Annotated in this window: 43 protein-coding genes (2 of these 43 cut by a window edge); 29 read left to right on the forward strand and 14 right to left on the reverse strand. The window is 71.4% G+C overall.

Annotation, left to right across the window (positions count from 1 at the left end):
• The 4 genes in view from ACF09J_RS23285 to ACF09J_RS23300 are tightly spaced (at most 47 nt apart) and all read left to right on the forward strand, a layout consistent with a single transcriptional unit that may run on beyond the window.
• A protein-coding gene (locus ACF09J_RS23285; protein WP_392307350.1) for a thiamine ABC transporter substrate binding subunit crosses the window boundary here: on the forward strand, nucleotides 1-1,048 show its 3' portion. It extends 29 nt beyond the left edge of the window; only the last 1,048 of its 1,077 coding nucleotides appear in the window; its start codon lies beyond the left edge, outside the window; the stop codon is at nucleotides 1,046-1,048.
• A gap of 47 nt (nucleotides 1,049-1,095) precedes the next feature.
• A complete protein-coding gene (locus ACF09J_RS23290; protein ID WP_392307351.1) occupies nucleotides 1,096-2,697 on the forward strand; it encodes an ABC transporter permease in 1,602 nt (533 codons plus the stop codon).
• Nucleotides 2,698-3,717, forward strand: a complete 1,020-nt coding sequence (locus tag ACF09J_RS23295; protein WP_392307352.1) for an ABC transporter ATP-binding protein — start codon at nucleotides 2,698-2,700, stop codon at nucleotides 3,715-3,717.
• A gap of 25 nt (nucleotides 3,718-3,742) precedes the next feature.
• On the forward strand, nucleotides 3,743-4,540 hold the full coding sequence (locus ACF09J_RS23300) for a maleylpyruvate isomerase family mycothiol-dependent enzyme (RefSeq protein WP_392307353.1): 798 nt from the start codon (nucleotides 3,743-3,745) through the stop codon (nucleotides 4,538-4,540).
• Nucleotides 4,541-4,597: 57 nt separating this feature from the next.
• Here ACF09J_RS23300 and ACF09J_RS23305 read toward each other — a convergent pair whose 3' ends face one another.
• The 6 genes from ACF09J_RS23305 to ACF09J_RS23330 all read right to left on the reverse strand — a co-directional run bounded on the left by ACF09J_RS23305 (nucleotide 4,598) and on the right by ACF09J_RS23330 (nucleotide 10,579).
• The gene (locus ACF09J_RS23305; protein WP_392307354.1) at nucleotides 4,598-5,332 is read right to left on the reverse strand and encodes an LAETG motif-containing sortase-dependent surface protein; all 735 of its coding nucleotides are present in this window, start codon (nucleotides 5,330-5,332) and stop codon (nucleotides 4,598-4,600) included.
• 259 nt (nucleotides 5,333-5,591) lie between these two features.
• A complete protein-coding gene (locus ACF09J_RS23310; protein WP_392307355.1) occupies nucleotides 5,592-5,999 on the reverse strand; it encodes a VOC family protein in 408 nt (135 codons plus the stop codon).
• A 132-nt stretch (nucleotides 6,000-6,131) separates the two neighbouring features.
• On the reverse strand, nucleotides 6,132-7,715 hold the full coding sequence (locus ACF09J_RS23315; protein WP_392307356.1) for a hypothetical protein: 1,584 nt from the start codon (nucleotides 7,713-7,715) through the stop codon (nucleotides 6,132-6,134).
• Nucleotides 7,697-8,440, reverse strand: coding sequence for an ABC transporter ATP-binding protein (locus ACF09J_RS23320; protein WP_392307357.1), 744 nt, complete (start codon nucleotides 8,438-8,440; stop codon nucleotides 7,697-7,699). The genes ACF09J_RS23315 and ACF09J_RS23320 overlap by 19 nt, the downstream gene beginning before the upstream one ends.
• A 256-nt stretch (nucleotides 8,441-8,696) precedes the next feature.
• On the reverse strand, nucleotides 8,697-10,076 hold the full coding sequence (locus tag ACF09J_RS23325; RefSeq protein ID WP_392307358.1) for an aspartate aminotransferase family protein: 1,380 nt from the start codon (nucleotides 10,074-10,076) through the stop codon (nucleotides 8,697-8,699).
• Nucleotides 10,061-10,579: an Lrp/AsnC family transcriptional regulator gene (locus ACF09J_RS23330; protein WP_392307359.1), complete on the reverse strand. Its 519-nt coding sequence runs from the start codon at nucleotides 10,577-10,579 to the stop codon at nucleotides 10,061-10,063. Before ACF09J_RS23330 ends, ACF09J_RS23325 begins: the two co-directional genes overlap by 16 nt.
• Nucleotides 10,580-10,751: 172 nt before the next feature.
• Here ACF09J_RS23330 and ACF09J_RS23335 point away from each other — a divergent pair, with 172 nt between their 5' ends.
• Nucleotides 10,752-12,191 (forward strand): gamma-aminobutyraldehyde dehydrogenase, encoded by a 1,440-nt coding sequence (locus ACF09J_RS23335; protein WP_392307360.1) that lies wholly within the window; start codon nucleotides 10,752-10,754, stop codon nucleotides 12,189-12,191.
• Between the two features lie 289 nt (nucleotides 12,192-12,480).
• Nucleotides 12,481-13,671: a PotD/PotF family extracellular solute-binding protein gene (locus ACF09J_RS23340; protein WP_392307361.1), complete on the forward strand. Its 1,191-nt coding sequence runs from the start codon at nucleotides 12,481-12,483 to the stop codon at nucleotides 13,669-13,671.
• Between the two features lie 17 nt (nucleotides 13,672-13,688).
• Here the strand turns inward: ACF09J_RS23340 and ACF09J_RS23345 are convergent, their stop codons facing one another.
• Together ACF09J_RS23345 and ACF09J_RS23350 are read right to left on the reverse strand one after the other, a co-directional pair.
• Nucleotides 13,689-14,387, reverse strand: a complete 699-nt coding sequence (locus ACF09J_RS23345) for a glycerophosphodiester phosphodiesterase (protein WP_392307362.1) — start codon at nucleotides 14,385-14,387, stop codon at nucleotides 13,689-13,691.
• A 28-nt stretch (nucleotides 14,388-14,415) separates the two neighbouring features.
• Nucleotides 14,416-15,501, reverse strand: a complete 1,086-nt coding sequence (locus ACF09J_RS23350; protein ID WP_392307363.1) for an adenosine deaminase — start codon at nucleotides 15,499-15,501, stop codon at nucleotides 14,416-14,418.
• A 209-nt stretch (nucleotides 15,502-15,710) separates the two neighbouring features.
• Here ACF09J_RS23350 and ACF09J_RS23355 point away from each other — a divergent pair, with 209 nt between their 5' ends.
• Nucleotides 15,711-16,409: a DUF4190 domain-containing protein gene (locus ACF09J_RS23355; RefSeq protein ID WP_392307364.1), complete on the forward strand. Its 699-nt coding sequence runs from the start codon at nucleotides 15,711-15,713 to the stop codon at nucleotides 16,407-16,409.
• A 24-nt stretch (nucleotides 16,410-16,433) separates the two neighbouring features.
• Here the strand turns inward: ACF09J_RS23355 and ACF09J_RS23360 are convergent, their stop codons facing one another.
• Nucleotides 16,434-17,000: an NADAR family protein gene (locus ACF09J_RS23360; RefSeq protein WP_392307365.1), complete on the reverse strand. Its 567-nt coding sequence runs from the start codon at nucleotides 16,998-17,000 to the stop codon at nucleotides 16,434-16,436.
• A 211-nt stretch (nucleotides 17,001-17,211) separates the two neighbouring features.
• On the opposite strand from ACF09J_RS23360, the gene ACF09J_RS23365 reads away from it, so the two are divergent.
• The 8 genes from ACF09J_RS23365 to ACF09J_RS23400 all read left to right on the forward strand — a co-directional run bounded on the left by ACF09J_RS23365 (nucleotide 17,212) and on the right by ACF09J_RS23400 (nucleotide 27,033).
• Complete coding sequence (locus tag ACF09J_RS23365; protein ID WP_392307366.1) at nucleotides 17,212-18,747, forward strand: gamma-aminobutyraldehyde dehydrogenase; 1,536 nt, start codon at nucleotides 17,212-17,214, stop codon at nucleotides 18,745-18,747.
• A gap of 50 nt (nucleotides 18,748-18,797) precedes the next feature.
• A complete protein-coding gene (locus ACF09J_RS23370) occupies nucleotides 18,798-20,045 on the forward strand; it encodes a spermidine/putrescine ABC transporter substrate-binding protein (RefSeq protein WP_392307367.1) in 1,248 nt (415 codons plus the stop codon).
• Between the two features lie 5 nt (nucleotides 20,046-20,050).
• Nucleotides 20,051-21,205 (forward strand): ABC transporter ATP-binding protein, encoded by a 1,155-nt coding sequence (locus ACF09J_RS23375; protein ID WP_392307368.1) that lies wholly within the window; start codon nucleotides 20,051-20,053, stop codon nucleotides 21,203-21,205.
• Nucleotides 21,205-22,128: an ABC transporter permease gene (locus ACF09J_RS23380; protein ID WP_392307369.1), complete on the forward strand. Its 924-nt coding sequence runs from the start codon at nucleotides 21,205-21,207 to the stop codon at nucleotides 22,126-22,128. Before ACF09J_RS23375 ends, ACF09J_RS23380 begins: the two co-directional genes overlap by 1 nt.
• A complete protein-coding gene (locus tag ACF09J_RS23385) occupies nucleotides 22,129-22,929 on the forward strand; it encodes an ABC transporter permease (protein WP_392307370.1) in 801 nt (266 codons plus the stop codon).
• Between the two features lie 68 nt (nucleotides 22,930-22,997).
• Nucleotides 22,998-24,425: an NAD(P)/FAD-dependent oxidoreductase gene (locus ACF09J_RS23390; protein ID WP_392307371.1), complete on the forward strand. Its 1,428-nt coding sequence runs from the start codon at nucleotides 22,998-23,000 to the stop codon at nucleotides 24,423-24,425.
• 176 nt (nucleotides 24,426-24,601) lie between these two features.
• Complete coding sequence (locus tag ACF09J_RS23395) at nucleotides 24,602-26,461, forward strand: chitinase (RefSeq protein ID WP_392307372.1); 1,860 nt, start codon at nucleotides 24,602-24,604, stop codon at nucleotides 26,459-26,461.
• A 74-nt stretch (nucleotides 26,462-26,535) separates the two neighbouring features.
• A complete protein-coding gene (locus ACF09J_RS23400) occupies nucleotides 26,536-27,033 on the forward strand; it encodes a hypothetical protein (RefSeq protein ID WP_392307373.1) in 498 nt (165 codons plus the stop codon).
• Here the strand turns inward: ACF09J_RS23400 and ACF09J_RS23405 are convergent.
• Together ACF09J_RS23405 and gabT are read right to left on the reverse strand one after the other, a co-directional pair.
• Nucleotides 26,957-27,679 carry a phosphatase PAP2 family protein gene (locus tag ACF09J_RS23405; protein ID WP_392307374.1) on the reverse strand — a complete coding sequence of 241 codons (723 nt, stop codon included), beginning with the start codon at nucleotides 27,677-27,679 and terminating at the stop codon, nucleotides 26,957-26,959. The two genes, ACF09J_RS23400 and ACF09J_RS23405, sit on opposite strands and share 77 nt — an antisense overlap.
• A gap of 473 nt (nucleotides 27,680-28,152) precedes the next feature.
• Entirely contained in the window at nucleotides 28,153-29,487 is a 1,335-nt protein-coding gene (gene gabT, locus ACF09J_RS23410) for a 4-aminobutyrate--2-oxoglutarate transaminase (protein WP_392307375.1), read from the reverse strand.
• 429 nt (nucleotides 29,488-29,916) lie between these two features.
• Between gabT and ACF09J_RS23415 the strand changes: the two genes are divergently transcribed.
• The 5 genes from ACF09J_RS23415 (at nucleotide 29,917) to gap (ending at nucleotide 38,023) form a co-directional block, all read left to right on the forward strand.
• Nucleotides 29,917-32,337 (forward strand): ATP/GTP-binding protein, encoded by a 2,421-nt coding sequence (locus ACF09J_RS23415; RefSeq protein WP_392307376.1) that lies wholly within the window; start codon nucleotides 29,917-29,919, stop codon nucleotides 32,335-32,337.
• A 195-nt stretch (nucleotides 32,338-32,532) separates the two neighbouring features.
• Nucleotides 32,533-34,203, forward strand: coding sequence for a PucR family transcriptional regulator (locus ACF09J_RS23420; RefSeq protein WP_392307377.1), 1,671 nt, complete (start codon nucleotides 32,533-32,535; stop codon nucleotides 34,201-34,203).
• 167 nt (nucleotides 34,204-34,370) lie between these two features.
• Nucleotides 34,371-35,816: an aldehyde dehydrogenase family protein gene (locus tag ACF09J_RS23425; RefSeq protein WP_392307378.1), complete on the forward strand. Its 1,446-nt coding sequence runs from the start codon at nucleotides 34,371-34,373 to the stop codon at nucleotides 35,814-35,816.
• A 145-nt stretch (nucleotides 35,817-35,961) separates the two neighbouring features.
• Nucleotides 35,962-36,918, forward strand: a complete 957-nt coding sequence (locus ACF09J_RS23430; protein ID WP_392307379.1) for a GlxA family transcriptional regulator — start codon at nucleotides 35,962-35,964, stop codon at nucleotides 36,916-36,918.
• Nucleotides 36,919-37,024: 106 nt separating this feature from the next.
• Nucleotides 37,025-38,023: a type I glyceraldehyde-3-phosphate dehydrogenase gene (gene gap / locus ACF09J_RS23435; RefSeq protein WP_392307380.1), complete on the forward strand. Its 999-nt coding sequence runs from the start codon at nucleotides 37,025-37,027 to the stop codon at nucleotides 38,021-38,023.
• A 46-nt stretch (nucleotides 38,024-38,069) separates the two neighbouring features.
• On the opposite strand, the gene ACF09J_RS23440 is transcribed toward gap, so the two are convergent.
• Nucleotides 38,070-40,925 carry a glycoside hydrolase family 3 C-terminal domain-containing protein gene (locus ACF09J_RS23440; RefSeq protein WP_392307381.1) on the reverse strand — a complete coding sequence of 952 codons (2,856 nt, stop codon included), beginning with the start codon at nucleotides 40,923-40,925 and terminating at the stop codon, nucleotides 38,070-38,072.
• Between the two features lie 340 nt (nucleotides 40,926-41,265).
• Between ACF09J_RS23440 and ACF09J_RS23445 the strand changes: the two genes are divergently transcribed.
• Genes ACF09J_RS23445 through ACF09J_RS23470 form a run of 6 tightly spaced genes read left to right on the forward strand, consistent with a single transcriptional unit; the run spans nucleotide 41,266 to nucleotide 49,874 of the window.
• Nucleotides 41,266-42,960 (forward strand): extracellular solute-binding protein, encoded by a 1,695-nt coding sequence (locus ACF09J_RS23445; RefSeq protein WP_392307382.1) that lies wholly within the window; start codon nucleotides 41,266-41,268, stop codon nucleotides 42,958-42,960.
• A gap of 28 nt (nucleotides 42,961-42,988) precedes the next feature.
• Nucleotides 42,989-44,023 carry an ABC transporter permease gene (locus ACF09J_RS23450; protein WP_392307383.1) on the forward strand — a complete coding sequence of 345 codons (1,035 nt, stop codon included), beginning with the start codon at nucleotides 42,989-42,991 and terminating at the stop codon, nucleotides 44,021-44,023.
• On the forward strand, nucleotides 44,020-44,955 hold the full coding sequence (locus tag ACF09J_RS23455; protein WP_392307384.1) for a carbohydrate ABC transporter permease: 936 nt from the start codon (nucleotides 44,020-44,022) through the stop codon (nucleotides 44,953-44,955). The genes ACF09J_RS23450 and ACF09J_RS23455 overlap by 4 nt, the downstream gene beginning before the upstream one ends.
• A gap of 10 nt (nucleotides 44,956-44,965) precedes the next feature.
• Complete coding sequence (locus tag ACF09J_RS23460; RefSeq protein ID WP_392307385.1) at nucleotides 44,966-46,927, forward strand: beta-galactosidase; 1,962 nt, start codon at nucleotides 44,966-44,968, stop codon at nucleotides 46,925-46,927.
• The gene (locus tag ACF09J_RS23465; RefSeq protein ID WP_392307386.1) at nucleotides 46,924-49,122 is read left to right on the forward strand and encodes a glycoside hydrolase N-terminal domain-containing protein; all 2,199 of its coding nucleotides are present in this window, start codon (nucleotides 46,924-46,926) and stop codon (nucleotides 49,120-49,122) included. The genes ACF09J_RS23460 and ACF09J_RS23465 overlap by 4 nt, the downstream gene beginning before the upstream one ends.
• Nucleotides 49,123-49,160: 38 nt before the next feature.
• Complete coding sequence (locus ACF09J_RS23470; RefSeq protein ID WP_392307387.1) at nucleotides 49,161-49,874, forward strand: hypothetical protein; 714 nt, start codon at nucleotides 49,161-49,163, stop codon at nucleotides 49,872-49,874.
• Between the two features lie 75 nt (nucleotides 49,875-49,949).
• Here ACF09J_RS23470 and ACF09J_RS23475 read toward each other — a convergent pair whose 3' ends face one another.
• Both ACF09J_RS23475 and ACF09J_RS23480 read right to left on the reverse strand, forming a co-directional pair.
• Nucleotides 49,950-52,001, reverse strand: a complete 2,052-nt coding sequence (locus tag ACF09J_RS23475) for a TIM-barrel domain-containing protein (protein WP_392307388.1) — start codon at nucleotides 51,999-52,001, stop codon at nucleotides 49,950-49,952.
• Nucleotides 52,002-52,105: 104 nt separating this feature from the next.
• Complete coding sequence (locus ACF09J_RS23480; RefSeq protein ID WP_392307389.1) at nucleotides 52,106-53,119, reverse strand: LacI family DNA-binding transcriptional regulator; 1,014 nt, start codon at nucleotides 53,117-53,119, stop codon at nucleotides 52,106-52,108.
• A 347-nt stretch (nucleotides 53,120-53,466) separates the two neighbouring features.
• Here ACF09J_RS23480 and ACF09J_RS23485 point away from each other — a divergent pair, with 347 nt between their 5' ends.
• From ACF09J_RS23485 to ACF09J_RS23495, 3 genes are all read left to right on the forward strand, one after another.
• Nucleotides 53,467-55,407 (forward strand): acyl-CoA dehydrogenase family protein, encoded by a 1,941-nt coding sequence (locus ACF09J_RS23485; protein ID WP_392307390.1) that lies wholly within the window; start codon nucleotides 53,467-53,469, stop codon nucleotides 55,405-55,407.
• A 207-nt stretch (nucleotides 55,408-55,614) separates the two neighbouring features.
• A complete protein-coding gene (gene dxr, locus ACF09J_RS23490) occupies nucleotides 55,615-56,877 on the forward strand; it encodes a 1-deoxy-D-xylulose-5-phosphate reductoisomerase (protein WP_392307391.1) in 1,263 nt (420 codons plus the stop codon).
• An 8-nt stretch (nucleotides 56,878-56,885) separates the two neighbouring features.
• A protein-coding gene (locus ACF09J_RS23495) for a M50 family metallopeptidase (protein ID WP_392307431.1) crosses the window boundary here: on the forward strand, nucleotides 56,886-57,671 show its 5' portion. Its footprint extends 507 nt past the window's final position; the window shows 786 of its 1,293 coding nt (coding positions 1-786); it begins with the start codon at nucleotides 56,886-56,888; its stop codon lies off the right edge, out of view.

A 57,671-nucleotide genomic window follows, 5' to 3' on the forward strand; every position in this document is an offset into this window, starting at 1 on the left:
GGTCGGGCTCGGCCTCGTCACGCTGTCGGCGTGCGGCTCGTCACCGAACGGCAAGGACTCCGCCGGGTCCAGGACGGTGACCCTGGTCAGCCACGACTCGTGGGCCGCGTCCAAGAGCGTCATCGCGGACTTCGAGAAGAGCTCCGGCTACAAGGTGAAGGTCCTGGAGGACGGCGACGCCGGCCAAGCCGTCAACAAGGCCATCCTCACCAAGGACAACCCGCAGGGCGACGTCTTCTTCGGCGTCGACAACACACTGCTGTCCCGCGCCCTGGACAACGGGCTGTTCCAGTCGTACGAGCCGAAGGGCGCGGACCTGATCCTGCCGCAGTACCGGGTCGACGAGGCCAAGCACCGCGTCACGCCCATCGACACCGGCGACGTCTGCGTCAACTACGACAAGAAGTACTTCGCCGACCACAAGCTCACCCCGCCCGCCTCGTTCGACGACCTGGTCGCGCCGGAGTACAAGAACCTCCTCGTCACCGAGAACGCCGCCACCTCCTCGCCGGGCCTCGGCTTCCTGCTCGGCACCGCCGCCAAGTACGGCGACAAGGGCTGGCAGGACTACTGGAAGAAGCTCAAGGCCAACGGCGTCAAGGTCGTCGACGGCTGGGAGCAGGCCTACAACCAGGAGTTCTCCGGTTCCGCCGGCGGCAAGAAGGCCAAGGGCGACCGTCCCCTCGTCGTCTCCTACGCCTCCTCGCCGCCCGCCGAGGTCATCTACGCCGACCCGCGGCCGAAGACCGCGCCGACCGGCGTCGCGCAGGGCACCTGCTTCCGCCAGGTCGAGTACGCGGGCCTGCTCGCCAACGCCAGGAACACCGAAGGGGGCAAGGCCCTCCTGGACTTCCTGATCAGCAAGAAGTTCCAGGACGACATGCCGCTGAACATGTTCGTCTACCCGGTGCGCGAAGGCGCCCAGGTGCCCCCGGAGTTCGTGACGTACGGCCCGCAGGCCAAGAACCCCGAGACCCTGGCCCCCGAAAAGATCTCCGCCAACCGTGACCAGTGGGTCAAGTCGTGGACCTCACTCGCCCTCAGGTAGGCCGCGGACGCGGCCGCCGGACGGGGAACACGGCGCGGCTCGGTCTCATGGCCGGGCCCGTCGCGTTCTTCGCGGCGTTCTTCGCCTACCCCGTGGCCGCGATCGTCCGGCGCGGCCTGGAGACGGACGGTGCCTGGCAGTTGGGGCGGATCACCGACGTGCTCGGACAGTCCGACATCCGGCACGTGCTGTGGTTCACCTCCTGGCAGGCGCTCGCCTCCACCGCGCTCACCCTGCTCGTCGCCCTGCCCGGCGCCTATGTCTTCGCCCGCCTCGACTTCCCCGGCCGGCAGGTCCTGCGGGCCGTCGTCACCGTGCCGTTCGTGCTGCCCACCGTCGTGGTCGGCACCGCGTTCCTCGCGCTGGTCGGGCGCGGCGGCCTGCTCGACGAGCTGTGGGGCGTCCGGCTGGACACCACGGTGTGGGCGATCCTGCTCGCCCATGTCTTCTTCAACTACGCCGTCGTCGTACGGACCGTGGGCGGACTGTGGGCGGGGCTCGACCCGCGCCAGGAGGAGGCGGCCCGGATGCTCGGCGCCTCCCCGCTCACCGCCTGGCGCAAGGTCACCCTGCCCGCGCTGGCCCCCGCGGTCGCCGCAGCGGCGCTCATGGTCTTCCTGTTCACGTTCACCTCCTTCGGCGTGGTGCAGATCCTCGGCGGCCCCACCTTCTCCACCCTCGAGGTGCAGATCTACCGGCAGACCTCCCAGATCTTCGACCTGTCGACCGCCGCCGTCCTGACGATCCTCCAGTTCCTGGCCGTGGGCGCGATCCTCGCCGTGCACGCCTGGACCGTACGGCGCCGGGAGACCGCGCTGAAGCTGGTGGACGCCTCGCTGACCGCCCGCCGGCCGCGCGGCGCCGGGCAGTGGACGCTGCTGGCCGGGGCCCTCGCCACCGTCGCCGTCCTCCTCGTGCTGCCGCTCGCCGTACTGGTGCAGCGGTCGCTCGCCGCGCCCGGCTTCGGCTACTACCGGGCGCTGACGAACGCGGACGGCGGCACCTTCCTGGTCGCGCCGATCCACGCCGTCGGCACCTCCCTGGGCTACGCCGCCGCCGCGACCGCCATCGCCGTGGTGATCGGCGGGCTCGCCGCCGCCGCTCTCACCCGCCGGGACGCCGGCCGGCTCGTACGCGGCTTCGACGCGCTGCTGATGCTGCCGCTCGGGGTCTCGGCGGTGACCGTCGGCTTCGGTTTCCTGATCTCGCTGGACCGGCCGCCGCTCGACCTCAGGCAGTCCTGGATCCTGGTCCCGCTGGCGCAGGCTCTGGTCGGCGTGCCCTTCGTCGTACGGACCATGCTGCCCGTGCTGCGGGCGGTGGACGTACGGCTGCGGGAGGCGGCGGCCGTGCTCGGGGCCTCGCCGTGGCGGGTGTGGCGGGAGGTCGACCTGCCTCTGGTGCGGCGGGCGCTGCTGATCGCCGCAGGGTTCGCCTTCGCGGTCTCCCTGGGGGAGTTCGGGGCGACGGTGTTCATCGCGCGCCCCGACAATCCGACGCTGCCGGTCGCCGTGGCGCGGCTGATCGGCCGGCCCGGCGACCTCAACTACGGCCAGGCGATGGCCCTGTCGACGATTCTGATGGTGGTGTGCGCGGTGGCGCTGCTGGTGCTCGAGCGGCTGCGCACCGACCGGAGCGGGGAGTTCTAGATGCTGCTGAGCCTCGATGCCGCGACCGTGCGCTTCGGCGGACGTACCGCGCTGGACGCGGTCGACCTGTCGGTCGCCGAGCATGAGATCGTGTGCGTGCTCGGACCCAGCGGCAGCGGCAAGTCGACGCTGCTGCGCGCGGTGGCCGGGCTTCAGCCGCTGGACTCCGGACGGGTGCTGCTGGACGGGCGGGACCAGTCGGGAGTGCCGGTGCACCGGCGCGAGGTGGGGCTGATGTTCCAGGACCACCAGCTCTTCCCGCAGCGCGACGTGGCCGGCAACGTCGGCTTCGGACTGCGTATGCACGGCGCGGCGAAGGGCCAACGGGACAGTCGGGTGGGGGAGCTGTTGGAGCTGGTCGGGCTGCCCGGGGCCGGGCGGCGGGCCGTGGCCGCGCTCTCCGGCGGGGAGCAGCAGCGCGTGGCCCTCGCCCGGGCGCTCGCCCCCCGGCCGCGGCTGCTGATGCTGGACGAGCCGCTCGGCCAGCTCGACCGCTCGCTGCGGGAGCGTCTCGTCGTCGAACTCCGTGATCTGTTCGGGCGGTTGGGCACGACGGTGCTCGCCGTCACGCACGACCAGGGCGAGGCCTTCGCCCTCGCCGACCGGGTCGTGGTGATGCGGGACGGCCGGATCGCCCAGTGGGGCACACCGCTTGAGGTGTGGCAGCGGCCTGCCGACGCCTTCGTGGCCCGCTTCCTCGGCTTCGAGAACGTGGTGGAGGCGAGCGTGGACGGCGAGGTCGCGGTCACCCCGTGGGGCAAGGTGCCGGTCGCCGACGGCTCGGCCCAGGGCAACCGCACCCTGCTCGTCCGGCCCGCCGGTGTCCGCCTGGTGCCCGCCGACGAGGGCCTGCCCTGCACGGTGACCGCCCGTACCTTCAAGGGCACCCACGTCACCCTCCACCTCCAGCCCGCCAACGCCCCCCGCCTGGAGGCGGCCTGCGCCCTGCGCGAGGCACCGGAGGCCGGGGACGAGGTCGCGGTGGAGTTCGACGCGACTGAAATCGTGGTCCTGGAATGATCACCGGGCACTTAGTGTGCTGAGCATGACGTTACTTCCCTACGACCGTTACTGCGACGAGATCGTCCGTCAGGTCGACGAGTTGAGGGCCCTGGTCACCTCCGGGGCCGACTTGTCCAGGACCGTGCCGACCTGCCCGGACTGGACACTGGAGAAGCTGGTACGGCATGTCGGCGGCGCCCTGCGCCGGGCCGAGGCCCTCGTCAGGACCCGCGCGCAGGAGAACATTCCGGCCAAGGAGGTCCCGCTCGCCGGGGGTCCTGAGGCGCAGGGCGACCCGGCCGCCCTGGACGCCTGGCTGGCGGAGACCGCCCGCATGCTCGTCGACGCCCTCCGTGAGGCCGGACCGGACACGAAGGTGTGGACCTGGGCCGGAATCCTCGACACCGGCTTCTGGGCCCGCCGGATGACCCACGAGATCACGATCCACCGTGCCGACGCGGCGCTCACCGCGGGCCTGCCCTACGAGGTCGCCGCGGACGTGGCCGCCGACGCCCTCGACGAGTGGCTGCAGATCGTGGAGTTCATCCAGCGGAGCAAGGCGCGCCCGGGGATCCAGGAGCTGCGCGGTCCGGGCCGCAGCATCCATCTGCACGCCACCGACGCCGCTCCCGGGCTGAACGCCGAGTGGGTCGTCGAGTTCACCGAGGACGGCGTCACCTGGCGCCGCGGCCACGAGAAGGCGACCGTCGCCCTGCGCGGGCCGCTCACCACCGTGCTGCTCGCGTTCTTCAGCCGACTGCCCCTGGACAGCCCCGGCCTGGAGGTGCTCGGCGAGCGGGAACTGCTGGAGTTCTGGCTGGAGCGGGCGACTTTCGGATGAACGGCCGTGGCCCGCCCCCGAGTTCGGGAGCGGGCCACGGACGGTGTGTGTGGGGCGTCAGCGGTTGCTGTTCGCTCCACGGCGGCGCATGCCGAAGAACACGGCGCCACCGCCGACGACGACCAGGGCGGCCGCGATGCCGGCGATCATGCCGGTGTTGGAGTCGGCACCGGTCTCGGCGAGGTTGGAGTCACCGACCGCGGGCGACGGAGCGTTGTTCTCGGCGCCTGCCGGAGCGGTGGTGCTCTCCGAGGCGGACGGCGCCGAGGACGCCTCCTGCGACGGGGACTCCTCCGACGGGGCGGACTCCGACGGAGCCGGCGTCGACGTCTCCGGCTGAGACGGCGTGGTGGAGTCGGTCGGCTCCTCGGTCGGCGTCTCGGACTTGCACGCGGTCGACGGAGCCCTCAGGTTGTCCTTGATGTCCGCGTCGACCTTGAACCGACTTTTGTCCGCGGTCTTGACGTGGATCCGGTAGACCGCGTTCGGCTGCCAGTCCTCGGCGAAGGTGATCGTGGTTCCCTGACGGGAACCCTTGATCTCCTGCTCGCCGATCTTCTTGGCGTCGGCACCCTTGTCCTCGAGGAACACGGTGACCGTGGCCGGGGTGTTGGAGGAGTCGATGCTCTTGACGACGATGACGCCGTTCTCGCCTTCACACTTGGCTTCGGCGGAGAAGTCCTTGATGTCACAGGCGAGTGCGTTACCCGCAGCGCCGAGAGCGAGAGCGGCGGACGCGGAGGCGACACCGAGGATGCGCACGGTGCGTGCGGTACGACGGGATATGGACAAGATAGCCACTTTGCCCTTCACGGGATGCCCAATTGCGGGGGGTGTGCGGGGGGTTGGGGCAGCAACGAGGTCGAGCCCACAGAAACCCCAGGAGGCTCAGATTTATAAGCGCTCCGGCGGGAGTGTCAATCCGAAAGCCTCCCACCGGCGTTGACTTTACCGCATCATTAACCAGGCGAATGTTTCAACCTGTTGGCATGCGTCAGGGCGGGTGCCGTCGCACCCGCCCTGACCATGGTGAGTCTCCGCCCGCGGGGGTTCAGCCCTGCACCGCCGCCGGGTCCATCCACATGACCTCCCAGGTGTGGCCGTCGAGGTCGTCGAAGGCGCGGCCGTACATGAAGCCCTGGTCCTGCGTCTCGCCGCTCACGGTGCCGCCGGCCGCGACCGCCTTGTCCACCAGCTCGTCGACCTTCTGGCGGCTCTCCGCGCTCAGGCAGATCAGCACCTCGCTGGACCTGGTCGAGTCAGCGATCTCCTTCTTGGTGAAGTTGGCGTAGTGCTGCTTGCTGAGCAGCATCGCGATGATCGTGTCGCTGATGACGACGCACGCGCAGTCGTCGGTGGAGAACTGGGGGTTGATGGTGTAGCCGAGCTCGGTGAAGAACTTCCTGGACGCGGCCACGCCGTTGGTCGCCAGGTTCACGAAGATCATCTGCTGGTACATGGCGGGTCTCTCCCATCGCGGTTCGTTGCCGTTCGCAGGGGTAGACCCGGGGCCGGCGCGGAACTCATCGGCGACTCCGGGACTTTTTCGTACCTCTTCTCCGGGTCCGCCGGCGGACCGGCGGCCGGTGGCTCAGGGGAGCAGCGGCAGTGCGGCGAGGTCCGCGACCACCAGCGTCAGCGGGACGAACAGGGCCAGCAGGGCGCCGCAGCGCAGGAGGGCGGCCGAGCGCAGCATCGTGGCCGGCGCGCCGAGTCGCAGCAGGGCCGCGGTGCTGTCGGCACGGGACTGCCGCGCCTCGACGACTGCGATCAGGAGGGTGGTCAGGGCGCAGCCGGCGACGAGCAGCGTGCCCAGCGTCGTCAGCGGGCCGAGCGGCCGGGCGGCGCCGTCGTAGGCCGCGAACATGGCGTACGTCCCGGACGCCACCGCGCAGACCACGCCCAGCGGGCGGCCGATGCGGGCCGCCTCCTCCATCAGGACGCGCCCGGCCAGGAGCCGCAGGGCTCCCGGGCGCGCGGACTGGACCACACGGCCGCACAGGTGGGTGAGGCCGGGGCCGGCGAGGGCGAGACCGAGTGCGGTCATCAGCCAGCCGATGAGGACCGGCACGGAGCCGGCCGCGAGCCCGCCGGGCAGGGCCGGGCCGCCGGTGGCCGTGAGGCCGGCGGCCTGTCCGGCGTACGCCTCCACGGCCAGTCCGGCGGCGAGCACGGCGATGCCCCAGGGAAGCCCGGTGGGCGGCCGCCGGGGGGCCGGGGGCCGGTGGGGATCGTGATCGTCGTGCGCGCCTTCGTGACCGGTGTCCTCGGGGGCTCCGGTCGGTTCAGTCCCGGTCAAGCCGGTCGGGGTCAGGTGGGCTCCGGTCGGGTCGGCCCCGGCCGGGTCACTTCCGGGCCGGTCGGTGCGGGCCGAGTGGGGCCCGGTCGGGTCGGTCCGTGTCACGGCCGGTCCGGGCCCGTCCGCCGCGGCCGGGCCGGTCCGCGTCAGGCCCGCCCCGGTCGGACTGTCCCCGGTCGGGTCGTCCCCGGGCCGCACCGTGCCGACGGCCGTGGACGGGGGCCGGGTCGCACACGCCGTTGCCGAACCGTTCCGGCGCGCGGCGGTCCCGTTGCCGAGCCGGGCGCCGAACCGGCCGTACGCCCCGAACGTCTCCTGCGTGCCGGTGCGGCGGTACGCGCCGAAGCGGCCGAACCGCCGACCGGGCCCGGCCGCCGTGGGCCTCGCGTCGCGGGGGCACAGCACCAGCGCGACCGCCGCCGAGGCGAGGACGGGGACGACGGTGAGCAGGGTCAGCACCGCCGGAACCGGCAGCGGCTCCCCGGCCGCCAGGAACGCCGACGCCGCGCCGTCGCCGCGCAGGTAGGTGAAGACCAGCAGCGCGAGCAGTGAGCCGAGCCCGCAGGCCAGGGCGGTCGTCGCCGCCGACACGGCCATCAGCCGGCCCGGACCGAGGCCGAGCGCGGACAGCCCGGGCCGGGGACGGGTCCCCGGGTCGGTGCGGGCCACCGCGACCGCGAGGTACACCGTCGCCGCCAGGGGCAGCACGCACCAGGACAGCCGCAGCGCCCCGGCGGCCGAGTGGTCCGGGTGGCCGAGGGCGTAGCCGAGGCTGGACAGCAGCAGGAAGCCCGTGCCCGCCGACGCCGCCGCGACCGTCAGACGGCGCAGTTGGACGCCCGGCCGGGCGACGCGGATCAGACGGAGAGCGAGCACGCGGCCCGCCCTTCCGCGGTGTCGCCGACCGGGGGCAGGTGCACGGTCTTCACGCGCCGCCCGTCGAGCACCGGCACGGTCCGGTCCGCGAGGGCCGCGGTCGCGGGGTCGTGCGTGGCGAGCACGACCGTGATGCCGTGCGAGCGGGCGGCGGTGGTGAGCGTGCGCAGCACATGGGCGCGGTCGGCGCGGTGCAGCGGGGCCGTTGGTTCGTCGGCGAACAGCACCGTGGGGGAGGGGGCGAGCGCGCGGGCGATGCAGACGCGCTGCCGCTCGGCCTGGCGCAGCCGGTGCGGGCGCATCCGCGCCAGGTCGCCGACGTCGAGGCGGTCCAGCCACTCCAGGGCGGCCACCTTGGCCCGCCGCCGGCTCGTGCCGCGCAGCATCAGGGGCAGGGCCGTGTTCTCCCAGACGTTCAGCTCCGGTACGAGCACGGGCGCGGGGTCGACCCAGCCGAACCGGTCCCGGCGCAGCCGCTCACGGGCCAGCGGGCCGAGGGAGTGCAGGGGGACGCTGTTGAACCAGACCTCGCCGCGCCGCACCCGCGTCATGCCGGACAGGCACCGCAGCAGGGTCGTCTTGCCGCTCCCGCTCGGCCCGCTCACGGCGAGGATCTCGCCCTGCGCGACACCGAGGGAGACGCCGCCGAGAGCCGGCGAGCCGTCGTCGTGGGTGTAGTGCAGGGCCCGCGCGCAGAGCACCTCGTTCTCAGGTGGGACGTCCATGGGCGTACACCTCGGTTCTCATCGGGAATTCCGTGCCGTGTCCCCCGTACGGGCGAACGAGTCTGAAGACCTCGGGTCACGGAGCCGGTCCGACGCAGAGTGACGCGTCAAGGGAACGCTAGGCAGCGCCCGTCGGGAGCCCGGACAGCACACGGCCCCGGGCCGCCGTTTCTCACTCGAACGGTCGGCACCGGGGCCGGCGATGATCATCTGATCGCAGGTGTGCGCCTTTCGCGCGGCGGTCGGGCCGCCGCGGTCACAGCTTGGTCCACGCCTCCGTCAGGGTCGCGCGCAGGATCTGCTCGATCTCGTCGAAGGTCTCCTGGTTGGAGATCAGCGGCGGGGCGAGCTGGACGACCGGGTCGCCGCGGTCGTCGGCACGGCAGTACAGGCCGTTGTCGTACAGCGCCTTGGAGAGGAAGCCGTACAGGACCCGCTCGGTCTCCTCCTCGTTGAAGGACTCCTTGGTGTTCTTGTCCTTCACCAGCTCGATGCCGTAGAAGAAGCCGTTGCCGCGGACGTCGCCGACGATCGGCAGGTCGTGCAGCTTCTGCAGGGTGGAGAGGAAGGCGCCCTCGTTGTCCAGCACGTGCTTGTTGAGGCCCTCGCGCTCGAACAGGTCGAGGTTGGCCAGGCCCACCGCGGCGGAGACCGGGTGGCCGCCGAAGGTGTAGCCGTGCAGGAAGGTGTTGTCGCCCTTGTAGAACGGCTCGGCCAGGCGGTCGGAGATGATGCACGCGCCGATCGGGGAGTAGCCCGAGGTCATGCCCTTGGCGCAGGTGATCATGTCCGGGACGTAGCCGAACTTGTCACAGGCGAACATGGTGCCCAGGCGGCCGAAGGCGCAGATGACCTCGTCGGAGACGAGCAGCACGTCGTACTGGTCGCAGATCTCGCGGACGCGCTGGAAGTATCCGGGCGGCGGCGGGAAGCAGCCGCCGGCGTTCTGCACCGGCTCCAGGAAGACCGCGGCGACCGTGTCCGGGCCCTCGAAGAGGATCTGCTGCTCGATCTGGTCGGCGGCCCAGCGGCCGAAGGCCTCCGGGTCGTCGCCGAAGAGCGGGGCGCGGTAGATGTTGGTGTTCGGCACCTTGTGCGCGCCCGGCACCAGCGGCTCGAACGGCGCCTTCAGGCCCGGCAGGCCGGTGATGGACAGCGCGCCCTGCGGGGTGCCGTGGTAGGCGACCGCGCGGGATATGACCTTGTACTTGGTGGGCTTGCCGGTCAGCTTGAAGTACTGCTTGGCGAGCTTCCAGGCGGTCTCGACCGCCTCGCCGCCGCCGGTGGTGAAGAAGACCTTGTTCAGGTCGCCCGGGGCGTAGTCGGCCAGACGCTCGGCCAGCTCGACGGCCTTGGGGTGCGCGTAGGACCAGACGGGGAAGAACGCAAGCTCCTGCGCCTGCTTCGACGCGGTCTCGGCCAGCTCCGTGCGGCCGTGACCGGCCTGGACCACGAACAGGCCCGCGAGACCGTCGAGGTAGCGCTTGCCCTTGTCGTCGTAGATGTAGGTGCCCTCACCGCGCACGATCGTCGGCACGGGGGCGTTCTCGTACGAGGACATGCGGGTGAAGTGCATCCACAGGTGATCGTACGCGGTACGGCTGAGGTCCTTGCTCACGGTTATCGGGTTCCCCACATGTAGGTCTGCTTCTTGAGCTTGAGGTAGACGAAGCTCTCGGTGGAGCGCACGCCGGGCAGCGCCCGGATGCGTTTGTTGATGACGTCCAGCAGCTGGTCGTCGTCCTCGCAGACGATCTCGGCGAGGATGTCGAACGAGCCCGCGGTCATCACCACGTACTCGACTTCCGACATGCCGGTCAGAGCGTCGGCCACGGACTCCGTGTCGCCCTCGACGTTGATCCCGACCATCGCCTGCCGGCGGAAGCCCACGGTGAGGGGGTCGGTCACGGCGACGATCTGCATCACGCCCTGGTCGAGCAGCTTCTGGACGCGCTGGCGCACCGCGGCCTCGGACAGGCCGACGGCCTTGCCGATGGCGGCGTACGGACGGCGGCCGTCCTCCTGCAACTGCTCGATGATGGCGAGGGAGACGGCGTCCAGGTTCGGGCTGCTGCCGTTCCTGGACTCGCGGGAGTCCCTTTGCTCTGCGCTTCTACTGGGCACGACCACACTGTGCACGACGTATCGACAGTTCCGCAAGGTCGATGCGATGAAATTCGTTGTTTACGAGACCGAGACGTGCGGATTTCGCAGAACTCGCCCGGACAGGGGTGTTGAAAACGTGGCACCGCGGACTAGGGTGGGTGCCTCAGCGATGGGACATCCCGAACAGCACCAGGAGGGCCGGGCAGTGAGCACCGAGCTGCGTCGTCTGCGCAACTACATCGACGGTGAGTTCCGCGACGCCGCCGACGGACGGACCACCGAGGTGGTCAACCCCGTGACGGGCGAGGCGTACGCGACCGCGCCGCTGTCCGGGCAGGCGGACGTGGACGCCGCCATGGCGGCCGCGGCCGCGGCCTTCCCGGGCTGGCGCGACACCACCCCGGCCGAGCGCCAGAAGGCGCTGCTGAAGATCGCGGACGCCTTCGAGGAGCGCGCCGAGGAACTGATCGCGGCCGAGGTGGAGAACACGGGCAAGCCGATCGGGCTGACCCGCTCCGAGGAGATCCCGCCGATGGTCGACCAGATCCGCTTCTTCGCGGGTGCGGCCCGGATGCTCGAGGGCCGCTCGGCCGGCGAGTACATGGAGGGGCTGACCTCGATCATCCGCCGCGAGCCGATCGGCGTCTGCGCGCAGGTCGCGCCGTGGAACTACCCGATGATGATGGCCGTGTGGAAGTTCGCCCCGGCGCTCGCCGCGGGCAACACGGTGGTCCTGAAGCCGTCGGACACCACCCCGGCCTCCACGGTCCTGATCGCCGACATCATCGGCTCGGTCCTGCCCAAGGGCGTCTTCAACGTCATCTGCGGCGACCGCGACACCGGCCGTCTGATGGTGGAGCACCCGACCCCGGCGATGGCCTCCATCACCGGTTCGGTGCGCGCCGGCATGTCGGTCGCCGAGTCGGCCTCCAAGGACCTCAAGCGGGTCCACCTGGAGCTGGGCGGCAAGGCCCCGGTCGTGGTCTTCGAGGACACCGACATCGACAAGGCCGTCGAGGACATCTCGGTCGCCGGCTTCTTCAACGCCGGCCAGGACTGCACGGCCGCCACCCGCGTACTCGTGCACGAGTCCATCCACGACGCGTTCGTCTCCGCGCTCGCCAAGGCCGCTGCCGAGACCAAGACCGGTCAGCCGGACGACGAGGACGTGCTGTTCGGCCCGCTGAACAACCCCAACCAGCTCAAGCAGGTGGCCGGCTTCATCGAGCGGCTGCCCGCCCACGCCAAGGTCGAGGCCGGCGGCCACCAGGTCGGCGACAAGGGCTACTTCTACGCCCCGACCGTCGTCTCGGGCCTGAAGCAGGACGACGAGATCATCCAGCGGGAGGTCTTCGGCCCGGTCATCACCGTGCAGTCCTTCTCGGACGAGGACCAGGCCGTGGAGTGGGCCAACGGCGTCGAGTACGCGCTGGCCTCCTCGGTGTGGACCAAGGACCACTCCCGCGCCATGCGGATGTCCAAGAGGCTTGACTTCGGCTGCGTGTGGATCAACACCCACATCCCGCTGGTCGCCGAGATGCCGCACGGCGGCTTCAAGAAGTCCGGCTACGGCAAGGACCTTTCGGCGTACGGCTTCGAGGACTACACGCGGATCAAGCACGTGATGACGTCGCTCGACGCGTGACGCGCTGACCGGGCGGTTCGCCCGCTCGCGGCCCCGGACGGAGAACGGACCGTCCGGGGCCGCGGTGTGTCCGCGGCGGGAAGTCCGCGCTCTCGCGGTCGGGCGTCGGGCGGCGCGGTCGGGCGTCGAGCGGCGCGATCGGGCGTCGAGCGACGCGGCCGGACGTCGAGCGGCGAGGTCCGGCGTCGACCGGGGCGAGGACGTTGATCGACAAGGTGTCGGCTCCGTCCCGGCGTGCTCGACGCTGCGTCGATTGCCCGGCCACGGACACGAACGGCATGCTGGGCCGGTGCCCAAGACTCCGAAGACGCCCCCGCTCTCCCGCCGCTCCCTGCTGCGCGCCCTGGGCGGCACGGCCGCGCTCGGTGCGCTCGCCGGCTGCGGGGTGCCCGCCGCCTACGTCCAGCCCGGTGACCGCGCCATCCCGGACGCCTCCGCCACCGATCACCGGCTGAACTGGGCGAACTGGCCGCTCTACATCGACACCGACGACAAGCACCCGAACCGGCGGCCCACCCTGGAGGCCTTCGAGAAGCGCACGGGCATCACCGTCGACTACGTCGAGGAGATCAACGACAACGACGAGTTCTTCGGCAAGATCAGCCCGTCGCTGATGAACCATCAGGACCCCGGCCGCGATCTCATCGTGATCAGCGACTGGCTGTGCGCGCGGTTCGTCCGGCTGGGCTGGGTGCAGGAGATGGACCGCGCCCGTCAGCCGCAGGTGGCCAAGTACCTCGACCCGCTGCTGCGCGACCCCGCCTTCGACCCGGGACGCAAGTACACGATGCCGTACCAGTCGGGCATCACCGGCATCGCCTACAACCGCCGCAAGCTCGGCCGCGAGATCCGCCAGGTCTCCGACCTGTGGGCGAGCGACCTCAAGGGCCGCGTCACCCTGCTGTCCGGCCTGGACGAGGCGTTCGCCCTGCTGATGCAGGCCAACGGCGTGGACATCACCAAGTGGAGGACCCACGACTTCGACCGGGTCTGCGACCAGGTGGAGCGGCAGGTCCACAAGGGCCAGATCCGCCGCTTCACCGGCAACGACTACACCAAGGACCTGGTCAGCGGGGACGTCCTGGCCTGCCAGGCCTACTCGGGCGACGTGATCCAGCTCCAGGCCGACAACCCCGACATCCGCTTCGTCGTGCCCGAGGAGGGCGCCGAACTGTGGTCGGACTCCTGGATGATCCCCAACCGGGCCGGCCACAAGGCCAACGCGGAACGCCTGATCGACTACTACTACGACCCCGAGGTGGCCGCGGAACTCGCCACCTGGGTCAACTACGTCTGCCCCGTGCCGGCGGCCCAGGGCGTGCTCGCCGGCTCCAAGGACAAGGACACCGCCGAACTCGCCGAGAACCCGCTGATCTTCCCCGACGCGACCATGCGCAAGCGCCTCGCCATCGCCCGCGACATGTCCTCCAACGAACGCGTGCACTTCGCCAAGCGCTGGAACGCCATCGTGGGTCTGTAGGTGTTGGGGGCCTTCCCCTACGGTGCCGTGGTCTGCGGGGTGCGCAGGGTGTGGAGGAGGCCGACTCGGTTGGTCGTGATCGAGTCGGCGCCGAGGTCCAGGAGGCGGCGCAGGGAGCGGCGGGTGTCCGGGGTCCAGACGGACAGCAGGTAGCCGTCGCGGTGGACGCGGGCGGCGAGGTCCCGGTCCACCAGCGTGAAGCGGTAGTTCAGCCACCGGGGCCGCACCGCGTCCAGCAGCCCGGCCCGCGGCGGTGCGAGGGTCGTCCAGGTCAGCGCGATCTCCGCGGCCGGGTCGGCGGCGCGCACCGCGAGCATGGCCTCGGCGCCGGCGCAGTAGTACACACGGTCCCGCGCCCCGCACGCGTCCACCACGTCGACGATCCGCCGCACCGACTGCGGGCGGGCCGGGCCGGGCAGGTCGATCATCACCCGGCCGTCGCCCGTCGCCGTGAGCGCGTCCTCCAGCGTGGGCACCAGGCCGCCGGTCACGTCGCGCACCTCCGACGCGGACAGCGCGTGCAGCGGCCGGTCGTGGGCCCACAGCCGTTTCAGCGACTCGTCGTGGAGCAGCACCGGAACACCGTCCCGGGTCAGCCGTACGTCGATCTCGACCGCGTCCGCGCCCCGGTCGAACGCGGAGCGCAGCGAGTCGACGGTGTTCTCGCGGATGCGGTAGGGGTCGCCGCGGTGTGCCACGGCGGTCACGGTCTGCATGGCCCCATTGTGTCCCGCCGGGTCCCGGTCAGGGCGCGAGCCACCGTGCGGTGTAGGCGTCGATCTCCTCCGCGATGCGCGCCTTGCCGGCCGCGTCCAGGAAGGAGGCGTGCACCGCGTTCTTGGCCAGCTCTGCCAGACCCCGCTCGTCGAGGTCGAGCAGCCGCCCGGCCACGGCGTACTCGTTGTTGAGATCCGTGCCGAACATGGGCGGGTCGTCGGAGTTGACCGTGACGAGGACCCCGGCGCGGGCGAACTCCTTGATGGGATGCTCCTCGATGGTGCGCACCGCCCGGGTGGCGATGTTGGAGGTCGGGCAGACCTCCAGGGGGATGCGGTGCTCGGCGAGGTGGGCGAGCAGCTTGGGGTCCAGGGCGGAGCTGGTGCCGTGGCCGATGCGCTCGGCCCGCAGTTCGGTCAGCGCGTCCCACACGGTCTGGGGCCCGGTGGTCTCGCCGGCGTGCGGGACGGAGCGCAGCCCGGCGGCGATCGCCCGGTCGAAGTAGGGCTTGAACTGGGGCCGCGGCACGCCGATCTCGGGCCCGCCGAGCCCGAAGGACACCAGGCCCTCGGGGCGCAGCCGGTCGTCGGTGGCCAGCCGGGTGGTCTCCTCGGCCGACTCCAGTCCGGCCTCACCGGGGATGTCGAAGCACCAGCGCAGTACGGTCCCGAACTCGGCCTCCGCCGCCTTGCGGGCATCCTCGATCGCGTCCATGAAGGCGCGCTCGTCGATGCCCCGCCGGGTGGAGGAGAACGGCGTGATGGTGAGCTCCGCGTAGCGCACCTGCTGCCGGGCCAGGTCGCGGGCCACCTCGTAGGTCAGCAGCCGGACGTCCTCCGGGGTGCGGATCAGGTCCACGACGGACAGGTACACCTCGATGAAGTGGGCGAAGTCCGTGAAGGTGAAGTAGTCGGTCAGGGCCTCGGGGTCGGTGGGCACCTTGGAGTCGGGGTGGCGGGCGGCCAGCTCGGAGACGATCCGGGGGGAGGCGGAGCCGACGTGGTGCACGTGCAGTTCGGCCTTGGGCAGTCCGGCGATGAACGCTTTCCGGTCACGCGGCGCCCGCGGGTCGAGCAGGGTCTGCGGGTCGTGGGGTGCGTGCTGGTCGGTCAAGGGGTCCCTCCCCGGGACGGGCGCCGCGGGCCCGGGGGCGCGGCGCGGGTGATCGGCTGATCGGTGAGCACGGTCATCGTAGGCGCATGCCCCGCCGCGGCCTCGGGCAGCGTCCCGGACCAGGGGCGGGGCCCCGGTGCCCGGCGGTTCGCCCGCACGGGTGAGGCCTTAGCATGGCGGGGCGATCCGATCGAGGGGGAGACGACGACATGACGGACGGAACGCAGGCCGGTGCGGGCGCTGGAGCCGAGGACCCGTGGGCGCCACCCGGCAGCAGACCTTCCCTGGAGAAGAACCCGTCCGCCCCGTCCGCCCCTGCGCAGCCCTCCGGGACGTACCAGCCGCCCGCCTTCCCTCCGCCCTCCGTGCACGACCAGGAGACGATGATCTCCATGCCGGGGGCCGGTTTCGCGCCGCCCGGCTACGGCGCCCCCACCGCGGACTCCGCCGTACCGCCGCCGCCCGTCGCTCCCACCGGTCCGGGCGTGCCCACCGCTCCTGTCCCCGGCGGATACGGCTACCCCGCCTATCCGGGACCGGGTCAGGGCTGGCCCGGCATGCCGATGCAGCCGCAGAACGGGATGGGCACCGCCGCGCTGGTGCTCGGCATCCTGTCCTGCGTGCTGTTCTGCTTCTACGGGATCTTCGGGGTGGTGCTCGGCATCCTCGCCGTGATCTTCGGCGTCAAGGGCCGCCGGAAGGCCGATCTCGGCGAGGCCAACAACCGCGGCCAGGCCCAGGCCGGCCTGGTCACGGGAATCATCGGTATCGTCCTCGGCCTCGCCACGATCGCCCTGGTGATCCTCGGCGTCTTCTACCTCACGAACGTGGAGCGGTCCTCGGACAGCTCCCGGGACGAAGGCGCCCGCACCCCCCTGCCGGCCGTGACCGTCCTGACCGACCGCTGACACCGGGGCCGGCCCCCACCCCGGTCAGCGTGCCTCCGCAACGGCCCGCAGCCGCTCGCGTGCCTCCATCAGCGCGAACCCCAGCAGGTTCGGCCCGCGCCAGCGCTCCGGGTCGGCCGCCGCCTCGTCACCGGCGGCCAGTCCGATGCCCCACACCCGGTCCACCGGGCTGGCCTCCACCAGCACACGTTCGCCCGTGGCCAGCAGGTACTCCCGCAGCGCGGGATGGGCGGCGAACTTGTGGACGCTGCCCTCCACCACGATCCGGAACCGGCGCTCCCATGCGCGCTCGTCGAAGCCGCGCACGAGCCGCCCCTCCTTCTTTGCCTCGGCCGGATGCCGCGCGGCCAGCACCCGCCGCTCCGCCTCCGCGTCCCCGAACAGGCGCGCCTTGCCGGCCATCATCCAGTGCTCCGCGGTCGCGTACGGCACCGCGTCCACGGTGAACGGCGACGGCCACCACTGACTCAGACAGCTCGGTCCGACGCTGCCGTCCCGGTGCGGCCGGTGTCCCCAGAAGTGCAGGTAGCGCACACGCTTTCCCGCGCGGACTTCCCTGGTCAGAGCCTGCCAGGAGTCGATGTTCCCCATGCACGCGAGTGTGGCACGCACCACTGGCACACCGTCCTGCCTTTTCCGTTCCGACTCGACACCTGGTCGACAGATTCCGTCGCGTAACCAAAAGGCAACAACGGAATCACTTGTTGCGGTCCCTGGCCTCTGTCAGGATCGGCACTCAAATCGAGCTGGAGCTACGCCACCCGCCCCCGGCGACCGAGGGGCGACGGCGGAGGAGAGCGACATGCACAACCCGGGCACCGCAACCCCGGAACGATTCCCGGCGCAGGACCGCTTCGCGGACGGCGCGCAGTACATCTCCGGCAGGCTGACCAAGGGCACCTCGGGCAGCAGCCACGCGGTCGTCGACCCTGCCACCGGCGACGAGGTCTTCACCTACGAACTGGCCGGCCCCGAGGACGTCGACGCCGCGGTGGCCGCCGCGCGCGAGGCGTTCCCGGGCTGGGCGGGCGCCACGCCCGGCGACCGCTCGGACGCGCTGCACCGCTTCGCGGCCGTGCTCGCCGACCGGGCGGAGGACTTCGCCCGCGCCGAGTCCCTCCAGTGCGGCAAGCCGCTGAAGCTGACGCGCGAGTTCGACGTGCCGGGCACGATTGACAACGCCGCCTTCTTCGCGGGCGCGGCCCGGCACCTTCAGGGCCAGTCGGCCGGCGAGTTCTCCGGCGACCACACGTCCTACGTGCGCCGCGAGCCCATCGGCGTCGTCGGCTCCATCGCGCCCTGGAACTACCCGCTCCAGATGGCCGCCTGGAAGATCCTCCCGGCCGTCGCCGCGGGCAACACCATCGTGCTCAAGCCTGCCGAGCTGACTCCGCTGACCTCGCTGATGTTCGCCCAGGCCGCCACCGACGCGGGCATCCCGGACGGCGTGATCAACATCGTCACCGGCACCGGCAGGGTGGCCGGCGAGCACCTGATCGGCCACCCGGACGTGGCCATGACGTCCTTCACCGGCTCCACCGCCGTCGGCAAGCGGGTCGCCGAGATCGCCACCGCGACCGTCAAGCGCCTGCACCTGGAGCTCGGCGGCAAGGCACCCTTCGTGGTCTTCGACGACGCCGACCTGGAGGCCGCCGTCAACGGCGCCGTCGCGGGCGCGCTCATCAACACCGGGCAGGACTGCACGGCCGCCACCCGCGCGTACGTGCAGCGTCCCCTGTACGAGGAGTTCGTCGCGCGGACGGCCGCCCTGATGGAGACCGTCCGGCTGGGCGACCCGTTCACCGCCGGCACCGACCTCGGCCCGCTGATCTCGCACGTCCAGCGCGACCGTGTCGCCGGTTTCGTCGACCGGGCGCGTGCCTACGCGCGCGTGGTCACCGGCGGCGAAGCACCCCAGGGCGCGCTGAAGGACGGGGCGTACTATCGCCCCACTCTCGTCGCGGACGCGGCACAGGACAGCGAGATCGTCCAGTCGGAGATCTTCGGTCCGGTACTGGTCGTACTGCCGTTCGACAGTGATGATGAGGGGATCCGGCTGGCCAACGACACTCCTTACGGCCTGGCGGCCTCGGCGTGGAGCCGGGACGTCTACCGGGCCAACCGCGCGACGCGGGAGATCAAGGCGGGGTGCGTATGGGTCAACGACCACATTCCGATCATCAGCGAGATGCCGCACGGCGGTTATAAGCAGTCCGGCTTCGGCAAGGACATGTCCTCGTACTCGTTCGAGGAATACACACAGATCAAGCACGTCATGTTCGATAACACGGCGGTAGCCCGCAAGGACTGGCACCGCACGATCTTCGGGGACCGATAGCAACGACCAGGCCTTGCATCAGGCCACCTTCCCGAAAGGGCACCACGCGCATGGAGCAGTACGAGCCCGACCGCCTCACCCCGGCCCAGCTGGCCGCCGTGCGGCGCAGCTTCCGCAACGGCAGGGCATCTTTCAGCCGCCGCTCGATGCTGCGCGCCTCGGCGGGCGGCGCGCTCGCGGTCGGGGGACTCGGGGCGCTGAGCGCCTGCGGGATCCCCCCGGCCGGCCAGGCCCAGGGCGGCACCTCCGCCGAGGACCACTCTGCCAAGGAGAAGGTCGTCAACTTCTCCAACTGGCCCGTGTACATCGACGTCGACGACAGCGGAAAGAAGCACCCGACGCTCGACGCGTTCACCCGGCAGACCGGCATCAAGGTCAAGTACAGCGAGGACATCAACGACAACAACGAGTTCTTCGGCAAGGTCAAGCCCGAGCTCGCCTCCGGCCAGGACACCGGCCGGGACGTGATCGTCCTCACCGACTGGCTCGCCGCGCGGATGATCCGGCTGGGCTGGGTGGAGAAGCTGGACCCGGCGAACCTGCCGCACGCCTTCGCCAACCTGTCCGGGCAGTTCCGCGGCCCGGACTGGGACCCGGGACGGGCCTACTCGTACCCGTGGCAGGGTGTCTCGAACGTCATCGCCTACAACAAGAAGGCGCTCGACGGCATCGAGGTGAAGTCGATCTCCGACATGCTGGACAACCCCAAGCTCAAGGGCCGGGTCGCCTTCCTGTCGGAGATGCGCGACACCATGGGCATGACGCTGATCGACATGGGCAGGGACCCGGAGAAGTTCACCGACGACGACTACGACGCGGCGATCGCGCGCCTGCAGAAGGCCGTCGACAAGGGGCAGATACGCCGCTTCACGGGCAACGACTACACGTCCGACCTGGCCAAGGGCGACGTCGCCGTGTGCCTCGCCTGGGGCGGTGACATCGTCCAGCTCCAGTCGGACAGCGCCGACGTCGACTACATCATGCCGGAAGCCGGATTCACGACGGCCACCGACAACCTGCTCATTCCCCGCGGGGCCCGGCACAAGGCGAACGCCGAGCGGCTGATCGACTTCTACTACCGGCCGGAGCAGGCCGCCCAGCTCGTCTCCTACACGGCCTTCATCAGTCCCGTCGACGGGGCGCGGGAGGAGCTGGCCAAGATCGACAAATCCTCGGCGGAGAACCCGCTGATCTTTCCCACCAAGGACATGGTGGCCAGGTCCCACTCCTTCCGCGCCCTGAGCGACAAGGAAGAGGCGGCCTACGAAGCGAAGTTCGCGAAGCTCACAGGGGCGTGACGAGAATGACGACGAAAGACAACAGCGGCGACGTCCGCCTCTCCGGGATCGGCAAGCGCTACGGCGCCTTCACCGCCGTGCACCCGCTGGACCTGACCGTGCCGCAGGGGTCCTTCTTCGCCCTGCTCGGTGCCTCCGGCTGCGGCAAGACCACCACCCTGCGCATGATCGCCGGCCTGGAGGAACCCTCCTCCGGCACCGTGCACCTCGGCGACCAGGACGTGACGCACCTGCCGCCGTACAAACGCCCGGTGAACACGGTCTTCCAGTCCTACGCCCTCTTCCCGCACCTCGACATCTTCGAGAACGTCGCCTTCGGTCTGCGCCGGCGCGGCATCAAGTCGGTGAAGAAGCAGGTCGAGGAGATGCTGGACCTGGTGCAGCTGGGCGAGCAGGCCCGCAAGAAGCCGCACCAGCTCTCCGGCGGCCAGCAGCAGCGCGTCGCGGTCGCCCGCGCGCTGATCAACCACCCCAAGGTGCTCCTGCTGGACGAGCCGCTCGGCGCCCTGGACCTGAAGCTGCGGCGCCAGATGCAGCTCGAACTCAAGCGCATCCAGACCGAGGTCGGCATCACCTTCATCCACGTCACGCACGACCAGGAGGAGGCCATGACCATGGCCGACACGGTCGCCGTGATGAACGGCGGCCGGGTGGAGCAGCTCGGCCCGCCCACCGACCTCTACGAGAACCCGCAGACCACCTTCGTCGCGAACTTCCTCGGCACCTCCAACCTGATAGAGGCCGAGGTCGACTCCCGCAGCGGCGAGGACGTCGTCCTGAAGGCGGGCGGCGGCAAGCTCTCCCTGCCCGAGGCCCGCTGTTCCGCCCCGGCGACGACCGGCGGCAAGGTGCTCGTGGGCGTCCGCCCGGAGAAGATCTCGCTCACCCACGCCGACGACGCGGGCGAGATCCCCGACGGCCGCAACCGCATCACCGGCCGGATCTCCGAGTCGAGCTTCATCGGCGTCTCCACGCAGTACGTGGTCGACAGCCCCGTCTGCCCCGGCTTCGAGGTCTACGCCCAGAACATCGACCGCGACGCCCGCCTGGTGCCCGGCGCCGAGGTGGTCCTGCACTGGAACCCGGCCCACACCTTCGGCCTGGACGCGGATCAGGACATCGACGCCGGTGTCGAGAGTGTCGAGGAGGACGCAGCCTGATGGCCGCCGTCACCGAGGCGCCCTCGCCGCCCGCCGCCCAGCCGACGAGACCGCCGCGCAGGCGGGGCCGCTTCACGCCGTACTGGCTGCTGCTGCCCGGCATCCTGTGGCTGGTCGTCTTCTTCGCGCTGCCGATGATCTACCAGGCGTCCACGTCCGTGCAGACCGGCTCCCTGGAGCACGGCTACGAGGTCACCTGGCACTTCGCGACCTACTGGGACGCGCTGTCCGAGTACTGGCCGCAGTTCGTCCGCTCGGTCCTGTACGCGGCCTCCGCGACGATCCTGTGCCTGCTGCTCGGCTACCCGCTGGCGTATCTCATCGCCTTCCGCGCGGGCCGCTGGCGCAACCTGATCATGATCCTGGTGATCGCGCCGTTCTTCACCAGCTTCCTGATCAGGACCCTGGCCTGGAAGACGATCCTCGCCGACGGCGGCCCGGTCGTGGGCGCCCTCAACACGCTGCACGTCCTGGACGTCACCAACTGGCTCGGCTGGACCGCCGGCGACCGCGTGCTCGCCACCCCGATGGCGGTGGTGTGCGGTCTGACGTACAACTTCCTGCCGTTCATGATCCTGCCGCTGTACACCTCGCTGGAGCGCATCGACCCGCGGCTGCACGAGGCGGCGGGCGACCTGTACGCCAAGCCGTTCACCACCTTCCGCCGGGTCACCTTCCCGCTGTCGATGCCGGGCGTGGTCTCCGGCACGCTGCTGACCTTCATCCCGGCGGCCGGCGACTACGTCAACGCGGACCTGCTCGGCTCCACCGACACCCGTATGGTCGGCAACGTCATCCAGACGCAGTTCCTGAGAATCCTGGACTATCCGACGGCCGCGGCCCTGTCCTTCATCCTCATGGCCGCGATCCTCGCCATGATCACCATCTACATCCGCAAGTCCGGCACGGAGGATCTGGTTTAAATGGCCTTCGTCAACTGGCTCAAGCGCCACCTCGTCGTCATCGCCGGACTGCTGACGCTCGGATACATGCTCCTGCCGAACGTCGTCGTCACGGTCTTCTCCTTCAACAAGCCGAAGGGCCGCTTCAACTACGCGTGGCAGACGTTCTCCCTGGACGCCTGGAAGGACCCGTGCGGTGTCGCCGACATGTGCGGATCGCTGTCGATCAGCCTCCAGATCGCCGTCTGGGCCACGATCGGCGCCACCGCCCTCGGCACGATGATCGCCTTCGCGCTGGTCCGCTACCGCTTCCGCGCGCGGGGCACCGTCAGCTCGCTGATCTTCCTGCCGATGGCGATGCCCGAGGTGGTCATGGCGGCCTCGCTGCTCACCCTGTTCCTCAACATGGGCGCGCAGCTCGGCTTCTGGACCATCCTGATCGCGCACATCATGTTCTGCCTCAGCTTCGTCGTCGTCGCCGTCAAGGCGCGCGTGATGTCGATGGACCCGAGGCTCGAGCAGGCCGCGCAGGACCTGTACGCCGGACCGGTGCAGACGTTCCTCCGGGTCACCCTGCCGATCGCGGCCCCCGGCATCGCCGCGGGCGCGATGCTCGCCTTCGCGCTGTCGTTCGACGACTTCATCATCACGAACTTCAACGCGGGCTCGACCGTGACGTTCCCGATGTTCGTCTGGGGCTCGGCGCAGCGCGGCACCCCCGTCCAGATCAACGTCATCGGTACGGCCATGTTCATCATCGCCGTCCTGTTCGTCCTGGTCTCCATCGCCATCGGCAACCGCCGGTCCAGGCAGAAGGCATGACGCCGCTCAGCCTCGCCGGCGCCCGCTCCACCGCACCAACGAAATTGACTCTGTAGGGAGTTGAAATCATGGCCCGTAGCGCCATGAGCCGTGAGCACGACTGGACCACATCCCTCTCCGAGGCCCAGCCGGTCCCGTACTGGCTGGACGACCCCGGCAGGCCCCGCCCGGAGCCGGCGCTGACCGGCGCCGAGACCTGCGACCTGCTGGTGGTCGGGGGTGGTTACAGCGGACTGTGGACCGCGCTGATCGCCAAGGAGCGCGACCCCGCCACGGACGTGGTGCTGGTGGAGGGCCGCGAGGTGGGCTGGGCCGCCTCCGGCCGCAACGGCGGCTTCTGCGCGGCCTCCCTCACCCACGGACTGGCCAACGGCCTCGCCCGCTGGCCGGAGGAGATCCACAAGCTGGAGGAGCTGGGTGCCCGCAACCTCGACGCCATCGAGGAGACGGTCGCCCGCCACTCCATCGACTGCGAGTTCGAGCGCACCGGCGAACTCGACGTCGCCACCGAGCCGTACCAGGCCCGGGAACTGAAGGACTGGTACGCGGAAATGCAGGAGCACGGCCTTGCCGAGGGCCACGAGTTCCTCGACCGGGACGCGGTGCGCGAGCAGGTCGCCTCACCGGCCTTCGAGGCCGGCCTGTGGGACCGCCGGGGCGTCGCCATGGTCCACCCGGCCAAGCTCGCCTGGGGCCTGAAGGAGGCGTGCGTGCGCCTCGGCGTGCGCGTCTACGAGCGCACCCCGGCCCTGACCCTGAGGCCGTACGACGCCGGCATGTCCGTCCGCACGCCCTACGGCCGGATCCGGGCCCGCCGGGTCGCGCTCGGCACCAACGTCTTCCCCAGCCTGGTCAAGCGGGTGCGCTCGTACACCGTCCCGGTCTACGACTACGCCCTGATGACCGAGCCGCTCAGCGCCGCGCAGATGGCGTCGATCGGCTGGAAGAACCGGCAGGGCCTCGGGGACTCGGCGAACCAGTTCCACTACTTCCGGCTGTCGGCCGACAACCGCGTCCTGTGGGGCGGCTACGACGCGATCTATCCGTACGGCGGCCGGGTGCGCGCGGAGTACGACGACCGTCCCGAGACCTACGCCAAGCTGGCCGGGCACTTCTTCACCTGCTTCCCGCAGTTGGAGGGCGTCCGCTTCACCCACGCCTGGGGCGGGGCGATCGACACCTGCTCGCGCTTCTCGGCGTTCTTCGGCACCGCGCACCAGGGGAAGGTGGCCTACGCGGCCGGCTACACGGGCCTCGGCGTGGGCGCGACCCGCTTCGGCGCCGAGGTGATGCTCGACCTGCTGGCCGGTGAGCGCACGGAGCGCACCGAGCTGGAGATGGTCCGCAAGAAGCCGCTGCCGTTCCCGCCCGAGCCGTTCGCCTGGACCGGCATCGCGCTCACCAAGTGGTCCCTGGCCCGCGCCGACGAGCACGGCGGCCGGCGCAACCTGTGGCTGCGGACGATGGACCGCCTGGGCCTGGGCTTCGACAGCTGAGACCCGAGACCTGAGACGGGAAAGGAGACCTCCCTTCCCCTCGTGACGCGCCACGCGTCCGAGGGGGAGGGAGGTCTTCTCGTGCCGGCCGGTGCCACAGGTCTTGACAACCGGATTGGTCTGGACCAAATTGGGCGCGCTCCACCTCCCCAATCCCCCCATGTCCGGAGGCAGTTGTGGATCGCGACATACTGAGACCGGCCGGTCCGGCCGGACCGGCCAGGCGCCGACTGCTCGCCGCGCTGACGGCCACCCTCCTCGCCCTGCCCGGCGTCACCGCGCTCACGACGACCGCGCGAGCGGCCGACGCGGACGTCCTGCGCAACGGCGGCTTCGAGGCCGGCCTCGACGGCTGGACCTGCTCGGCATCCTCCGGTACGACGGTGAAGTCCCCGGTCCGCAGCGGCGGTTCGGCGCTCCAGGCGACCCCGGCCGGCAGCGACAACGCCCAGTGCGCGCAGACGGTGTCGGTCCAGCCCAACTCCCAGTACACGCTGACCGGTTACGTCCGCGGCTCCTACGTCTACCTGGGCGCGAGCGGCACCGGCACCACCGACGTCTCCACCTGGACCCAGTCCGCCCCCGACTGGCAGCGGCTCACCACCGCCTTCCGCACCGGCGCGCAGACCACCAAGGTCACGGTCTACACCCACGGCTGGTACGGCACGGGCGCCTACTACGCCGACGACATCTCGCTCGTCGGACCGGGCGGGAACACCGGCCAGCAGCCGCCCGCCGCGCCGACCGGCCTGAAGACCGGCACCGTCACCTCGACCAGCGTGGCCCTGTCCTGGTCCCCGGTCGCCGACGCCACCGGCTACACGGTCTACCGCGACGGCACGAAGGCCCAGACGGTCACCGGCACGTCCGCCACGATCACCGGCCTGACGCCCTCGACCTCCTACGGCTTCCAGGTCGCGGCGGTGAACGCCGCAGGCGAGTCCGCGAAGTCGGCGACGGCGACGGCCAAGACGGCCGCCGACTCGGGCGGCCCGGGCGGCGGCACCGCGGACCTCCCGGCGCACGCCCTGGTCGGTTATCTGCACGCCGGCTTCGCCAACGGCTCCGGCTACACCCGCATGGCCGACGTCCCCGACGGCTGGGACGTCATCGACCTGGCCTTCGGCGAGCCGACGTCGGTCACCTCGGGCGACATCCGCTTCAACCGCTGCCCGGTCACCGAGTGCCCGAACGTCGAGAGCGACGCCGAGTTCAAGGCGGCCATCAAGGCCAAGCAGGCGGCCGGCAAGAAGGTCCTGATCTCCATCGGCGGCCAGAACGGCCAGGTCCGGCTCACCACGACGGCGGTCAGGGACACGTTCGTCTCGTCCGTCTCGAAGATCATCGACACATACGGCCTCGACGGCCTCGACATCGACTTCGAAGGCCACTCCCTGTCCCTCGACGCGAACGACACGGACTTCAGGAACCCGACCACCCCCGTGGTCGTCAACCTGATCTCGGCCCTGAAGACCCTGAAGGCGAAGTACGGCGCCAGGTTCGTCCTGACCATGGCACCGGAGACCTTCTTCGTGCAGATGGGCCACCAGTACTACGGCACGGGCAAGTGGGGCGGTCAGGACCCGAGGTGCGGTGCCTACCTCCCGGTGATCCACGCCCTGCGCAACGATCTGACCCTGCTCCACGTCCAGGACTACAACTCGGGTCCGATCATGGGCCTGGACGGCCAGTACCACTCCATGGGCGGCGCGGACTTCCACATCGCCATGACCGACATGCTCCTGACCGGCTTCCCGGTGGCCGGTGACGCGTCGAACGTCTTCCCGCCGCTGCGCCCCGACCAGGTCGCCATCGGCATGCCGGCGTCCGTGAACGCGGGCAACGGCTACGTCGCCCCGTCCGAGGTCACCAAGGCCCTGGACTGCCTGACCAGGAAGACGAACTGCGGCTCGTACAGCACCCATGGCACCTGGTCGGCCCTGCGCGGCCTGATGACGTGGTCGGTCAACTGGGACCGGTTCGGGAACTGGCAGTTCCAGAACACCTTCGACGCCTACTTCGGCCGCGGCCGCTGACCTGCGAGCCGCTTCACTCCAACGAGGGACGGTAAGCCGCGTAATGCCTGATGGGCGACCTCCCTCTCTCCCTCGTGACGCGGTCCGCGTCCACGAGGAAGAGAGGGAGGTCTTCTCATGCCTGGGGGAAAACGGAGGTCGCCTGGCTGGCATCGGTCGCGCCGGACCCGGAGGCCTGCCGCCGGGAGTGGGAACGCGACCCCCGTGGGGTCGCCCTGCTGCCCGCGGGCAAGGCCTGGGACGTCCTGATCCTGCCCGGCGCGCTCGGCCACCCGACGCTGGACGTCCTGACCCGCGTCCTCGACCGGCCGGGACCGGTGCCGGCCGACTTCGGGGACGAGCGCACAGGCTTCTTCGTGCCGCCCGGCACGGCTGCCCGCTGGCTCGGCACCGGAATCCGCGGCGCCGGGCTCGGCACCTGGATCGTCGTGCCGTACCCGGGACGGATCACCGGCCGGTTGCGCTGGCTGGTCACACCGGACGGCTCGGGCACGCTCACCGATCCGGCGCTGCTGGAACTGGCGATGCACGAGGCGGCCGCGGCCGTGGCCCTCGACGAGGAAGGCCGCTGATCAGCAGCCACAGCGCGGAGAGCAGCACGGCCGCCAGGCACCAACTGGCCACGACGTCCAGTGGCCAGTGGTAGCCCCGCCGCACAAGCCCGTACGACGTACCGAGCACAAGGGCGGCGCACACGCCGACGAGCACGCCACGGGCGAGCGCCGTACGCAACCAGGGGAGAAGGACCAGGGCCGCCGCTCCGTAGCCGACGGCCGCGGTGGCCGTGTGCCCAGAGGGGTAGTACCCGGAGCCGGGCGGCATGACGGCGGTCCCGTGCCGCGCGGTCCACGTCTTGAACGGGACGATCAGCGCGGGCAGCAGAGCCATCGGCAGAACAGCGGCACAGGGCGCCGCCCACCAGCGCCCACCGCCCGCGCTCCGTGCCCGCCACGCGGCGTACGCACCCCCGGCCAGCAGAACCGGCACGGCGACCCGCACGTCGCCGAGATCGGCGAGCAGCGCGGAACCACGGTCCGGATGGAGCAGGGCCCGGCTGACCGCCCGGTCCGCGCCCAGCAGCGGGCCGTTGACGACGACCTGCCAGGTGATCAGCGCGAACAGCACGGCCGAGAACCCGGCGACGCCGGTGAGCGCGAAGCAGACGCGACGCCTTCCGTCCCGCGCGCGCTCAGGGCCCTGGCTCCGCGAAGTCGACACGCCGCACAGGATCGCAGACCCGGCCGACCTGTCCCGAACCCGGCGTCGCCCGACGGCTCACCCCCGTGGTACTCCGCACGTCGGTGCGGCGGCGGGTCGGCGTACGCCGAAGGGCCGGCGCAAGGGGGGGATGTGCGCCGGCCCTTCGAGGACGGTCGTCCCGTCTTTCTGCGACCGTCCGGACCGGGAGGCCGCGCGCCCCGGGGGGTCTGGGGCGGGCGACTGTCCGATCATTGAGGAGAACCGGAACCCGAGGGTTCCGGGTGTGTGCGCGAGGCACGACCAGGTCGAAGCTGGGGAGGCCACGGCCTGGAGCCGCCCACAGTCCCCTGTGAGCGGGTGTATCTCTCATCCGGGAAGAACTTACGGCAGCCGATGGGCGGGGGACAGCCGGAACGGGGTCCTGCCATCCACCTCGCACACCTTCTTCACACGCTCTGCCGCCGGCTGCGCCAGGCGTGCGTATCCGCCGCTCAGATGCGCGCGAACGCCTGCTCGATGATGTCGAGGCCCTCGTTCAGCAGGTCCTCGCCGATGACGAGCGGGGGCAGGAAACGCAGCACGTTGCCGTAGGTGCCGCAGCTCAGCACCACCAGGCCCTCGGCGTGGCAGGCCTTGACGAGCGCGGCCGTCGCCTCCGGGTTCGGCTCCTTGGTGTCGCGGTCCTTGACCAGCTCGATGGCGATCATCGCGCCGCGGCCGCGGACGTCGCCGATGATGTCGAACTTGTCCTGCATCGCGGTGAGGCGGGCCTTCATGACCTGCTCGATCCGCTTCGCCCTGGCGTTGAGGTCGAGCTCCTTCATGGTCTCGATCGCGCCGAGCGCGCCCGCGCAGGCCACCGGGTTGCCGCCGTAGGTGCCGCCGAGGCCGCCCGCGTGCGCGGCGTCCATGATCTCGGCGCGACCGGTGACGGCGGCCAGCGGCAGACCGCCGGCGATGCCCTTGGCGGTGGTGATCAGGTCCGGGACGATGCCCTCGTCCTCGCAGGCGAACCACTGGCCGGTACGGCAGAAGCCGGCCTGGATCTCGTCGGCGACGAAGACGATGCCGTTGTCGGCGGCGAACTGGCGGATCGCGGGCAGGAAGCCCTTGGCCGGCTCGATGAAGCCGCCTTCGCCGAGCACCGGCTCGATGATGATCGCGGCCACGTTGTCCGCGCCGACCTGCTTGCTGATCTGGTCGATGGCCTGCTTGGCGGCCTCGGGGCCGGCGTTCTCCGGGCCGGTCGGCCAGCGGTAGCCGTAGGCCACCGGCACCCGGTAGACCTCGGGCGCGAAGGGGCCGAAGCCGTGCTTGTACGGCATGTTCTTCGCCGTCAGCGCCATGGTGAGGTTCGTGCGGCCGTGGTAGCCGTGGTCGAAGACGACGACGGCCTGGCGCTTGGTGTACGCGCGGGCGATCTTGACGGCGTTCTCGACGGCCTCGGCGCCCGAGTTGAACAGCGCGGACTTCTTGGCGTGGTCACCCGGCGTGAGCTCGGCCAGCGCCTCGGCGACGGCCACGTAGCCCTCGTACGGCGTGACCATGAAACACGTGTGGGTGAAGTCGGCGAGCTGCGCGGAGGCACGGCGTACGACGGCCTCGGCGGAGGCGCCGACCGAGGTCACCGCGATGCCGGAGCCGAAGTCGATGAGGCGGTTGCCGTCGACGTCCTCGATGATGCCGCCGCCGGCACGCGTGACGAAGACCGGCAGCGTGGAGCCCACGCCCTGCGCGACCACTGCGGTCCGGCGGGCCTGCAGCTCCTGCGACTTCGGGCCGGGGATGGCGGTGACGACGCGGCGCTCCTGCTCAAGTGCGGTCATGGGGGCTCCCTGATGAGATCTTGCGTACGGCGGCGTTTTTCGGACGCTTTTCCTTCTTTTCTCGCAGGTTAGGACGGCGGACACAGGCTGGGCATGCTCCATGTGGGCGTTGTCGCCGCCCGCGGTTGTCCGCGGTGGACATAGGCGCTGGGGACGCGGTGGACACGGGGACACGGGCCGGAAAACGCGAACCGTCGACGCCGTGACCCGCGGCGTGCCGCGCAATCGGTGAACTCCCCTTGCGCGGGCGTTAGATTGACTAGTGCCGCGACAGGCAACGTTTGCCCCGTCGCGACGCCCGGCACAGTACGAGGGCTTCCGGCCGGCACGCCGAGAGCACGCACCGGACGCCGCTCCTTGACGGGCGAACGTCACCTGCCGCGGCACTAGCTGATGGTGGACGGGACTGCTGGCCAGGGGGCAAGTGCGATGGACGACGGGACGCAGGACGCCCGGGGTACGCAGCCGAAGCACGCGAACCCGGTGCCGCGCCCGGCGGCGCCACGGGACGCGCCCGCGACGCCACCACGGCCGAGCATGCCCCCGGCCGCGCCCGGCGCCCACGAGCAGCGTCCCCTGGCGGGACTCACGCACGGGCAGCGGTCCGCCGTCGCCGAGTGGCTCGACACCCCCCGGCCGGCCGCCGCGCCCGGCGTGTGGCGCTTCGGCCACCGCCCGCCCAAGCCCGCCGGGACACCGGACCGGCTGCCGCCGATCACGATCGTCGGGCTGCTGATCCCGCTGGTCTTTGCCCTGCTGATCTGGTCGCTGTGGCGGCAGGGCGCGCTGCCGTACCAGTGGGCGCCGCTGAAGCTGTTCACCCCGGGCGACTGGTGGTGGGGCGGCACCGTGTCCCCCAAGGGCACGCAGGGCCGTGAAGCCATGGTGGTCTACGACGGCGTGTTCTTCGCCGTGCTCGTCTACGCCGCCGGACGGCTGGGCGGCTGGCCCGACGTCGTACGGCACTTCGTGGGCCGCCGTCCCCAGCCCGCGCGGGCCCTGTTCGCCGCCGCCGGCGCCCTGATCGCGCTCAGCCTGGTCTTCCCCGGTGCCTTCCCGGTCGTCGGCTGGGACCCTGTGCCCGTCGTCGACCCCGTGTTCTCCCTGGTCGTCCTCGTCTCGGGCGGCTACGGCCTGTTCGCCTCCCAGCTCTTCACCGACGCGCTGTACGCGCTCATCACCCTGCTGGTCGTCTGGCCGTTCGCCCGGGTCGGCGACTGGTGGACGTACGCCGGGGAGCTCGCCGCGCGCCGCCGGGCCGCCGCGGACCCCGTCGCACCGCCCGCGGAGCCGCGCTCGCAGTGGCCGGGGCCGCGCCGGGCCGGCCAGTACCGGGCCGCCGACCTACTGGCCGGCGAAGTGGCCGCCGGCCGGATGAACGACGTGGACTGCGCCCGGATCGAGCGGGCGTGGGAGGCGGCCCGGCGGGAGGCGCGCCCGGCCGCCTTCGCCGACGCCGTGCTCCAGCAGGGCGCCGCCGCCTGGACCCATCCCTCCGGGGAGCGCGACCTGCCGGGCCGCACCGCGCACCACGACCTGCTGGACGGACAGGTGCGCATCGGACGGTGGGCGGGGGAGCGGACCCCGCGCGACTACGAGGGGGCCGGGGCCGCCCTCGGCCCCGAGACGCTCGGCACCTCGCTGCTGCTGGTGGGACCCCCCGGCTCCGGGAAGACCCGGCACGTCACCGCACCGGTCACCGAGGCGCTCACCCTCCAGGCGCTGACCGGAGGGTGCGCGGTCGTCGCCGTCGGCGCCGCCGGGACGCCGCTCGGCCCGGACTCCGCGTACGACGTGGTGGTCAGGATCGGCGACCCCGCCTCCGTCCACGACCTCGACCCCTACGCCGGGTCCGACGACCCCGACGAGGCCGCCGCCCTCCTCGCCGAGGCCCTGGCCGGCGACCTCGACACCGTCGGCGGGCAGAGCGCCGCCACCGCGCTCGCCCAGCTGCTCGGCCCCTACCGGGCGGTGCACGGGCACTTCCCGCCGCTGCCGGCGCTGCGTGAACTGCTGGAGGGCGATCCGGGCGCGGTGGCGTCCCTGCGGGCGGCCCTGTCGGCGGACGAGCACGCCGTGCTGCGCCGCGAACTCGACGCCCGGATGCGGCAGGCGGGCTCCGCGGCCGACGCCGGACGGGCCCTCGCGGACCGGCTCGCGCTCCTGGACCGGCCGGTCTTCGCCGAGTTCTTCGGCGGGGCGGGCGCCGGCAGCCGGCCCTTCTCGCTGCGCGCGGTGGCCCACCATCCGCTGCGGGTCCGCGTCGACCTGCCCGAACACGGGCACGAGGAGGCGTCCCGGCTGATCACCCGGCTGGTCCTGGCCCAGTTCCACACGGTCGTACGGGACACCCGGCGCCCCCACTTCGCCTGTCTGGTCCTCGACGACGCGACCGGGGCCGTCACCGCCGAGTCGGTGCGCCGCGTCCAGGGGCTGCGCTCCCAGAACGCCGGTGTCGTGCTCGCGCTCCGCTCGGTCGCCGACGTGCCCGAGGCGCTGCACGGCCCGCTGCTGGCGGCCGTCGGCTGCCGTATGGCGCTGGCCGGCGTCACCACCTGGGACGGCAGCCGGTTCGCGCAGGCCTGGGGGACCGAGTGGGTGGAGACCAAGGAGGTGGCCAAGCACACCGTCTTCGCCCACCAGCCGATGACCCGTGCCCTCCACGCCCTGCGCAAGCTGGTGACCGGGCGGGCCGTGACCACGGACGCCGTGACGACCCGGCAGGTGGAGCGGGAGCGCTGGTCCGCCTCCCAGCTGGCCCACGAGGTGCCGCCCGGACACGCGGTGCTGTCGCTGACCGACGTCCGGGGCGAGCACACGCCGCCGCTGCTGGTGGACCTGCGGGGCTGACCGGATCGGGTGGAGCGGGGCGACGGGTGTCCGTACGGACCGTGACGCGTTGACCGTACGGTGAGGCAGAATCGGCAGAGGCCGTTCATACGTGACGTCCAAAAGATCACAATGATCATCCGATCTCCATAGAACCCCCGGAAGAACCTCCTCCGCAGAACCTCCGCCGAAGACCTCCGCAGACCAGAAGGCCTCATGCCCCCGACGCTCGCCTCGCTCGTCCACCACTCCGCGCTCAAACTGACCGTGCGCGCGGGCGGGGACCGCCTGGACGTGCCCGTCCGCTGGGCCCACGTCAGCGAGCTCGCCGACCCCGTGCCCTACATGGAGGGCGGGGAACTGCTGCTGATCACCGCGCTCAAGCTGGACGCGGAGGACCCCGAGGCCATGCGTCGCTACGTGAAGCGGCTGGCCAAGGCCGGGGTTGTCGGGCTCGGCTTCGCCGTCGGGGTCAACTACGAGGAGATCCCCGCGGCGCTCGTCGACGCGGCCGAGGAGGAGGGGCTGCCGCTCCTCGAGGTGCCCCGCCGCACCCCGTTCCTCGCCATCAGCAAGGCGGTCTCGGCGGCCATCGCGGCCGACCAGTACCGGTCGGTCACGGCCGGCTTCGCCGCCCAGCGGGAACTGACCAAGCAGGCCCTGAACGCCGGCCCCGAGGGACTGCTCGCCGCGCTCGCGGCCCAGGTGGACGGCTGGACGGCGCTGTACGACGCCTCGGGCGCCGTCGTCGCCGCGGCACCCGAATGGGCCGCACGCCGCGCCGAACGGCTCACGGCGGACATCGAGCGGCTGCGCGACCGGGCGGCCCCCGCGTCCGCCGTGGTCGGCGGACCCGAGACCGAGGACCGCGTCGAACTGCACTCCATCGGCACCGGGCGCCGCCCGCGCGCCGCGCTCGCCGTCGGTACGGCCGCCGCCCTGGGCACCGCCGAGCGGTACGCCCTCCACTCCGCCGTGGCCCTGCTGACCCTCACCACGGAACGCTCACGGTCGCTGCACGCCGCCGAGCAGCGGATCGGCGCCGCCGTGCTGCGCATGCTGCTCGCCGGACAGCCCGACCATGCCCGCGCGGTGGCCGGGGACCTGTACGGCGGCCTCCTCGACGCCCCCTTCCGCGTGATCGTCGCCGAGTCCGCCTCGGCGTCCGCCGCGCGGGCCCACGCCGGTGCACACGCGCGCGTGCGGCCCGCGACGCCCTCACCGGCCGCCGTACTGGCCGCCGCCGACCCCGGAGCCGACCCGCTCACCGCGCTGTCCGAGGTGGTCGAGGCGGCCGCCGCCCGCTCGGGGGAGGCGGTGCTGGTGGTCCCCGACGGGGAGCGCCTGGTGGTCCTGGCCGCCGACGGGGGCGCGGCCGTGGCGGTGTGCGGCCAGTACGCGGCGGCGCTGGAGGCGGCGCGGGCCGAGACCGTGCGCGAGCAGTCGGGCGGCGGGGAGGAGGACGAACTGGTCGTCGGGCTGTCCGGGCCGGCCGGGCCCATCGCGGCCGCCGCCGCGTACAAGCAGGCCGAACAGGCGCTGTCGGTGGCACGGCGGCGCGGCCGGGTGCTCGTCGAACACGAACAGCTCGCCTCCGGATCGGTGCTGCCGCTGCTGGCCGACGACGCGGTCCGCGCGTTCGCGGACGGGCTGCTGCGCGCGCTGTACGAGCACGACGCGACCGGGCGCGGCGACCTGGTCGCCTCGCTGCGGGCCTGGCTGTCCCGGCACGGCCAGTGGGACGCGGCCGCCGCCGACCTCGGCGTCCACCGGCACACCCTGCGCTACCGGATGCGCAGGGTCGAGGAGATCCTCGGCCGCTCCCTGGACGACCCGGACGTGCGGATGGAGCTGTGGCTGGCGCTGAAGGCCACATCCACGGAGTAGGGATCCCGTACCCGTAGGAATCCCGCTTTCCGACGCTCGTACGCCAATCCGGCGCACCCCGCCCCGGCACTGCTACGACTCGGACAAACGACCCCGGGCCGCCCCAGCCCTACCGTGGACGACGAAAGCCAAGTACATCTCCTACGCGGAAGGGCCGGGACTCCTTGATGACTTCCACCCACGCCTTCTGGCTCGCCGGCCGCCAGGTCACCGGCGAGGACACCTTCGACGTCACCAACCCGTGGAACGGGCAACTGGTCGGCAAGGTCGGCATGCCGACCGACGCCCAGGTCGAGGAGGCCGTGGCCGCCGCGTACGCCGTGCGGGACGAGTTCGCCGCCACCCCGGCGCACGTGCGGGCCGCCGCCCTCGACCACGTCAGCAAGCGGCTGGCCGAGCGCACCGAGGAGATCGCGCAGCTCATCTCCGCCGAGAACGGCAAGCCGATCAAGTGGGCGCGCGGTGAGGTCGGCCGGGCCGTGTCCGTGTTCCGGTTCGCCGCGGAGGAGGCCCGCCGGTTCAACGGCGGCGAGGCCCAGCGCCTGGACACCGACGCCGGCGGCCAGGGCCGGCTCGCCTTCACGCGCCGCTTCCCCAAGGGCGTCGTCCTCGGCATCGCGCCGTTCAACTTCCCGCTGAACCTGTGCGCCCACAAGGTGGCCCCGGCCATCGCGGCCGGCGCGCCGATCATCCTCAAGCCCGCCCCGGCCACCCCGCTGTCCGGGCTGATCCTCGGTGAGCTGCTGGCCGAGACCGACCTGCCGGCCGGCTCCTGGTCGATCCTCCCGGTCGCCAACGACAGGATGCCGGCCCTCGTCCAGGACGAACGCCTGCCGGTCATCTCCTTCACCGGCTCCGAGAAGGTCGGCTACGCGATCATGGACTCGGTGCCACGCAAGCACTGCACCCTGGAGCTCGGCGGCAACGGCGCGGCTGTCGTCCTCGCCGACTACGCGAGCGACGAGGACCTGGACTGGGCCGCGAGCCGCATCGCGACCTTCTCCAACTACCAGGGCGGCCAGTCCTGCATCTCCGTGCAGCGCGTGATCGCCGACGCCTCGGTCTACGAGCGTCTGCTGCCGCGCATCGTCGCCGCCGTCGACGCCCAGGTCACCGGTGACCCCTCCGACCCGAAGACCGACGTCGGCCCGCTGGTCAGCGAGGACGCCGCGAAGCGTGTCGAGTCCTGGGTGCAGGAGGCCGTCGAGGCCGGCGCCACCCTGCACATCGGCGGCAAGCGCGACGGCGCCTCGTACGCCCCGACCGTCCTCACCGACGTGCCCGCCGAGGTGACGATCTCCTGCGAGGAGGTCTTCGGCCCGGTCCTGACCGTGCAGAAGGTGGAGGGCGAGGCCGAGGCCTTCGCCGCCGTCAACGACTCCAAGTACGGCCTCCAGGCAGGCGTGTTCACCCACGACCTGCAGACCGCCTTCCGTGCCCACCGCACCCTGGAGGTCGGCGGCGTGGTCGTCGGCGACGTCCCCTCCTACCGCGCCGACCAGATGCCGTACGGCGGCGTCAAGCAGTCCGGCGTAGGCCGCGAGGGCGTCAAGTTCGCCATGGACGACTACACCTACGAGCGCGTCCTGGTCCTGACGGGCCTCGCCCTGTAGTCCTTTCGCCCGGACAGCCGACGACGGCCGGAGCCCGCTGTGCGGGGGCTCCGGCCGTCGTCGCACCATGAGCGCGTGTTCGGTCTCGGATCGGCCGGGGCGGGCGAAGGGTGGGACGGGCGGTGCCCCCACGTAACCTCTTCCTGTGCCAGCCTCCCGCCTGCATCGCGTCGCCGTCCTTGTGCTCGACGGTGCGAAGCCGCTCGACGTCGGGATTCCCGCGCAGGTCTTCACGACCCGCGCGAGCATGCCGTACGAGGTGCGGGTGTGCGGGGCGACGCCCGGTCTCGTGGCCGGCGGCGACGGCCTCGCCTACTACGTCGCCCACGGTCTCGACGCGCTCGCGTGGGCCGACATCGTCTTCGTCCCCGGCTACCGGTTCCCGGACCGCGACGACCCGCCGCAGGCCGTCGTCGACGCACTGATCGCCGCCCACGACCGGGGCGCGAGGCTCGCCGCCATCTCGACGGGCGCCTTCGCGCTCGCGGCCACGGGCCTGCTCGACGGCAGGCGCGCCACGACGCACTGGCACTACACGCGGGCACTCGTCGCCAGGCATCCGCTCGTCCAGGTCGACGAGAACGTTCTGTTCGTCGACGAGGGCAGCGTGCTCACCTCGGCCGGCGCCGCCTCCGGCATCGACCTGTGCCTGCACATTCTGCGCGGCGACCTCGGGGTGGCCGCGTCCAACCACGCGGCCCGGCGTCTGGTCGCCGCCCCCTACCGCAGTGGCGGCCAGGCCCAGTACGTGCCGCGCAGCGTCCCCGAGCCGCTCGGCGAGCAGTTCGCCGCCACCCGCGAGTGGGCGCTGCACCGGCTCGGCGAGCCCCTCACCCTCGGCGCACTGGCGCGGCAGGCCGGGGTCTCGCCGCGCACGTTCTCCCGGCGCTTCGTCGAGGACACCGGCTACACGCCGATGCAGTGGGTGATGCGCGCCCGCATCGACCTGGCCCGCGAACTGCTCGAGCGCTCGCAGCGCAGCGTCGAACAGATCGCCGCCGACGTCGGGCTCGGCACCGGCGCGAACCTGCGCCTGCACTTCCAGCGGATCCTCGGCACCACACCGAGCGAGTACCGGCGCACCTTCACCCGGGGCGAGTAACCCGCCCGGCACCGCGTGGCGGGAAGCTTTTGAACCGTGGCGATCCCGCCACTGTCAGCGGTGCGGGCCGCGGGCGAACCTGGTGGCGAAGGAAGGGACATCATTCATGACTCGCATCGCCATCAACGGATTCGGCCGCATCGGACGCAATGTGCTGCGCGCACTGCTGGAGCGCGACAGCGTCCTCGAGATCGTCGCCGTGAACGACCTCACCGAGCCCGCCACTCTCGCCCGGCTGCTCGCCTACGACAGCACGGCCGGCCGGCTCGGGCGCCCGGTGACCGTCGACGGGGACGTCCTCGTCGTCGACGGCCGTCGGATCACGGTGCTGGCCGAGCGCGAGCCGGCGCAACTGCCGTGGGCCGAACTCGGCGTCGACATCGTCCTGGAGGCCACCGGCCGCTTCACCTCGGCCAAGGCCGCCCGGGCCCACCTCGACGCGGGCGCGAAGAAGGCACTCGTCAGCGCGCCGTCGGACGGCGCCGACGTCACGCTCGCGTTCGGGGTCAACACCGACGCCTACGACCCGGCCGTGCACACGATCGTCTCGAACGCCTCCTGCACCACCAACGCGCTCGCGCCGCTCGCCGCCGTCCTCGACGAACTCGCCGGTATCGAGCACGGGTTCATGACGACGGTGCACGCCTACACGCAGGAGCAGAACCTTCAGGACGGTCCGCACCGCGACGCCCGTCGCGCCCGTGCCGCCGGCGTCAACATCGTGCCGACCACGACCGGCGCCGCCAAGGCGATCGGCCTGGTGCTGCCGAACCTCGAGGGCAAGCTGTCCGGCGACTCGATCCGCGTACCGGTGCCGGTGGGCTCGATCGTCGAACTCAACACGACCGTCGCCCGCGACGTGACGCGCGACGACGTGCTGGCGGCGTACCGCGCCGCGGCGGAGGGGCCGCTCGCCGGCATCCTCGAGTACTCGGACGACCCGCTCGTGTCGTCCGACATCACGGGCAACCCCGCCTCGTCGATCTTCGACTCGGCCCTCACCCGCGTCGACGGCCGCCACGTCAAGGTGGTCGCGTGGTACGACAACGAGTGGGGCTTCTCGAACCGCGTGATCGACACGCTCGAATTCCTCGCCACCCGCTGACGGGACGCCGGGACGGTACTCCTGGGGGCCACTACGGAGAGGCGGCTCAGGCGGTGAAGCCGAGACGGGCCAGGCGCAGTGGGCCCTGCAGCCTCAGCCGTAGGTCGTGTACTCCGGTGGCCGTGGCCGGGGCGGTGAGCCTGGTGTAGTCGTACGGGCCGGGTGTGGGAGTGTCCAGAGTGACGACAGCCAGTGTCGGGCCGCCGTCGAGGGACAGTTCGACCGTGCCCTCGCCCGCCACCTCCACGCTCACCCCCGTCACTCCTGTGCCGAAGTCGCAGTCGCGGTAGAGGAGTTCGCCCGGCCTGCCGGGTGCTGGTGTCACCGCGTCGCCCGTCGTTTTCGTCCGGTCGACGATCTCGATGCCGGACTGCTCGTCGAAGTCGGCCGCGTTCAGGCCGTGTTCCAGGAGCGGGCGCGGGGTGCCGGGCTCGCCGTCGAGGGTGAGGGTGGTGCGCAGGCGGATGTCCTCGCTGGAGGCGCCGACGAGGAGGTCGTAGGGGCCCGGCTCGAGGCGCGGGCGGCCCTGGGAGACGTCCCAGAACTCCAGTGCGGAGAGCGGGATGTCGAAGGCCAGGTTCGCTCTCTCGCCGGGTGCGAGGGTGATGCGGCGGTGGGCGGCCAGTTCGCGGCGTGGGCGCGGGACCGACGGGTTCGCGGCGCGGGTGTAGAGCTGGGCGACCTCGTCCGCGGTGACGCCCCCGTGATTGGTGACCGCGAAGGACACGCGCACCGTCTCCTCCTCGACCCGGACCGCCAGGCCGTCGTAACCGAACGACGTGTACGACAGCCCGTGTCCGAAGGGGAACAGCGCGGTGCCCTCGAAGTACAGGTACGTCTGGCGGCTGCCGATCACGTCGTAGTCCAGCAGGTCCGGCAGGTCGGAGTCGTCCGCGTACCAGGTCTGCGGGAGCCGGCCGGCGGGGGAGGAGTCACCGGCCAGCACCCGGGCCAGGGCGGTACCCGCCGCTTGGCCGCCGTGGGCGGTCCACAGCACTGCCCGCAGGGGCGCGGGGTCGACCGCGTACGGGTACGACGAGACCAGCACCAGAGCCGTGTTCCGGTTCGCGGCGCGGGCCGCGCGCAGCAGCCGCTCCTGGTGCTCCGGCAGCCGCAGGGTCGTACGGTCCTGTGTCTCCCGGCCGTTGATGTGCGGGTCGTTGCCCGCCACCACCAGCACCACGTCCGCCCGGCCGGCCGCGCGTGCCACCGCCTCCTCCCCGCGCTCGGACACGACCAGTTGGAAGACCTCCGCGGTCGCCGCGGCGTCCGCCCCGGTCTCCTCGCCGACCTTCACGCCGTCGGCGGTGACACGGACGTGGCGGCCGGTCCCGAGGTGCCGCAGGAGGTGCCCGCCGCCGTGCGGTTCGAGGCGGAACGTCTCCTGCACCACCCAGCCGCCGGGCTGGTCGGCCGAGGCGCGCAGACAGCCGTCGTCGGCCACCGAGAGATAGTGGCCGTCCGGCGCGCGCAGGGTCAGGACGCCCTCGCCCCAGTCCATCAGGGCCAGTTCGGTGCCGGTGGTGTCGGTGGTGAGCGGCGGCAGGTCGGTGCGGCCGGCCAGCAGGGCCGGATCCAGCGCCCCTTCGGCGCCGCGCACCGGACCTTCGGCCTTCCCGGGCGGCACGTGCAGGAAGCGGCCGTCGGCCGTGCGCAGCCGCACCCTGTCCACGCCCTCCGCGAACTCGACGCGCTCGGCGCCGAACCGCTCGTACAGCCCTTCCAGCGGCGTGGACCGGTGCAGCAGGGTCCCGCTGTACCAGTCCAGCTTGCACTCGTCCGCGAGCGGACCGACCACGGCCACGCGGGTGCCGGCGGCCAGGGGCAGCAGCCCGTCGTTGCTCAGCAGCACGACCGCCTGCTCGGCTGCCTCCAGGGCGAGCGCCCGGTGCCCCGGGGTGTCGAACTCCCCGGTACCGGCGTACGGATCGTCCCCCGGGTCGAACTCGCCGAGCCTGAAGCGCACCGAGAGCTGCCGGCGCACGGCAGTGTCGACGTCGGCCTCGGTCAGCAGGCCCTGCTCCAGGGCGCCCCGCACCCGCGCCACGATCTTCGCCGGATCCGTGCCGTGGTCGGTGAAGCTGTCCACGCCGGCCAGCAGCGCGGCCGCGGTGGCCTCCTCGTGGGTGGCGAAGTAGTGCTCGGAGTCGACCAGGTTGGAGGGCGCGCCCGCGTCCGAGCAGACCAGCAGGTCCTCGTCGGTCCAGTCGCGCAGGTGCTCGCGCAGGTACGGCGAGACGTGGTTGGGGCGGCCGTTGACCAGGTTGTAGGCGGGCATCACCCCGGCCACCGCGCCCGCCGCCACCGCCTCCCGGAAGGCCCGCAGGTCGTACTCGTGCAGGACACGCGGGCGCACCGAGGAGGACGTGGTGTCCCGGCGGGTCTCGTTGTTGTGCGCCAGCCAGTGCTTGAGGACCGGTGCCGTGCGCCAGTACGTCGGATGGCCACCGCGCAGGCCGCGGGTGTAGGCGACGGCGATCGCCGACGTCAGCCCCGGATCCTCCGAGTAACCCTCCTCGTTGCGGCCCCACAGCGGGTGGCGCAGCAGATTCACCACCGGGGCCCAGACGTTGAGACCGACGCGGTCGTCGCGGGCGCGCATCGCCCGTACCTCGCGGGACACCGCCTCGCCGATCCGGCACACCAGGTCGTCGTTCCAGGTGGCGCCGAGCCCGACGGCCTGCGGGAAGACGGTCGCCGGGCCCATCCACGCCACCCCGTGCAGCGCCTCCTGACCGGTGCGGAACGCGGACAGGTCCAGCCGCGCGACGGCGGGCGCGAACTGGTGCAGGAAGGAGACCTTCTCGTCGAGGGTCAGCCGTGCCAGCAGATCGTCGACGCGCTTCGCGAACGGCAGTTGCGGATCGCGGAACGGTGGCGTGTGAGGCGTTCGTACGGTCACGTGGGGGTCCCCTAGCGCTCAAGCGGCGGGCCTCTTTCGAAGCGCTTCGATGCTCAGTCGACTCGGGGCTGGGTGTCAAGACGGTCCGGGGCAACACGTCCGGTTACCGGCCTGCACCGCAAGGGGCGTATGAGGCCGGTCCGATACCCGGCACCTCCGAGCAATCTTGGATCCGACCCTTGTGCGCCCCCAGGTGTTCACTTAACCTCGCAGCAACATCGAAGCGCTTCGACTCAGTTCGACCTCCCCGTATCGATACATCGATGCATCGATATCTCGAGACACCACAGCCGACGGCCCCACCGCCGGGTGTCCTGGTGCGCCACGAAGGGTTGACGCAATGACGCCGAACGCCGCTCCCGCCTCCGCCGGCCCCAGCCGGAGAAGCTTCCTCGCCTCCACGGCGGTCGCCGCCGCAGCGGTGGCGGGAGGGATGCCGCTGCTCACCGCCTGCGGTGGCGGCGACAGCGGCTCGCGCGGTGGCACCACGTCGGGCAAGGGCGCCAGGAAGCTGCTGCCGTCCTACGCGGCGAACAACGTCGTCACGCCCGACATCCCCGCCAGGAACGGCTCCGCCGTCGGCTTCACCCGCCCGCTCGACCTCGCCGGCCTCAGGACCTCCGTGCCGAAGAAGCTCGGCAAGGGCGGCGAGGTCAGCGTCATGTCGCCCTTCTGGGGCTCCCCGCCCAAGCAGGACAACGCGTACTACCGGGCAATGAACGACCTCATCGGCGTCGACGTCGTCTGGCAGAACCAGGACGGCAACACCTACGACCAGAAGCTCGGAGCCGTCCTCGCCTCCAGCGGCATCCCGGACGTCGTGGTGGTCCCCGGCTGGAACATGGGCGGCAAGATACCCAGCGCGATCACCAGTAAGTTCGCCGACCTGGGCCCCTACCTGTCCGGGGACGCGGTCAAGCAGTACCCGAACCTCGCGGCGATCCCGACGGACGCCTGGCAGCGCTCCATCTTCGGTGGGAAACTGCGCGGCCTGCCCATGCCGGCCCCCTATGTGACGAACATCGTGCCCCTCTACCGCAAGGACCTGTTCGACAAGGAGGGCTACGAGGTCCCCACCTCGGCGGACGAGTTCCTGGCGCTGGCCAAGGAGATCACCAACGCCCGGGCCAAGCGGTGGGCCTGCGGCGACATGAAGTGGACGGCGTTCAACGCCTTCGGTGTGCTCTCCGGCGGCGAGAAGCCCCTCGGCTGGGACCTCGTCGACGGCAAGCTGGTCAACCGCGTCGAGACCCAGGAGTACCTGGAGGCGCTGGAGTGGACCCGCAAGCTCTTCGCCGCCGGATACGTCCACCCCGACTTCGAGCTGGGCAAGAGCGCCTCCACCGACTCGGGCCCCAAGTTCGCCGCGGGCGAGTTCCTGATCTACAACAACGACATCTCGCAGTGGTACAGCCGGACGGCCGAACAGGCCGGCCAGAACCCGGCCTTCAAGGTCTCCGGCATGGACATATTCGGCCACGACGGCGGCCGCCCCACTCTGTGGGCCACCCAGCCCGCCAACATCTTCGCCTTCGTCAGCAAGAAGGCGTCCGAGTCCGTGATCCGTGACGCGCTGGCCGTCGCCAACGTCACCGCCGCCCCGTACGGCACCAAGGAATACATGCTCACCAACTACGGGCTCGAAGGCACCCACTACACCGTCGAGAACGGGGTGCCCGTCAAGAACGACAAGGGCAACAACGAGGTCATCAACGCCTACATCATGATCGCGAGCCCCGCTCCGACCCTCGCCCACCCGGACTTCCCGGACGTCACCCGGGCCCAGGTCGAGTGGCAGCAGCGGATGGGCGCCGTCACCAGGAAGTCCGCCTTCTACGGCATGCAGATCACCGAGCCCGCCCGCTGGACCAACCTGTCCAACGACTTCGAACAGCTGGAGGACGACATCGTCCGCGGCCACAAGAAGATCTCCGACATGCAGCAGGCCGTCTCCGACTGGAAGAGCAAGGGCGGCGACAGGCTGCGCGACTGGTACAAGCAGATCCTCGACGAGAACGGCTCGGCGGCAGGCTGATCCGGGCGCTGAGGCAAGGAGACCGGCCGTGTCCCACAGCACGGTGCCTCGGAGCAGGACCGAGGCCGACCCGACGGCGAGGACTCCGGCAGCGTCCGGGGGCGGCAACGGAACCCGGAACGATCCGCACCGGGGGAGGCTGAGCCTGCGGACCAGGTTCAGGCGCGACCGCGTGCTGCTCCTGATGACGCTCCCGGCCGTCGCCCTCGTCCTGCTCTTCAACTACATACCGATCCTCGGCAACGTCGTCGCCTTCCAGGACTACGACCCCTACATCAGCGACAACGGCGTCGTCTCCATCCTGCACAGCCCCTGGGTGGGCCTGGAGAACTTCCAGGCGATCTTCGAGGACTCGGCCTTCTGGAACGCGGTACAGAACACCCTGGTGCTGTTCCTCCTCCAGCTCGTGCTGTACTTCCCCCTCCCGATCCTGCTCGCGCTGCTCATCAACAGCGTGGTCAGGCCCCGGGTCCGGGCGGTCGCGCAGGCCGTGCTGTACCTGCCGCACTTCTTCTCCTGGGTGCTGGTCATCGCCGTCTTCCAGCAACTGCTCGGCGGCGCCGGGCTGCTCTCCCAACTGCTGCGGCAGCACGGCTACGACGGCCTCGACATCATGACCGACCCCACCACCTTCAAGTTCCTCGTCACCGCGCAGAGCGTGTGGAAGGACGCGGGCTGGGGGATCATCGTCTTCCTCGCCGCGCTCGCCTCGGTGAGCCCGGACCTGTACGAGGCCGCCGCGATGGACGGCGCCGGACGGTGGCGCCGCATCTGGCACGTCACACTGCCCGCGCTGCGCCCGGTCATCGCGCTGCTGCTGGTGCTCCGCGTCGGCGACGCCCTCACCGTCGGCTTCGAACAGATCCTGCTGCAACGTGACGCCGTCGGCCCCGGCGCCGCCGAGGTCCTGGACACCTTCGTGTGGTGGAACGGCGTGCGCAACCAGGACTTCGGCTACGCGGCCGCCGCCGGCCTGATCAAGGGCGTGATCAGCCTCGGACTGGTCCTCGCCGCGAACAAGGTGGCCCATCTCATGGGCGAGCAGGGGGTGTACAGGAAGTGACCGCCGTGATCGACGAGCCCGTACGCGAACGCCGCGGGTGGGACGCCCCGGCCCGGCCGGCGTGGGAGGAGAAGCCCACCGGGGCCGGTCTTGCCGGCAAAGGACTGGTGCTGGCCCTGGCCTGTCTGGCGATCCTCTTCCCGCTGTGGATCGTCGTCGTCACCAGCCTCTCCTCGCGCAGGACCATCGACGAGGCCGGCGGTCTGGTCATGGTGCCCCGGGGCATCACCTTCATCGCCTACCGGGAACTCCTCGGCGGCGGCCAGGTCACCCGCGCCGCGGTCGTCAGCATCCTGGTCACCCTCGTCGGCACGCTGTTCTCGATGACCGTGTCCGTGCTGTGCGCCTACGGCCTGTCCCGCACCGGCTCGCTCGGCCACCGCTGGATCCTGATGACGCTGCTGGCCACGATGTTCTTCAGCGCCGGTCTCATCCCGACCTACCTGCTGGTGCAGACCCTCGGCCTGACCGACAGCTACCTCGCGCTGATCCTGCCCAGCGCGGTGAGCGTGTTCAACATCCTGGTGCTGCGCGGCTTCTTCATGAACATCTCGCCCGAACTCATCGACAGCGCCCGCATCGACGGCGCCGGCGACCTGCGGATCCTGTGGCAGATCGTGATGCCGCTGTCCCGCGCGGTGCTCGCGGTGATCACGCTGTTCTACGCGGTCGGCTACTGGAGCGCGTGGTTCAACGCCTCCCTGTACCTCAACGACCAGAGCATGCTGCCGCTGCAGAACGTCATGATCCAGCTCGTCCAGAAGCAGGAGGCCCCGGTGGGCCTCGCCCAGTCCATCAAGACCGGCCAACTGTCCGGGCTCGCCGTGCAGATGGCGGTGATGGTGATGGCGCTGCTGCCGGTGACCGTGCTGTCGCCCTTCGTCCAGAAGCACTTCAGGAAGGGGATGCTCACGGGGGCCGTCAAGGGATAGGGGAACTGTCATGCGTACGATCGCCGGCCGCCGCATCCTCTTCGGCGGCGACTACAACCCCGAGCAGTGGCCCGAGAAGTCCTGGCACGAGGACGTCCGGCTGATGAAGGACGCCGGGGTCAACTCCGTCACCCTCGGCGTGTTCTCCTGGTCGAAGCTCGAACCGCAACCCGGCGCACGGGAGTTCGGCTGGCTCGACACGGTGATGGACCTCATGGAGGCCAACGGCGTAGGAGTCGTCCTCGCCACCCCCACCTCCTCACCCCCGCCCTGGATGGGCCGCCTGCACCCCGACACCCTGCCCCGGGACGAGGACGGGCGCACCGAGTGGTGGGGCGGCCGGCAGCACTTCTCGCACTCCAGCGCCACCTACCGCCGCTACGCCGCCGCCATCACCGAGGACCTGGCCGCCCGCTACGCCGGCCACCCCGCCCTCACGATGTGGCACATCAACAACGAGTACTGCACCCACGACCACGGCGACGAGGCCGCAGCCGCCTTCCGCCGCTGGCTGCGCACCAGGTACGGAACCCTCGACGCCCTCAACACCGCCTGGGGAACGGCGTTCTGGAGCCAGGGCTACGACAGCTGGGACGGCGTCCTCCCCCCGCGCCACACCCACTACCTGAAGAACCCTGCGCAGGTCCTGGACTTCCGCCGCTTCACCTCCGACATGCTCCTGGAGTGCTACCTCGCCGAACGCGACATCGTCCGCCGGCACACCCCGCACCTTCCGGTCACCACCAACTTCATGCCCCTGTGGTCCGGTCAGGACGGCTGGCGCTGGGCCGCCGAGGAGGACGTCGTCTCCGTCGACCTCTACCCCGACCCGGCCGACCCCCTCGGCGCCCAGTACGGCGCGCTCGTCCAGGACCTCACCCGCTCCCAGGCCCGTGGCCCCTGGATGCTCATGGAACAGGCGGCCGGCCCGGTCAACTGGCGCTCCGTCAACCAGCCCAAGCCGCACGGGCTCAACCGCCTGTGGTCCCTCCAGGCCGTGGCGCACGGCGCCGACGCCGTCTGCTACTTCCAGTGGCGCCAGTCCCGGCAGGGCGCGGAGAAGTTCCACTCCGGGATGGTCGGCCACGCCGGCGAGCAGGGCCGTGCGTTCCAGGAGGTCAAGCGGATCGGCGCCGAACTGCGGCGGATCGGCGCCGAGGTGTCCGGCACCCACGGCACCCGTGACATCGCGATCCTGCACGACTGGCACTCCTGGTGGGCCTGCGAGCAGGACGGCCGCCCGTCCGCGCACGTCGAGTACCCCGAGGTCCTGCGCGCCTGGCACCGCGCCCTGTGGGAAGCGCACCTCACCACCGACTTCGCCCACCCCGAGCACGACCTGGCCGCCTACCGGCTCGTCGTCGTGCCGCAGCTCTACCTGCTCACCGACGCGGCGATCGACAACCTCGTGGCGTACGTCGCCGGCGGCGGCACCCTCGTGAGCGGCTTCCTCACCGGGGTCGCCGACGAGGACGATCGCATCCGTCCCGGCGGCATGGATCCGCGGCTGCGCGAGCTGTTCGGCATCCGCACGCTGCACGAGTGGTGGCCGCTGGACGCGGAGGAGAGCGTCACTTGCGCCGGCGGCCTGCGCGGGACTCTGTGGTCGGAGGAGATCGAGGCCGCCGGCACCGCCGACGAGACGGTCCCGTACCGGGGCGGCGAGCTCGACGGACTGCCCGCGGTACTGCGCCGGGGCCGCGCCTGGTACGTCTCCACCCTCCCGGAGCCCGGGGCGCTGCGCGCCCTGCTCGCCCGCGTCGCCGCCGGCGCGGGCGTCCAGCCGGTGCTGGACGGGCTGCCCGCCGGGGTCGAGGCCGTCCGGCGCGGCGAGCTGCTGTTCCTGCTCAACCACCGGCGGGAGCCGGCGACCGTCGACGTACCGGGCAGCCACCGCGACCTGCTCACCGGAGAGACCGTGACCGGCCGCACGACGCTCGGACGGTACGGGGCGGCGGTGCTGAAACCGTGACCGGCGGACCTCGGCACGGAACCTGGGAACCCCTCCCGGCCGCCCGCTGGGAGGACGCCTTCCTCAGCGGCAACGGCCACCACGGCGCCCTGGTGTTCGGCGATCCGGACGACGAACGGGTGATCGTCACCCATCACACCCTCGTCCGGCCCAACGGCGGTGAGCGCGCACGGCCGCCTCTGCTGGCCGATCGACTCGCCGCCCTCCAGGACCGGCTGCTCGCCGGTGACCGTACCGCCGCCGAGTCCTTCACGGACGGCCGGCCGTTGCAGTGGGTGCAGCCCTTCCACCCGGCCTTCCGGATCGGGCTGAGCCGCCCGCCGCGCGCCCGCCGGGGCTACCGCCGCTCGGTCGACTTCACCAGCGGCGAGGCGACGGCGGTGTGCGGGGACTGGAGCAGCCGCGTCTTCGTCTCCCGCGCCGACGACGTGATCGTCCAGCACGTCACCGCGCCCGGTGCCACGCTCGACGTCCGTCTCGACCACCGGCTGCCCGGCGTGCCGCCCGGCCTGCGCGTCGACCAAGCGGCGCTGCTCACCGCCGAGGGTGCCGTACTGAGCCTGCACGCCCGCTACCCCGGCAGCGACCGCGGCTACACCGGCGTGCTGCTGATCGCCGTCACCGGGGGCAGCACGGCGCTCGCCCCGCCCGGAGTGCGCGTCGCCGGCGCGGACTCGGTGCTGCTGCTCACCCGGGTGCGCCGGCACACCGGTGAGCCGGCCGTGAGCGAGGAGGCGGGGGCCCTGCTCGACCTGCTCACCGGACGGACGTACGACGACCTCCTCGACCGCCATCTGCCCGCGCACCGCACCGCGTACCACCGTGTCACCCTCGACCTGCGCGGTGAGCCCGCCGAACGCGCCCTGCCGGGCTCGGAGTTGCTGAAGCGGCCCGGCAGCCCGGCCCTGCTGGAGCGGCTGTTCGCGGCGGGCCGCTACCATCTGCTCTCCGCCAGCGGCCTGCTTCCGCCCCGGCTCACCGGACTGTGGACCGGCGACTGGGACACGGCCTGGTCCGGCGCGTTCACCACGGACGCCAACCTCAACCTCCAGACCGCCTCAGCCGCCGCGGCCGGTCTCCCCGAGGTGGGCGAGGCCCTGGCCCGGCTCGTCGCGGCACAACTCCCCGACTGGCGGGAGAACGCCCGCGCGATCTTCGGCACCCGAGGAGCCGTCGCGCCCGCGCACACCGACGGCGAGTCCGGCCGCACCTACCACTTCAGCCGCGAGTATCCGCTGCACCTGTGGACCGCGGGCGCCGACTGGCTGCTCAAACCGCTCGTCGACCTCGACGAGACGCGGGGCGCCCAGGACCCCCGCACCGCTGCCGCGCTCGCCGAAACCGCCCGGTTCTACGAGGACTTCCTCACCCGCACCGACGAGCACGGCCACCTCGTGGTCGTGCCCTCCTACTCGCCCGAGAACCGCCCCGCCGACGCGAGCTGGGGCACGCTCAACGCGGCCATGGACCTCTCCGCCGCCCGGCACGCCCTGCTGACGGCCGCCGCCTACCACCCCGGCACCCGCGACGCCGACCGCTGGCAGGCCCTCGCCGACCGCCTCCCGCCGCATCGGATCAACGCCGACGGCGCCCTCGCCGAATGGGCGTGGCCCGGACTCGCGGACACCTACGACCACCGCCATCTCAGCCACCTCTACGCCGTCTGGCCACTGGACGAGATCGACCCCCACGCCACCCCGGACCTGGCCGCCGCCGCCCACCGCGCCCTCGTACTGCGCGGCGCGGAGAACGACTCGGCCCACGGCCACCTCCATCACGCCCTGATCGCGGCCCGCCTCGGCGACGCCGGCCGCGCCGCCCGCGCCCTCGCGCACGTACTGGACGGCGACTACTTCCACGCCTCGCTGATGAGCGCCCACTACCCGAACCGGAACGTCTACAACGCCGACGCCGCCCACACCCTGCCCGCCGTACTGATCGAGACGCTGGTGCGGTCCACCCCGGAGCGGCTGGTCCTGCTGCCCGCGCCGTCACCGGCGTACCCGGAGGGCGAACTGCGCGGCATCCGGACCAGGTTCGGGGCCGAAGTCGACCTGGCGTGGAGCCGTGACGCGGCCACGGCGCTGCTGCGCCCCACCCGCACCCTGCGCGTCGAACTGAGGACTCCCTCCGGCGCACGACCGCTCGACCTGGTCGCCGGAGAGGCCCACGCCCTCGACCTGAGGACGTGGTGACCCCCGCAATTCCCCCCACCCATGGAAGGGACACCACCATGGCAACACGCGAACGGAGCAGACTCCTCACGGCGCTGCTCGCCCCCGCCCTCGCCCTCGGCGCCACCGTCGGCCTCGCCTCCGCCCCCGCGCAGGCCGCCGTCTGGAACTCCTGCGACCAGTGGGGCAACACCACGCTGAACGGCTACACGCTCTACAACAACATCTGGGGCTCCGGCACCGGCAGCCAGTGCATCTGGGCCAACTCCGGCACCAACTGGGGCGTGTGGGCGAACCACCCCAACACGGGCGGCATCAAGTCCTACCCGAACGCCAAGAAGGTGGTCAACAAACCGATCACCTCGCTCTCCTCGCTCACCAGCAGCTACAACGTCACCGTCCCGTCCTCCGGCGCGTACAACACCTCGTACGACATCTGGGACACCGGCTACAAGTACGAGGTCATGCTCTGGGTCAACAAGACCGGGGCCGTCGGCCCGCTCGGCAGCTCCCAGGGCAGCGTCACCCTCGGCGGCTCGACCTGGACCGTCTACAAGGGCAACAATGGCTCGAACGACGTGTTCTCGTTCATCCGCAGCTCCAACTCCAGCTCCGGCACGGTGAACATCCTGCCCATCCTGAAGTGGATCAAGGACACCAAGGGCTGGTTCGGCAACGTGACCATCGGGGACGTGCAGTTCGGCTACGAGATCACGTCGTCGTCGGGCGGTCTGGACTTCACCACCAACAGCCTCACGGTCAGCAGCGGCTGATCCCGGGGGGCCCATGAGTGTGCGGCCGGTCCCTTGTAGGGGAGGGACCGGCCGCACGTACGCGTCCGCGCCGTGCTACCCGGCGACCGGGAGTTCCGCCCCGTCCCGCAGGAACAGCGGAATGCGGTCCAGCGGGGCGTCGACCGTCACGGCCGTACCGCCCTCGTACTCCCGGCCGGTCCACGCGTCGGTCCACCGCGCACCCGCCGGGAGGTACGCGGTGCGGGCCGTGGCCCCGGCCGTCAGCACCGGGGCGACCAGCAGGTCCCGGCCGAGGAGGTAGGAGTCGTCCGCCGTCCACGCCGTCTGGTCCGCGGGGAACTCCAGGAACAGCGGCCGCATCACCGGCAGTCCCTCCTCGTGGGCCTCCCGCATGACCTTCAGCACGTACGGCTTCAGACGCTCGCGCAGCCGCAGGTACTTCTCCAGGATCGGGTAGGCCCGCTCCCCGTACGACCAGACCTCGTTGGGGCCGCCGGTCATCTCCGGGCCCAGCGGCATGCCCGGGTCCCGGAAGCCGTGCAGCCGCATCAGCGGGGACAGCGCGCCGAACTGGAACCAGCGCACCAGCAGCTCCTGGTAGGCGGGGTCGTCCGGGTCGCCGCCGTGGAAGCCGCCGATGTCGGTGTTCCACCAGGGGATCCCGGACAGGGCGGTGTTCAGGCCGGCCGCGATCTGGCGGCGCAGGGTGGCGAAGTCGGTGCCGATGTCACCGGACCACAGGGCGGCGCCGTGGCGCTGACTGCCCGCCCACGCCGACCGGTTGAGGGTGATCACCTCGTCCACGCCGGCGGCGCGCAGGCCCTCGTCGAAGGCGCGGGAGTTCTCCGCCGGGTAGAGGTTGCCGACCTCGAGGCCGGGACCCGCCCAGTAGCGCAGGTTCTCGGCGAAGCCGGGCTTCAGCTCCGGCTCGCAGGCGTCCAGCCAGAACGCCGTGATGCCGTACGGGTCCAGGTAGTTCTCCTTGATCCTGGACCACACGAACGCGCGCGCCTCGGGGTTGGTGGCGTCGTAGAAGGCCACCTGGACGGTGGAGGCGACCTCCTTGTCCGGCCAGTCGGCGTGCGCCATCGGGCCGTACTGGGTGCCGATGAAGTAGCCGCGCTGCTCCATCACCGGGTGGTTCTCGCTCAGCGGGGACACCGACGGCCAGACGGACACCACCAGCTTGATGCCGAGGTCCGCCAGCTCGCGCACCATCGCCGCCGGGTCCGGCCACTCCTTGGCGTCGAACTTCCACTCGCCCAGGTGGGTCCAGTGGAAGAAGTCGCAGACGATCGCGTCGATCGGCAGGTTCCTGCGCTTGTACTCCCGGGCCACTTCGAGGAGTTCGTCCTGGGTGCGGTAGCGCAGCTTGCACTGCCAGAAGCCGGCCGCCCACTCGGGCAGCATGGGCGTACGGCCGGTCACCGCGCTGTAGCGGCGCTGGGCGTCGGCCGGGGAGCCCGCGGTGATCCAGTAGTCGATCTGACGGGCGGAGTCCGCCACCCAGCGGGTGCCGTTCCCGGCCAGCTCCACGCGGCCGACGGCCGGGTTGTTCCACAGCAGGGTGTAACCGCGGCTGGAGGTGAGCACGGGGATGGAGACCTCCGCGTTGCGCTGGACCAGGTCGACGACCAGTCCTTTCTGGTCCAGCCGGCCGTGCTGGTGCTGGCCGAGGCCGTACAGCCGCTCGTCGTCGTAGGCGGTGAAGCGCTGCTCCAGGCGGTGGTGGCCGTTGCCCACGGCGGTGTAGAGGCGGGGGCCGGGCCACCAGAAGTGGGCCCGCTCCTCCGCCAGCAGTTCCGTGAGGCCGTCCGTGCGCAGGAAGCGGATCAGGCCCGCGGCGTCGACGTCGACCGTGAGCGCGCCGACGGTCAGCCGTCCCCGGCCGTCCTCGATCCTGACGGTGCTCCCGGTGGCCGGCGGGTGCGCGAGGAGCGCGCCGGGCAGGTCGTCCAGGACCGGGCCCCCGAGCCGGGCGCGCACCCGGACCGCGTCCGGTCCCCACGGCTCGATGCGCACGGTCTCCTGGCGGCCGCTCCACTCCAGCACGCCGTCCCGGTCGCGGAACGTGCCGACCGTGGGGGAGGACTGGGCGAGGTCGACCGGGCCGTGCGGGGGCCGGGTCTCGGCATGCTGGTTCACGGGTGCTCCTTGGAGGAGTGCGGACGGGGGAGTCCTGCGAGACGGCGTGAGAAGGCATGGGGGCGCCCCGAACGGGCCGCGGCCCGAGGCGGAGCGGACCGGTGTCAGGAGCCGGAGGGAACTGGCCCGGAACTCGCCCGGACCGTCAACTCGGGCGCGATGAGCACCACTTCGTCCGTGCCGCGCCCGTCGAGCTTGGCCACGAGGCGCGCGACCGCGTGCCGGCCCATCTCCTGGGCGGGGATGCCCACGGAGGTCAGCCGCACCGAGGCCTGGACGGCGACCTGGTCCGGGCAGACCGCGACCACCGACACGTCCTCGGGGACCGCCCGGCCCTGCTGGCGCAGCAGGGCGAGCAGGGGTTCGACGGCGTACTCGTTCTGCACGACGAATCCGGTGGTGCCCGGGCGTTCGTCGAGGATCCGGGCCAGGGTCAGCGCCATCGCGTCGTACCCGCCCTCGCACGCGCGGTGCAGCAGGCCAAGGCCCAGTTCGCGGGCCCGGGAGCGCAGTCCGTCGAGGGTGCGTTCGGCGAAGCCGGTGTGCCGTTCGTAGACCGCGGGCGCCTCGCCGATGACGGCGATGTCGCGGTGCCCGAGCATCGCCAGATGCTCCACGCACAGCGCGCCCGTCGCACCCCAGTCCAGGTCGACGCAGGTCAGCCCGGTGGCGTCGGCGGGCAGCCCGATCAGGACGGACGGCTGGTCCGTGTCCCGCAGCAACGGCAGCCGTTCGTCGTTCAGCTCGACGTCCATCAGGATCATGGCGTCGGCGAGCCCGCTCCCGGTGACCCGGCGGACCGCGTCGGGGCCCTCCTCGCCGGTGAGCAGCAGGACGTCGTAGCCGTGGGTGCGGGCGGTGGTCGCCACGGCGATGGCGATCTCCATCATCACCGGCACGTACATGTCGGTACGCAGCGGGATCATCAGGGCGATGATGTTCGACCTGCTGCTCGCCAGGGCGCGGGCGCCCGCGTTCGGGTGGTAACCGAGCTCCCGGATGCTCTCCTCGACCCGCTGCCGGGTGCTCGCGGAGATGGACCGCTTGCCGCTGAGGACGTAGCTCACCGTGCTCGCCGAGACTCCGGCGTGCTGGGCGACCTCGGCGAGGGTGACCATCCAGCTCTCCAAATGTTGTGAAGCGCTTCGACAGTGCGCAGTGCTGACATCGGGGGTGAGGGTGGTTCGACAGTAACCGCGGCGGGAGTGGGTGTCCATAGTCAGTCGAAGCGCTTCGACTGTTTCTTGGCCGGGTCCCGGAGGGGGCATCCGAACGGAGTACACGGAGTGGTCGTCACGCCCCGCGCACATGATGCTGGGTGGCATCGCACCGAAACAGACGGTGGACTGTGAGCGTCCGTGCGCGTGGGGTGGTGGGTCCGCCCGGTATCGGGTACATACGATCCAGTAGCACCGGTCGGTAACGTACCGCACCCTCCATCCCTCTTCGCGGCGAGGTGAGCCTCATGTCCGCACCAACGTCCAACAAGCCCACTGTCACCGAGCGCGAGGCCCGGCAGGTGGCGGAGGCCGCCCGGGAGCAGGACTGGCGCAGGCCAAGCTTCGCCAAGGAACTGTTTCTCGGCCGCTTCCGGCTCGATCTCATCCATCCGCACCCGCTGCCCGCGGCCGACGACGTGCAGCGCGGCGAGGAGTTCCTGGCCAAGCTCCGCGACTTCTGCGAGACGAAGATCGACTCGACCCGCATCGAGCGCGACGCGCGGATCCCGGACGAGGTCGTCACCGGGCTCAAGGAGCTCGGCGCGCTCGGCATGAAGATCGACACCAAGTACGGCGGCCTCGGCCTGACCCAGGTCTACTACAACAAGGCCCTCGCCCTGGCCGGCTCCGCCAGCCCCGCGATCGGCGCCCTGCTCTCCGCGCACCAGTCGATCGGCGTACCGCAGCCGCTGAAACTCTTCGGCACCCAGGAGCAGAAGGACACCTTCCTGCCGCGCTGCGCCCGCACCGACATCTCCGCCTTCCTGTTGACCGAGCCGGACGTCGGATCCGACCCGGCGCGCCTGGCGACCACGGCGGTCCCGGACGGGGACGGCTACGTCCTCGACGGAGTCAAGCTGTGGACGACCAACGGGGTCGTGGCCGACCTCCTCGTCGTCATGGCGCGTGTGCCGAAGTCCGAGGGCCACCGCGGCGGCATCACCGCGTTCGTCGTCGAGGCCGCGTCCGAGGGCGTCACGGTGGAGAACCGCAACGCCTTCATGGGCCTGCGCGGCATCGAGAACGGCGTCACCCGCTTCCACCGGGTGCGGGTCCCGGCCGCCCACCGCATCGGTGAGGAGGGCCAGGGCCTGAAGATCGCCCTGACCACCCTGAACACCGGCCGGCTGTCCCTGCCGGCGATGTGCGCGGGTGCGGGCAAGTGGTGCCTGAAGATCGCCCGCGAGTGGTCCGCGGTCCGCGAGCAGTGGGGCAAGCCGGTCGCGCTGCACGAGGCGGTCGGCTCGAAGATCTCGTTCATCGCGGCCACCACCTTCGCACTGGAGGCGGTGCTCGACCTGTCGTCCCAGATGGCCGACGAGAGCCGCAACGACATCCGCATCGAGGCCGCCCTCGCCAAGCTCTACGGCTCGGAGATGGCCTGGCGGATGGCCGACGAGCTGGTCCAGATCCGCGGCGGCCGCGGCTACGAGACGGCCGCGTCCCTCGCCGCCCGCGGGGAACGCGCGGTCCCCGCCGAGCAGATGCTGCGCGACCTGCGCATCAACCGCATCTTCGAGGGCTCGACCGAGATCATGCACCTGCTGATCGCGCGGGAGGCGGTCGACGCCCACCTCTCGGTCGCCGGCGACCTCATCGACCCCGACAAGTCCCTGTCGGACAAGGCGAGGGCGGGCGCGAACGCGGGTGTCTTCTACGCCAAGTGGCTGCCCAAGCTGGTCGCGGGCCCAGGTCAACTGCCGCGCTCGTACGCCGAGTTCCACCCGCCCGGACATCTCGATCTGTCCGGCCACCTGCGCTACGTGGAACGCCACGCCCGCAGACTCGCCCGCTCCACCTTCTACGCCATGTCCCGCTGGCAGGGCCGGATGGAGACCAAGCAGGGCTTCCTCGGCCGGATCGTCGACATCGGCGCCGAACTGTTCGCGATGAGCGCGGCCTGCGTCCGCGCCGAGCTGCTGCGCACCCAGGGCGACCACGGCCGCGAGGCCTACCAGCTCGCCGACGCCTTCTGCCGGCAGTCCCGCATCCGCGTCGCCGAACTCTTCGACCGCCTGTGGACCAACACCGACGACCTCGACCGCAAGGTCGTCAAGGGCGTCCTCGGCGGCGCCTACACCTGGCTGGAGGAAGGGATCATCGACCCGTCGGACGACGGCCCGTGGATCGCGGCGGCGGACCCCGGCCCGAGCGAACGCGAGAACGTGCACCGCCCGATCGGGTGACGGTCGGCCGACGGCCATGACACGCGGTACGGCCACCCGTCGGCGACCTCCAGCGGCCGTCCGGAGGCATCGGCCCCCGGACGGCCGACCGCGTCCGCCCCTGAGGGGCGCAGCGTGCCGTGTGCGCGGCTCCGCGGCCGGCGACTCCCTCCCCCGGGGGAGGGACGCGCTGCACGTTCGGGGGGCCGCTGCCGCCACAATGGGGGGATGAGCGACAGTCCAGCCCCTCTCGCCGACCCGCACCTCGTCTTCGACCCCGTCGCCGGGGACGGCCCGAAGGACGTGGTGGTGCTCGGGTCCACCGGGTCCATCGGCACCCAGGCCATCGACCTCGTACTGCGCAACCCGGACCGCTTCCGGGTCACCGGGCTCTCCGCCAACGGCGGACGGGTCGGTCTCCTCGCCGAGCAGGCGTACCGGCTGCGGGTGCGGACCGTCGCCGTGGCCCGCGAGGACGTCGTACCGGCCCTGCGCGAGGCGCTCGCCGCGCAGTACGGGACGTCCGGGCCGCTCCCCGAGATCCTCGCCGGACCGGACGCGGCCACCCGGCTCGCCGCGTCCGACTGCCACACGGTCCTCAACGGCATCACCGGCTCCATCGGTCTCGCCCCGACCCTCGCCGCCCTGGAGGCGGGCCGCACCCTCGCGCTCGCCAACAAGGAGTCGCTCATCGTCGGCGGTCCGCTGGTCAAGGCGCTCGCCGAGCCCGGTCAGATCATCCCCGTGGACTCCGAGCACGCCGCGCTCTTCCAGGCGCTCGCCGCGGGGACGCGGTCCGATGTGCGCAAGCTGGTCGTCACCGCCTCCGGCGGCCCCTTCCGCGGCCGGACCAAGGCCGAGCTCGCCGACGTCACCGTCGAGGACGCCCTCGCCCACCCCACCTGGGCGATGGGCCCGGTGATCACGGTCAACTCCGCCACTCTGGTCAACAAGGGCCTTGAGGTCATCGAGGCACACCTGCTGTACGACATTCCCTTCGATCGCATTGAGGTCGTCGTGCATCCGCAGTCGTATGTCCACTCGATGGTTGAGTTCACCGACGGATCCACCCTCGCCCAGGCGACGCCCCCGGACATGGGCGGGCCCATCGCCATCGGCCTGGGCTGGCCGGAACGCGTTCCCGACGCCGCGCCCGCCTTCGACTGGAGCAAGGCGTCGACCTGGGAGTTCTTCCCGCTCGACACCGAGGCCTTCCCCTCCGTGGGGCTCGCCCGGCACGTGGGCGGGCTGGGCGGCACCGCCCCGGCCGTGTTCAACGCGGCCAACGAGGAGTGCGTCGACGCGTTCCTGCGCGGCACACTGCCGTTCAACGGGATCATGGAGACCGTGACACGAGTGGTCGAGGAACACGGCACACCCGCCACGGGAACTACCCTGACGGTGCCGGACGTCCTCGAAGCGGAGACCTGGGCCCGCGCCAGGGCCCGGGAACTGACAGCGCGAACGGCGACAGCGGAGGCGCGTGCATGACGTCCTTGATGATGATCCTCGGCATAGTCGTCTTCGTGGTGGGCCTGCTGGTCTCCATCGCGTGGCACGAGCTGGGGCATCTGTCCACCGCCAAGCTCTTCGGCATCCGCGTGCCGCAGTACATGGTGGGATTCGGTCCGACGCTGTGGTCCCGCAGGAAGGGCGAGACGGAGTACGGCGTCAAGGCCATCCCGTTCGGCGGCTACATCCGCATGATCGGCATGTTCCCGCCGGGCGACGACGGCCGGATCACGGCACGCTCCACCTCGCCCTGGCGCAGCATGATCGAGGACGCCCGCTCGGCGGCCTTCGAGGAGCTCGGCCCCGGTGACGAGAAGCGCCTGTTCTACACGCGTGCCCCGTGGAAGCGGGTCATCGTGATGTTCGCGGGCCCCTTCATGAACCTGATCCTCGCGGTCGCGCTGTTCCTGACCGTCCTCATGGGCTTCGGCATCTCGCAGCAGACGACCACCGTCAGCTCCGTCTCCCAGTGCGTCATCGCGCAGAGCGAGAACCGCGACAACTGCAAGAAGACCGACGCCCCGGCGCCGGCCGCGGCCGCGGGCCTGAAGGCGGGCGACAAGATCGTCGCCTTCAACGGGGTGACGACGCAGAACTGGAACCAGCTCTCCGACCTGATCCGCGCCAACCCAGGCAAGGAGGTGTCGATCGTCGTCGACCGCAAGGGACAGGACGTCACCCTGCACGCGAAGATCGCCACCAACCAGGTCGCCAAGAAGGACTCCCACGGCCAGATCGTGCAGGGGCAGTACGTCAGCGCGGGCTTCCTCGGC

It is taken from the genome of Streptomyces sp. NPDC014889 (assembly GCF_043081205.1).
GTDB lineage: Bacteria > Actinomycetota > Actinomycetes > Streptomycetales > Streptomycetaceae > Streptomyces.

Coding starts and splice junctions, on each gene's coding strand:
- ACF09J_RS23380 (WP_392307369.1), top strand. CDS start 21,205: ATGGCCGCCGTCACCGAGGCGCCCTCGCCGCCCGCCGCCCAGCCGACG.
- gabT (WP_392307375.1), bottom strand. CDS start 29,487: ATGACCGCACTTGAGCAGGAGCGCCGCGTCGTCACCGCCATCCCCGGC.
- ACF09J_RS23345 (WP_392307362.1), bottom strand. CDS start 14,387: ATGCAGACCGTGACCGCCGTGGCACACCGCGGCGACCCCTACCGCATC.
- ACF09J_RS23370 (WP_392307367.1), top strand. CDS start 18,798: ATGGAGCAGTACGAGCCCGACCGCCTCACCCCGGCCCAGCTGGCCGCC.
- ACF09J_RS23460 (WP_392307385.1), top strand. CDS start 44,966: ATGCGTACGATCGCCGGCCGCCGCATCCTCTTCGGCGGCGACTACAAC.
- ACF09J_RS23355 (WP_392307364.1), top strand. CDS start 15,711: ATGACGGACGGAACGCAGGCCGGTGCGGGCGCTGGAGCCGAGGACCCG.
- ACF09J_RS23375 (WP_392307368.1), top strand. CDS start 20,051: ATGACGACGAAAGACAACAGCGGCGACGTCCGCCTCTCCGGGATCGGC.
- ACF09J_RS23310 (WP_392307355.1), bottom strand. CDS start 5,999: ATGTACCAGCAGATGATCTTCGTGAACCTGGCGACCAACGGCGTGGCC.
- ACF09J_RS23480 (WP_392307389.1), bottom strand. CDS start 53,119: ATGGTCACCCTCGCCGAGGTCGCCCAGCACGCCGGAGTCTCGGCGAGC.
- ACF09J_RS23290 (WP_392307351.1), top strand. CDS start 1,096: ATGGCCGGGCCCGTCGCGTTCTTCGCGGCGTTCTTCGCCTACCCCGTG.
- ACF09J_RS23295 (WP_392307352.1), top strand. CDS start 2,698: ATGCTGCTGAGCCTCGATGCCGCGACCGTGCGCTTCGGCGGACGTACC.
- dxr (WP_392307391.1), top strand. CDS start 55,615: ATGAGCGACAGTCCAGCCCCTCTCGCCGACCCGCACCTCGTCTTCGAC.
- gap (WP_392307380.1), top strand. CDS start 37,025: ATGACTCGCATCGCCATCAACGGATTCGGCCGCATCGGACGCAATGTG.
- ACF09J_RS23415 (WP_392307376.1), top strand. CDS start 29,917: ATGGACGACGGGACGCAGGACGCCCGGGGTACGCAGCCGAAGCACGCG.
- ACF09J_RS23420 (WP_392307377.1), top strand. CDS start 32,533: ATGCCCCCGACGCTCGCCTCGCTCGTCCACCACTCCGCGCTCAAACTG.
- ACF09J_RS23445 (WP_392307382.1), top strand. CDS start 41,266: ATGACGCCGAACGCCGCTCCCGCCTCCGCCGGCCCCAGCCGGAGAAGC.
- ACF09J_RS23360 (WP_392307365.1), bottom strand. CDS start 17,000: ATGGGGAACATCGACTCCTGGCAGGCTCTGACCAGGGAAGTCCGCGCG.
- ACF09J_RS23485 (WP_392307390.1), top strand. CDS start 53,467: ATGTCCGCACCAACGTCCAACAAGCCCACTGTCACCGAGCGCGAGGCC.
- ACF09J_RS23365 (WP_392307366.1), top strand. CDS start 17,212: ATGCACAACCCGGGCACCGCAACCCCGGAACGATTCCCGGCGCAGGAC.
- ACF09J_RS23425 (WP_392307378.1), top strand. CDS start 34,371: ATGACTTCCACCCACGCCTTCTGGCTCGCCGGCCGCCAGGTCACCGGC.
- ACF09J_RS23385 (WP_392307370.1), top strand. CDS start 22,129: ATGGCCTTCGTCAACTGGCTCAAGCGCCACCTCGTCGTCATCGCCGGA.
- ACF09J_RS23300 (WP_392307353.1), top strand. CDS start 3,743: ATGACGTTACTTCCCTACGACCGTTACTGCGACGAGATCGTCCGTCAG.
- ACF09J_RS23390 (WP_392307371.1), top strand. CDS start 22,998: ATGGCCCGTAGCGCCATGAGCCGTGAGCACGACTGGACCACATCCCTC.
- ACF09J_RS23320 (WP_392307357.1), bottom strand. CDS start 8,440: ATGGACGTCCCACCTGAGAACGAGGTGCTCTGCGCGCGGGCCCTGCAC.
- ACF09J_RS23470 (WP_392307387.1), top strand. CDS start 49,161: ATGGCAACACGCGAACGGAGCAGACTCCTCACGGCGCTGCTCGCCCCC.